The organism is Serratia sp. HNCC26DJ206, assembly GCF_057180605.1.
The window spans coordinates 57,299-114,969 of record NZ_JBXUGP010000001.1; the positions used below are offsets into that span (position 1 = coordinate 57,299).

Here is a 57,671-nt window from a genome sequence, read left to right on the forward strand (position 1 = left end):
TTCTGCGAGTTTCAGTACCTCGGGCTCACCAGGCTGGCTGATTTCGATAACTTTCATGATATTAGGGAGTTGTGCATTGGCTGACATACTGTTTTCCTTAGCGGGTAAATCGGGAACATGTCCGATTCAGTGAGACACCTGCGGTTCATCTTATAGAAATAACAGCGTTGTCATTAAGGAAATGGGGCGGTGTGGCAGAAAGAAGAACAGAGCCGCCGCAAGGGACGGCATGGCATTAATCGTTCGGCGGAATGCGAAAACCTTTCAATGAGACGATAAAGTGTTCTTTCCCTTTGGAGATTTTAGCGCCTTTATCACACCACAAGCTGGCGAGTTGGAAGAAATCGTCACTGTCGATGTCATAGGCCAGCTCGATTTTTTTTGCGGTTCCTGAACGGATCAGCGTTTCTGCTTCCTGATGATTTACAGCTTTAACCATGGTCATAAGCGAAATCCTTGGTATTAACCGAGAGCGGGTAATCGCTGATTATCTTATGGGGGTATTGTGACGTTTTTGTGATGAAAGAATGACAGAGAGCCAAACTGTAGACTGGCGCACGTTGGGGAAAGAACGTGCTTCATGCTATGGTGAGCGGCGCTACGCTAAAATTGAAGTGATTATGCAGTATGTCATTGAGCTCAATACCGATAACGCCAGCTAGATAATGCTGATAATTTCGTCTGAAAGTGTTGAATACTGTGCGTTTGATCTCGTTTCTGCCCTCCTTAGGCAAAAAGAGTTGCTATTCAACGCCGGGCATGAGTTAATGATTCCCGGCCTGTGGTACAGACCTATTTATGCACGACATTTTGAGTAAAGTAGTTCAAATTTAAAGCGTTATCCTTGATAGCTCTTCTCTGACGAATTTCCTTTCTAGTGCCTCCATAAGTAACTGATGACCGGCTATAACATGCCCATGGCGGCTTAAATTTAATATTGAAGGAATTAGACATGTCTAACATGATCAAAGGTCAAGTGAAGTGGTTCAACGAATCTAAAGGTTTTGGTTTCATTACTCCTGCAGACGGCAGCAAAGATGTATTCGTACACTTCTCTGCAATTCAGGATCAAGGTTTCAAGACCCTGGCTGAAGGCCAGAACGTACAGTTCTCTATCGAGAACGGTGCTAAAGGTCCGTCAGCGGCTAACGTTACCGCTATCTAATCGGCTCCTTGCTGATCAAAAACCCGCCTTGGCGGGTTTTTTTGTATCTGTAGTTTGGCCACAAGGCAAAAGCCCGTAGCACTGTGGAGCGAATAAAACCGCGTTGCCGTGCTCTGCTAAGCTTTAACGGTACTGAAAACACCGCCTGCACCTGCTGTAATCAGGGCGATGTAGCGCAGCGGTATGATTTGCAGCCATGATAGATGATGAGGTAAACCATGAAAGTTAACGATCTGGTGACGGTGAAAACCGACGGTGGTGCACGTCGTGAAGGGGTTGTTCTAACAGTAGAAGTGTTTAATGAAGGAACGATGTATCTGGTGGCATTGGAAGACTATCCTGCCGGTATATGGTTCTTCAATGAGATTGACAGCCGCGATGGCACTTTTGTTGAACTGCGTTCAGCAGAAAACGAGTAAACCTCACCTTGCTGTGTCTGGCTTTTTCTAGTGGCTAATATTGCTGCGTGATATCAGAGTTAATTATCAAACGAGAATACCCGTCGCGATAGAGCGTGCCAGTGCGAACAGGTATTTCAGTTTTGGTGGAGAAAGCCTCCAGTAGAGCGTCTACACGGCCTTACAGAGGTGTCCCTGATAAAGTCGTGGCTATTGCCTGTGTTAACGATTGTTAACGAATATGCCATTGGTCAATGTGTCGGTTAAACGAACAACATGATAAATAATCTGCTTGTTGTGCGTTTTGATCTTTCTCTTGATGTTTCCCTTATGAGAAGAGACCGTTTTCGCTTTGATCTGCATCTGATCGGAGATCTGAATGGTTCCCTGGCCGGACATCCACATGCGTAGCATATTGGATTCGGTTTGGCTGAGCGTCACCGGCGTCTGGTCAAGCGAGTTTTTTTCAGGGCGGCTGACTTTTTTCTCAAGATAGTGGTTGAGTAACCGGCTCATTGTTTCTGGTTTGATGGATTTTGACGAGATGATAACGTTTTTACGTACGTATAAATAATCGTCGAAATGTACGTTAGTGATTGCCATGAAAATAAAGAATAATGTGTCAGGGTGCTGAGAAATCACCTGTTTTATTCTTTCTGTCGCATCGGCTTCATGTATGAAGCAATCTTCGTTCAAAAAAACCAGGTTAGGCTTAATCCTGGTACATTTTTCGTCCAGGCAATCGATACCGGCAGCAGTGTTGATATGACGCTTTTTCACACCCTGTGAAGTCAGATAGTCAGTAAGTCCTAATCTGGTGTAACTGCATGAATCCATGATAATTGTTGGCATATAGCACCCCACTTAAACCCGTTTTACTGCGGTAGTAATAAGAAAAGCCTGTGTTTTAAGGCTAAAAAGGTACAAAAAAATTGCATTTTATGGACACAAAGTTCTATCAATAAAACAGACACTACTCAATGTCTTTTCGGACTAAATTTTTTAATCCCATTAATCCATCAGTTTAGCTTAAGTCGTCTTATTATAGCGAATGATTGAATATCTGCTCGCAATAGCCTTGAGTGTCACTCAGCGACAAGATTAACCTCATTGAATTTATTCAGTATCTCATGAGGGTTATTTCTACGTTAGTAAGATAATTATTAAAAAAATACACGTTTTAACTTTTGCTTAATTTTTGCTGTTTTTTTGCGCGTCAAAAGCGTCTCTTATCATCATAATTTTTGATTTAATGTTTTAATTCAATTCATTATACCAATGCGTTTGCTGAATTGGTAATGATAATTCTTTCTATTTGGCGTATTGAAGTTGTTTTTTAAGCGATGAAAAGAGAAAAAATCGCATCAAGTAGTGCGATTTTTGTGCTTTAACCGTGATTTAATTGTACAACATATTGAATTTTATAAACTATGGTGGCGGTTTTAAGATAAAAATATTTTGCTTATTGTTGTGGCTTAGGCAGGCGCTGGCAGCGTGATGTTGATAAAACGGGTGCTTTACGTCGAAAGATTAGGATCCCGTTGGCAACGTTGCAGCTTTGAGCAACACAGCGTTGCGGTAACACAACGCTGTCTTTTCTAATGATTAAGCGACTTCTGGCCGACAGGTTTGCATCGATTCCAGTGCCAGAGTGATATCCCGCTCCTCGGTCATCCAGTTCACCAGCGCAGCGCGAATGCCCGGCTGGCCGTTATAGTGGGTAGGGGTACAACGTACCACGCCGTGCTGGTCCAAACGTGCAAGAAAACGATCGCGCGCGACTTCTGCATCACCTTCAACTTCCGTTAAGGCAAAGCAGACGATGTTCAGGTTTACGGGGGCCAGCAGGCAGAAGCCTTCACTGGCCGCTAATCCATCCCCCAAGCGGCGTGCCAGCGTGATATTACGTTCAACGATCTCCTGCATGCCGCTGCGGCCATAGGCTTTCAATGCCATCCATAGCGGCAGGGCACGAAAACGCCGTGAGTTTTCGGGTGTCAGGTGCAGATAGTTATCCGGGCGCAACGTTGGGGCCTCGAGATAAGCCGAATGGTTATGGAAAACCTGCATTTGCAGCGCCAGATGGCGGGTAAACTGAATGGCGCTGTCATAGGGGACGTTCATCCATTTATGAGCGTCCACGGTGATCGAATCGGCCTGCTGCCAGCCTTGTAGCAGAGGCGCATAACGAGGGGAGCAGGCGGCTACGCCACCGAATGCGGCATCAACGTGCAGCCAGAATGGATAGCGTTCGCGTAGCGCCAGCAGGCTAGATAGAGCGTCAAAGGTGGCGGTATTCACCGTACCGGCGCTGGCCAATACGATGGTGGGTTTACCTGGCGTTGCGGCAAGGTGTTGCTCTAATACTGCGATGTCGATCGCTTCCGAGTCAGCCTGCCGGGCGATGCTTTTCAGCGCATCACGCCCGATACCCAGCATGCTGAGGGCTTTTACGCTGCTGGAATGGGCATTGGCTGAAAGCACCTGAATGGGGCCTAGGACTGCGAGCCCCTGCTGTGATACGTCAACCCCGTGCTGTTGCCCAAGCCATTGACGGCCGATGGCGATACCGACAAAGTTTGCCATGGTGGCACCGCTGACAAAACTGCCGCTGAAGTCAGCAGGCAGATGCAGCAGGGTTTTTAGCTGTTCAATCGTGGCTAATTCAATGGCTGCGGCAATGGTGTCATGGCTAAGTAGGCTATTTTGGTCGGTTGTGCTAACCAGCCAGTCGGCCGCTAAAGCTGCCGGAGTACCACCGCCGGTGACAAAACCAAAGTAGCGTGGACCGGCGCTACCGGAGAATCCAGCGGCATAGCGCTGCCAGAAATTATCCAGGGCCGCCATAGCGCCATGGCCTTCTTCCACCAGGATATTATCCTCGGTTCCAAGCTGCTGTTCAGCCAATGGTGGACATACAGAGCGCTGCTCCAGCCCGGCGAGAAATCTTTGTGCCAGTTGGCTGGCGTGGTCGAGTATACGGGGGAAATCGTTAAGATCTTGTTGTAAACGAGGGTGCATAGCTTGTCCTTGGTACACAGGTAATGTAGGGCTATACCATAGAGAGTTTGCATTGGTGCTGATATCGATGAAAAATAACCTTTTGTGATAGTAAGGCTAACCAATTATGAACGATCGTTTGCCGATTCATTTTTTACCGACCTTTATCATTGCCGCTCGGTTGGAAAATCTGCGCGCGGCTGCGCAACAGATACATCTGACCCATGGCGCTGTCAGCCAGCAAATTCAACAACTTGAACAGGCGATCGGCTGCCCATTGTTTGAACGCAGCGGACGCGGAGTGCGCCTGAATGCTGCCGGGCGCGAACTGTTGGCCGTTGCCGAACCGGCATTGTCAGCCTTGCAGCAAGGTGTCAATCGCGTCAGACGGATTGCGGCAAGCCAGACGCTGCGCATCAGCGTGCTACCCTCCTTTGCTCATTATTGGTTATTGCCCAGGCTGGCGGCTTTTCATCGCGTTTGCTCTGGGATCACACTGGATATTGATGCTTCACTGGCGGTACAGGATTTATCGCGCAAGGGTTTTGATGCTGCGATCCGCATGGGAGATGGTGTTTGGTCAGGCGTGCAGGCGCAGCGTATTGCTACAGGGGAAGTGGTGCCCGTTGCTACCCCAGAGCTGGCTTTACAATGGCAGGGCTCCTTTTCTCGCGTTGTTGGGGCACAGGTTCCATTACTTGAACATGATGCTATGCCCTGGCATGTCTGGTTTCATGCGCAGGGATACGCTGGCGGTGGCCAGCAAGTGGCACTGTTCAACGATGCCGGCCTGTTGATCCGCGCCGCCGAACAGGGATTTGGTATTGCCCTGGTGAAAACGGTGCTGGCGAGTGATTCGATTGCTGCGGGCCGTCTGGTGCCGTTGGCGGCGGCTCAGCACTTGGGAAATAACGATATTTATCTGGTGTGGCCGCATGCCACGGGCCTGACGCCTGCAGTTGAAGCCTTGTTGCATTGGTTACAGCAGCAACTGGGGTGAGGAGCATCATATATTGTATGTTGCCGACAATAGATATAATGAAATAAAGAGAATATTCAGTTTAATATTCGTTTAATAAACTATTCTTTACTTCATCACTTTACGTAACTATACTCCCTGCAAAATTTCAGTGGAGAAAATCAATTGGACAGTTGTAGTAGCAGCGAAATAATTAAGGCAAGCTGGCCGATCTCCTTCTGATTTGTTGCTTGCCGAACACGGCGGGCAGCACCCCTCTCAAGTTATTCCGAGTTGTGCCAACCCGAACATCACTGTTGTACCTGAAGCTAAATCGCTTCGGGAGATTTGATTCGGATATTATTATGGTATTGCATCGCCACAGCCTTTTCCCTCCAGGCACTAAAACGCTAATCCGCTGATTTATTTTCAGCGCAATTTCGCGTGTGCTTAAAAGCACATGATTCACCCTCCTGCTGTTTATTAAGGGGAAGATCATGGCTATGACTCCTTTTGTCTTGAATTTATTACTGGCGATGAGCCTGGGCGCAATTATTGGCGCCGAGCGGCAATGGCGCCAACGAATGGCTGGCTTGCGTACCAATGCATTGGTGGCGACCGGTGCTGCGGTCTTTATCTTGAGCTCGGTCACCACTGAGCCTTCCAGCGCCGGGCGTATTGCCGCGCAAATTGTCTCTGGGATCGGCTTTCTCGGTGCCGGTGTCATTATGCGTGAAGGCCTCAATATCCGTGGGTTGAATACGGCAGCCACCCTGTGGTGCTCTGCGGCGATCGGCGTGCTGTGTGGTTTGGGCCAACACTGGGAAGCCGTACTGGCAACGCTGGTTATCCTATGTGCCAATATTCTGCTACGGGAAGCGGCGCAGCGCATTAATCTGCAACCGCAGCAGCAGGCGGTCGATCTGGAATTGCGTTACCGCATTCTGGTAACCTGTGGCGAACAGGATGAAATCCTGGTGCGTACGTTAATTCTACAGGCGTTGAACGGTGTGGCATTACGATTACAATCGCTACGCAGTGCCGATATTGCCATTCCTGGTCAATTAGAGGTGTGTGCGGAAATTATCGCTAATCCGGTCGCACAGAAAGATATTGAAAGTATTGTCTGCCGCGTCAGTCTGGAAAGAAGCGTCAGTGCGGTGCATTGGCGTGTCGCTTCTGAATTGCCCGTTTAATTATTATCAACATTCACCTATAAGGTGATAAGGAGCCATTATGGACGATCACCCCGGAGCTTTTATTATTCTGCGTTGTTAACGCAATAATAATGACGTTAACAGCGCTAATTCAATAAATTCCACTCTGCGTATATTCACCTGTCAATACGGGCGAGGTCACCCTGTGCGCAGAGTAAAATAAGGGAATAGTGTTATGACCTATATTAAAGAAAAAACACGTCGCCGTGATAAAAGCCGCGAACCTTATGCCATCGCGCTTGAGGCAAAGAACAGCCTCGATCAGACGCTGGCAAATCTGAACTGTAGCCGCATTGGATTAACCCAGGAAGATGCACAAGAGCGTTTGCAACACTTTGGCACCAATCAGGTGGCCCATGAGAAAGCTCCCCATGTGTTGGTGCAATTAGTCAGCGCGTTTAATAACCCGTTTATTTTTGTCTTGATGGTGCTGGCGGCGATCAGTTTCTTTACCGACTATTGGCTACCGGCCCGGCACGGTGAAGAAACTGAGCTCACCGGTGTGATCATCATTCTGGTGATGGTGACGCTGAGCGGTTTGCTGCGTTTCTGGCAGGAATACCGTACCAACAAAGCTGCCGAATCGCTGAAGTCGATGGTGCGTACTACCGCCACGGTGTTACGCCGCAGCAGTTTCAGCGCTCAAGCCTTGGCGGTGGAAATCCCCATTCGTGAATTGGTACCGGGCGACATTATCCAACTTTCTGCTGGGGATATGGTGCCAGCGGATGTGCGTTTGCTCAGTTCCCGCGATCTGTTTATCAGCCAGGCCATCTTGACCGGGGAAGCGATCCCGATCGAGAAATATGACGCGTTGGGTAGCGTCAGCCAGAAATCGACTGAAATCGATGCTTCCAGCGAAATTGAGTTGCTTGAACTATCGAACATTTGCCTGATGGGCACCAACGTTGCCAGCGGTACCGCATCGGCAGTGGTGGTAGCGACCGGTGGCCGCACCTATTTCGGTTCTCTGGCGAAGTCGATCGTCGGTTCCCGCTCGCAAACCGCGTTTGATCGTGGGGTGAACAGCGTCAGTTGGCTGTTGATCCGCTTTATGCTGGTGATGGTGCCTATTGTCCTGCTGATCAACGGTTTCACTAAAGGGGACTGGTCGGAAGCTGCGCTGTTTGCACTGGCAGTGGCCGTTGGCCTGACGCCAGAAATGCTGCCGATGATTGTCAGTTCCAACCTGGCGAAAGGCGCTATTGCCATGGCGCGCCGCAAGGTGGTGGTCAAACGCCTGAATGCTATCCAAAACTTTGGCGCGATGGACGTACTCTGTACCGATAAAACCGGCACATTGACGCAGGATCGTATCATCCTTGAGCATCATCTGGATGTGAACGGCAACAAAGATCATCATGTGCTGCATCTGGCCTGGCTGAACAGTTTCCATCAAAGCGGTATGAAAAACCTGATGGATCAGGCGGTGATCCGCTTCGGGCGTGGTAAACCGGGTGTTGAAGCGCTTGGGCGCTACAGCAAAGTGGATGAACTGCCGTTTGATTTCGTGCGCCGCCGCCTATCCATTGTGGTACAGGATGAAGAACGGCGTCAGTTGCTGATCTGCAAGGGGGCGGTGGAGGAGATGCTGGAAATCGCCACCCATGTGCGCGAAGGGCAGCAGGTTCTGGAGATTGATGATGCGCGCCGCGCTGCTTTGCAGGCGCTGGCCTGCGAGTACAACGAAGATGGTTTCCGCGTGCTGGTGCTGGCCACGCGCGATCTGGGACATGAAGGTTGCACGCTGCCACTCAGTGTGGCGGACGAACGCGATCTGGTGATTGAAGGGCTGCTGACGTTCCTCGATCCGCCGAAAGAAAGTGCACAGGAAGCGATTGCGGCATTACAGGAAAATGGCGTAGCGGTGAAAGTGTTGACCGGCGACAACCCGGTGATCACCTGCAAGATTTGCCGTGATGTTGGGCTGGAGCCAGGGGAGCCGCTTTCGGGCTTGGAAATCGAACAGATGGATGATGTTCGGCTAGCGCGTGAAGTAGAACAGCGCACGGTATTTACCAAACTGACGCCGTTGCAGAAATCACGCGTGCTGAAGATGTTGCAAGCCAACGGCCATACCGTCGGTTTCCTGGGGGACGGCATCAACGATGCTCCAGCGTTGCGCGATGCTGACGTGGGGATTTCCGTTGATACCGGTACTGACATTGCTAAAGAGTCGGCCGACATCATCCTGCTTGAAAAGAACCTGATGGTACTGGAAGAAGGGGTGATCAAAGGGCGTGAAACCTTCGGTAATATCATCAAATACCTGAACATGACCGCCAGTTCCAACTTCGGCAACGTGTTCTCGGTCTTGGTAGCCAGTGCATTTATTCCTTTCCTGCCGATGCTGGCGATCCACCTGCTGTTGCAGAACCTGATGTATGACATTTCCCAATTGTCGCTGCCGTGGGACAAGATGGACAAAGAGTTCCTGCGTAAGCCCCGTAAGTGGGATGCCAAGAACATTGGTCGTTTCATGCTGTGGATCGGGCCAACATCGTCTATTTTCGATATCAGTACCTATGCCCTGATGTGGTTTGTGTTTGCCGCCAATAGCATAGAGCATCAGGCGCTGTTCCAGTCTGGCTGGTTTATTGAAGGGCTGTTATCACAAACGCTGGTGGTACATATGTTACGTACCCAGAAGATCCCGTTCATCCAGAGCACGGCAGCGTTGCCCGTGTTGCTGACCACCGGGCTGATTATGGCGCTCGGTATCTATATCCCGTTCTCACCGCTCGGGGCCTGGGTTGGGCTGCAACCGTTGCCTTGGGAGTACTTCCCTTGGTTGGCGGCAACGCTGGTTAGCTACTGTGTGGTAGCACAGCTGATGAAACGTTTCTACATCCGCCGTTTCGGGGAGTGGCTATAACAGTTTCTTCACCAGCAGACCTAACATAATGGTCAGCGTAAAAGAAAACAGCGTACCGAGTAGTACATACTCGGTACGCATTTTATCCCCTGTTTGCCGCAGATCGCCAAAGCGAAAAATAGACTTTGCTGCCAGCAGAAAACCGATGGCCGGTATCTGGCCAATCAGCACAAACGTCAGAATCAACGTCCTTTCCAGATAACCAATTTGTTTACCGGCGCGTAGCAGCGAATCATTATCGGCTTTGGCACTGAGCGGCATTTGCGGTGCCCAGTGCGCCAGTAGCTGCCCAATCAGAATACCCATTGGGGTATAAATCAGTAGATAGGCCAATAGCATCAGGCTAAGTTGCCAACCAGAAATCTGCTGCCATGCGGTATACAGCAATATGCCTGCATTGGGGCTGAGATACAGCCACAGACACAGGATAACGGCCAGATGCAAACTCTGATCGAGTAAAAGACTGCCTACCGGGCTCATACGGGTGAGCCAAGTGACTTTCATCAAGTCGATCAGGTAATGGCTGATACTGATTATCAGGAGAGTACTCAACACGTCTAGCGATGATAACCTGCCGTGCAGCAATCCAAATACAGAGATGACAAAGGCTGCTAGCGCACCATGTAGCAGGGCATGCAACAATAGGAAACGTGAACGGCTGCGATTTTGGGCTTTATCCTTGACCCAACTGAGTGGCTGTAAGGGAAAGTCGGCAACCAGATGCACGACCAGCAGCCAGATCAACAGTGGGGCGTAGGTTAAATCCATCATTAGGTTATCCTGTTTATCGCCGTGATAAATCGCATGATCTCTTCGAAGGCCGCTCGTTTTAAGGTGGCAGATATCGTTGAGGTGGCTTTCTGTAAAGCTGTCGCTACGCCCTTGTTGGTGTCGGTAAACATTCGGGTCTGGACAATTTTAGCTTCGGTCTGTGACAAGCGGCCAATGACATGATCTAACATCGGCAGTAGATCGCTGACAATAACGTTGATTTTTTCATTGTCGGTTTTCAGAGCCAGATAGCAATTTTTTGCCATGTTATCCAGAGAGTTGCCAGAGTTGAGGAATGCGCTGCCATAACCGGCGTTTTTCGTCTGCCGGGTTCCCAGGCCTATCGCTAGCCGAGCATCCCAATGAACGGCATCTACCGCCCGCAGTGCTATGCGGATATACACTGCCAGAAATAATCCCTGGTTTGGCTTCGAAACTAGCTGGAAACTGTCACCGCGAAAGATGTCGTATTGCTGCAGGTACTTGGCCTGTTGCAGTTCTGAGAGCAAACCATCGAGATGGGCGATGTAACTCGCTGTATCAACCTGCTGCGAATTCACCAAATCGCCGGTGATTACGCTGATTTGTGCTTTCATTTGTTGGCCAGCAAGAGAGGAAATCGTCACAGTAAGTTCGCATCCAGAGACGAATTTGTCAACTATTCGTATCTAAAGGCGAATTTGATAATAATTCGTCTCTGGATGCGAATTTCTCCCGGTGATCGCCATAGGCTGTGATAGCTTTTTATTGGCTCTTAATGTGGATTTAACTTAACAGGGCTATATTAGGCGTAGATTGAATATTGAGACGAGAGGGGGGAGCATGAAACGTAAGTTTGCACCGAGTCAGATCTTTTTCCACTGGGCGATTTTTATTCTGGTGGCACTCACCTATGCCGTGATGGAGCTAAAAGGGATTGCCCCTAAGGGCAGCAATATGAGGGAGTGGATGAAAACGCTGCATTATACCTTTGGGATTACGGTACTGATCCTGATGTTAATGCGTGTTGCCCTCAAGTTTGCCTATAAAGACCCGGAGATCATACCACCGCCTCCACGCTGGCAGATTCGCCTGGCCAAAGCGACTCATGGCATTCTCTACCTGATGTTTATCTGCCTACCGCTGCTGGGGGGGTTGTCGCTATATTATGGCAACGTGGAATGGTCATTTCTCTCATATCCGATGCCGGTTGCGGGCCTGCCGAATACCGACATGCAGCATAATCTGAAGGAAATCCATGAGCTGGTTGCGGATGTTGGATACTTTATTGTCGGTATTCATGCGGTCGGGGCGCTGTTTCATCACTACATTATGCTGGATAACACCTTGATCAGAATGATGCCGGGTAAAAAGTAAAGGATCCAATGCGTTTAGCTCGCAAGGATAAACCGGCATGTGATCTGCAAGGCATCTTTGGTTGATTGTTACGTGTGTGTTACAAAAATGGACTATTGTTTTCTCTCGTTTTGCTAACCAGCAGCGCGTTTCCACACTGCGGAGCGCAGGGAGAGAACAGATGAATCAGCGGGAATTAGAAGGCACCATTGTCACCGATTTTTCCAAGCGCATGAGCTATGGCGATTATCTGTGCCTGGATCAGTTACTGGTCTGCCAACAACCTCTTTCCAACCCTCAGCATCATGACGAGATGCTGTTTATCGTGCAGCATCAAACGTCTGAATTATGGATGAAATTAATGCTGCACGAACTACAGGCCGCACGGCTGTTGGTTCAGCAGGATAAGCTCAGTCATTGTTTTAAAATCCTGGCCAGGGTGAAGCAAATCCAGCGGCTGCTGTTTGAGCAGTGGGCGGTATTGGAAACCTTGACGCCATCGGAATATGTCGAGTTCCGTGGGGTACTTGGTAACTCCTCGGGTTTTCAGTCCCACCAGTATCGTTCAATTGAGTTTTTGCTCGGTAATAAGAATGCGGCGATGCTGGCGGTATTCAGCGCTGATGCAGAAAAACATGCTGCGTTAAAAACGCTGCTGGAAGCGCCCAGCTTGTACGATGAATACCTGCTTTACCTCTCCCGCCAGGGTTTACCCATTCCGCAGGCGTGCATTGAACGCGACTGGACGCAACCTTATCAGCGTAATCCCGACTTGTTACCCGTGTTCAAACAGATCTACGATCATCCACAAACTCACTGGGAAGCCTATGAAATGGCGGAAAAGCTGGTGGATATAGAAGAGAGTTTCCATCTGTGGCGTTTTCGCCATATGAAAACGGTGGAACGAATCATCGGGTTTAAATCAGGCACCGGGGGTTCCAGCGGCGTCAGTTTTCTGAAAAAAGCCTTGGAGCTGACCTTTTTCCCGGAACTATTGGATGTGCGTACCGAAATTGGTTCCTGACCACTAATGACAAAAGGAAAGGGTGATGGCCATAAGAATTGAACAGAAGGCAGCAGAAAAGGTGGTGGGGTTACGGGTTATCGGGCCTTATGCGCAATCCATTCCACCAGGATGCCAGCGCCTGATGGCATGGCAAAAACAGCATGGGATCCCTACGGGGAAATGGTTGGTGCTGTACTGGGACGATCCCGCTGAAGTCGCCCCAGAAAGGCAGCGTGCCGATGTGGTATTGACCGTCGCAGAAGATTTTACGTTACCGGTGGGCAGTGAAGCGCTGTCTATACAAACTTTACCGGCCGGGGAGTATGCGATCTACCACGTGCGGATCACTGACGGCGATTTTGAGGCGGCATGGGGCAATTTTTATCAGAAGGAATTGCCTGCAAGCGGCTATCAACCGATAGACGGCGTTTGCTACGAACACTATCTCAACGACAACGAAGCCGATGGATATTTTGACCTTGATATTTATCAGACGGTGAAGAAAGCCTGACGAACGGTAATATCCGATGGATTGTCTCAGGGCGCAAGAGCGCCCTGATCATGCCGTTACTCTTCACCCACGCGGATCACCAGCTTGCCGAAGTTTTTCCCCTGTAGCAGGCCAAAGAAGGCTTGAGGGGCGTTCTCTAATCCTTCTACCACATCTTCACGGAATTTGATTTTACCCTGGCTGACCCACTCTTCCATTTGCTGTAAAAACTCACCAAAACGTGGGGCGTAGTCATCGAAGATAATAAAGCCCTGCATTTTGATACGTTTGCGCAGAATCAGGCTTTGCAGCAGTGGTAACCGATCTGGGCCATCGGGTAACCCGGTGGCATTGTACTGGGCGATTACGCCACAGACCGGGATGCGCGCTTTAGTGTTAAGTAAGGGGATAACCGCATCGAATACCGCACCGCCGACGTTTTCATAGTAAACGTCGATACCTTGTGGGCAAGCGGTGGCCAGTTGCTCTGCAAAATGGGGGGAGCGATGATCGAGACAGGCGTCAAAACCCAGTTCATCGACAACATAGCGGCATTTCTCTTCACCACCGGCAACGCCGACCACGCGGCAGCCTTTCAATTTGGCAATCTGGCCCACCACTGAACCTACGGCACCGCTGGCAGCGGCAACCACCACGGTTTCCCCTGCCTGTGGCTGGCCGATGTCCAACAGCCCCATGTAAGCAGTGAACCCCGGCATACCCAACACACCAAGCAGGCGGGAAGGGTGATCGAGCTTGGCCCCCAAGTTACGCAGCCCTTGTCCTTCTGACAACGCATAGTCTTGCCAGCCGTCGTAACCTAATACCCAATCTCCGGTTTTGAAATCAGGGTGCTGTGATGAGACGACGCGGGATACCGTGCCACCGACCATCACCTGCCCGATTTGCACCGGCGGCGCGTAAGAGGGAGCATCACTCATACGGCCACGCATATAAGGATCGAGCGAAAGGTAGACGGTGCGCAGCAACAATTGTCCTGCTGCGGGCTGTGGTATTTCGGTAGTTTCCAGACGGAAATTTTCTGCGTGTGGCTCGCCGTGCGGACGAGAAGCTAAAACGAAGCGGCGATTCTGGTGCTGTTGCTGAGACATCGGGTGCTCCTTGGCGACAGAGTAGGATTATCAGTCTAACCAATATGCAGCAATGGGGAATTACGATATGTGCGCATAGGCTTATTGCCAGCAGGGCGCTTTCATTCTAAAGAGAAATAATTTATCACTTCACGAGCTTACCTTATCGCCATTTACTGTCGTGAGTTAGTATTGCACCATAAAAGAATTGATGCCTTTTGCGTGATAATTGCTGTTGGCGATTATCAATGAGGAGGCTGGAAAATGATACTGCGATTGCCAATCCGTTACAGTGGAATGATCAACACATCAATGCTGCTGGTATTAATAAAGCGCGCGGCAGAACAGGTGACTTTGTTCAGCATACTGTCGCTGTGGTTACCACAAATGACCAGGTCAAAAGGTTGCCGCTGGTTGGCATAAGTCAGGCAGTCACCCAGTTCGCCGTGGATAATCCGGGTATTGTGGATGGGGTAATCGGTACGCAGCCGTAGCTCCTCCATAAACAGCAGCGTCTCTTCCTCCATCAACGCACGCAGGTCGCCAAGCATCGGGCCCGCGAAGTTGTTATAGATCTCGGGATTGGCGATCATGCTCACCAGCGTGATTTGCCCATTATAAGGGCGCACGATAGAAACAGCCTTCTCTACCAGCCGGTGACTGTCTGCAGCCACTGCTACCGCTACCAACACGTTCTGGTATCCCATGTTCGACTCCTATAGCTCGATTACGTGCTAAAAGGGTAGAGCTTTGGCAGTCCAATAAATGTGTTTCGTATCACGCGCGACAGCAAATCTTGAGCCAGGCAAGAAAATCCGCCATAAAAGACAAAAAAGAAGCGCGCGTAATAGCGGGAAATTAAAGAACCTGTGCCCACAGTGATTTCGGTACTTTTCCTAAGTCGAACAGCTTACCTGAGACCAATTCTGCGCGGCGATGATCGGCTGCGCGATACATGCTACTCATTTCACTATCATTGGTTATGGAGTAATTTAGCTTGTCATAGACTTTTTCTAGGCTGTCTAAACTGGAACATTTACGAAATGTCATCAGATAATCGATGGTATGAGTCATGGTTGAAATATAGCCTGTAAATTGTTTTAAGCCGGTAAAGAAAAACATCACCTGCTTACGGGATAACCGTGAGCAGAGATGCGCCGCCAGACACAAACAAAGAAAAATGAACAAACGGATCGCGCTGCAACGAAATATCCCTCATGGCGTTGTTAGCGCACAGAGAATGATAATATGTGATGGTCATGTCGGCAATATTCCTGAGTGCATAAAACATTAATTAGGGATTATCTTAAAAACAGTCCAGAGGTTTTTTTCGGTCATTTTGCATCTGGTCTGCGTCTAGGCGAGGATTCTGCCTTTAAACATCATTGAGGCCAGCTTATAAGCTAAACGACACGGAGCACCGCTCTGCTGCGATCTTGTTTAAACTGCCAGTGCAGTGACATTTATCACGACGGGTTTCTGGCCTGATAACCACCCCCAACAAGATTTGTTAGGCTAGCGTGTCATTTTCCCTTTTGGATAATGGCTCCAGAAGAGAAATACTACCATTGGAATGACGGTGTCAGATACAGATAACGATAAGTCAGCTTATTGCGGAGTGGAAATGATTCGTATTATATAATTTACCGAACAGATTATTCAAATTATTTGATGCATGCCAGTGAAAACACATGAAGAGAGCCTATTAGTTAATTAGGAAAGTAGTGAAATAAAATTAAATCTGCACTGTTTTTTTATTAAGAGAAGTGAGATGTTATGACTTTTACCTGAAAGTAGAATTAATATGAAAATAATAAAAATAAGATAAAATTTCACATTGCTTTCATGACAATCTTCTGGGGCTTTTCGCCTAAAACTGTTCTTGCATGGTAGTGGTACTTTTCCTTTAATTGAAACATTTAGTTACCTTTGTTTTCTTGTTAAAAGGTAAAAATTTCACATCTTATAAATGATAATCCTCTGAAAAATGGAAGCCGTGCGGGTTTTCTCCATGTTGAGTGAAGACAGGCGGACGATAAATCCTACAGTTTTCAAGCGGTAGCCTCTCTCTATAATTTCATTAAAACACATTAACTTTTTGTTTTAAAAGTACTTATTCTTTATTTTTGGATTTTTGCTCTGTCATTTGACTTTGGTAAAGCTTTTGTTCGATTTAATCTAGAAAAGAGTGTTTTTTAGCGAATAAAGGTTGTTTTTAAGATTATTTTCTATCTATGGTTACTTTTTGAGCTAAAATAGTTCAAAAAACATCCTGCCTGTTGATGCCAGGTTAAAATATTTTTTATTTTTGTGATATGTATTGCATTTTTTTTAAAATGGCAGGTAACCCAAGTTGTGTATGCTCAAGGTTCAGAGGTAAAGTGATATTTCAGCTGGGAATAATCTTATCAATTTGTAAAATAGTTTCATGATGGAAACACTATGAAACCCAGTGGTTGTCTATCTGGACATTCTGATTTAGATACATATCGAATACTGAGTAAAGCCCTAATGGAGTAGGTTTCAGCACTGCCATGGCTGGCATGGAGAGATCTGTTTGCCAACTTAGGGATAAACCAAGTCACGGGCGATAAATTTATCACCCAGCGTATGTTTTTAAACATAGTCTGTCGGGATGAAAAATATGGGCACGTCGGAACTACTTAAACATATTTATGATATCAACTTATCCTATTTACTTTTAGCGCAACGGCTAATAAATGATGAGAAGGCGTCTGCAATGTTCCGCCTGGGGATCGATGAAACCATGGCCGATGCATTGTCGCAACTCACGTTGCCACAAATGGTCAAATTGGCAGAAACCAATCAATTGGTCTGCCATTTCCGTTTCAACGATCACAATACTATTGAACGCCTGACCAAAGAGTCCCGAGTGGACGACCTGCAACAAATCCACACGGGTATTTTGCTATCAAGCCATCTACTGCAAGGGTTATCGGCTAAAAGCGGTAGCTCGACGAAGAAAAGAGCCTGATTATGAGCGATAAAAGTATTGTTCAAGAAGCTAAAGACATTCAACTCGCCATGGAGTTAATCACTTTGGGCGCGCGGTTGCAGATGCTGGAAAGCGAAACGCAACTCAGCCGCGGGCGGTTGATAAAACTTTATAAGGAGTTACGTGGCAGCCCGCCACCTAAAGGCATGCTGCCGTTTTCAACCGACTGGTTTATGATCTGGGAACAAAACATTCATTCATCAATGTTTTACAACGCTTATCGATTCCTGCTGAAAAGTGGGCAATGTCGGGGTGTGGACGCGGTTATCAAAGCCTACCGCCTGTATCTGGAGCAGTGCCCGCAGCAACCGGGTGAAGCGCCACTGCTGGCTTTGACCCGCGCCTGGACGCTGGTGCGCTTTGTCGACAGCGGCATGTTACAACTCTCCGCCTGTAATTGCTGTAGCGGCACCTTCATCACCCATGCCTACCAACCACTTAACAGCTTTGTCTGCAGTTTATGCCAACCTCCTTCCCGCGCAGTAAAAAGACGTAAACTTTCTCCGCAACTGGCCGATATTACTCCTCAACTGCTGGGCGAGCAGGTTAAACGCGCGGTCTGATGCAGACTTGCTGAAACCAAAAAACAGCAGTGAAACGCAGGAGCCCGGCACACCGGGGCCATGGAATGGCCCGTGCTGCGACTGTGTCATTCCTCCATGCTGACCTCAGCTTCCATTCTGTGAATTTAAGGAATATGTGTGTTAGTGATCTTGGGTTATCTCGTGGTGCTGGCGGCGGTATTTGGCGGCTATATGATTGTCGGCGGCCATCTTGGCGCGCTCTATCAACCGGCAGAGTTCCTGATTATCGGTGGGGCAGGCCTGGGTGCGTTTATCGTCGGCAACAACGGTAAAGCGATTAAATCCACGCTGCGTGCCATTCCCACACTGATGCGCCGCTCAAAATACAGCAAAGATCTGTATATGGATCTGATGGCATTGCTGTATCGCTTACTGGCCAAATCCCGCCAACAGGGCATGTTATCCCTCGAGTTCGATATCGATAATCCGCAGGAAAGTGAAATCTTCTCTAATTATCCACGCATCCTTGCCGATAACCATTTGGTGGAATTTATTACCGACTATTTACGGCTGATGGTGAGTGGCAACATGAACGCATTTGAAATAGAAGCGTTGATGGATGAAGAGATCGAAACCTTTGAGCAGGAAAGCGAAGTGCCTGCGGGCAGCCTGGCGATGGTCGGCGACTCGTTACCGGCCTTCGGCATTGTTGCCGCTGTGATGGGGGTGGTTCATGCGCTGGCCTCGGCCGATCGCCCGGCCGCCGAGTTGGGTGCCTTGATCGCCAACGCCATGGTAGGGACGTTCCTCGGCATTCTGCTGGCCTATGGGTTTGTCTCTCCGTTGGCTTCACTACTGCGCCAGAAAAGCGCAGAAACCACCAAAATGATGCAGTGCATCAAAGTGACGTTGTTGTCGAGCCTGAACGGTTATGCCCCGCAGATCGCGGTCGAATTTGGTCGTAAAACGCTGTACACCAGCGAGCGTCCTTCCTTCGTAGAACTGGAAGAGCATGTGCGCCGGGTGAAAGCGCCAGCGCCGCAAGAGACGGAAGAGCAGGACGCATGAAGCAAAATCACCCGGTTGTTCTGGTCAGAAAGCGTAAAACCCAGCATGCCGCCCATCATGGTGGTTCCTGGAAAATTGCCTACGCCGATTTTATGACGGCGATGATGGCGTTTTTCCTGGTGATGTGGCTGTTGGCGATTGCCAGCCCGCAAGAGTTGACGCAGATCGCCGAATATTTCCGCACGCCACTGAAAGTGGCCTTGAGCGGTGGCAACAAAAGCAGCGCCGAGAGCAGCCCGATCCCCGGAGGGGGCGACGATCCTACCCAGCAGCAAGGGTTGGTGAAAAAGCAGGTGGATTCACCTGAAATACAGGCAGAGAAACTGCGGTTAAACAAGCTGCGCGAAAAACTGAACGAACTGATTGAGTCCGATCCACGCCTGAAAACGCTGCGCCCGCATTTGCTGATCAACATGATGAACGAAGGGTTGCGCATTCAGATTATCGACAGCCAGAACCGACCAATGTTCAAGACCGGCAGCGCCCAGGTTGAAAGCTATATGCGCGATATCCTGCGCGCCATTGCCCCGATGCTGAACGATTTGCCGAACAGCATCAGCCTGGCGGGCCATACCGACGATCTGCCCTATGCCACCGGTGAGCGCTATTACAGCAACTGGGAGCTTTCAGCCGATCGCGCCAATGCCTCACGGCGTGAGTTGATTGGCGGTGGTCTGGCCGAAGGAAAAGTACTGCGCGTGATTGGCATGGCATCGACCATGAGCCTGAAAGCGCACGGTGCTGATGATGCTATCAACCGGCGTATCACGATCCTGGTGCTGAACAAAGAGAGTCAGCAGAACATAGAGCAGGAAAATGCGGAGAGCAACGCGACGGAAATCAGTCAGCCCGAAGGCGTACAGTCACTGCTGCCAGAGGATGTCGTGACAACGCCCGAACCTGCGGCTCCCGTTGCCAGCGCTGCTGGGCCGACAACGGCGATCCCGGCCGCACCTGCCGCCACTTTACCGACTAACCGTGACTTACCGCCGAGGTGACCCCGTGAGCATGGACATTAGCGCTTTTTATCAGACCTTTTTCGATGAAGCAGACGAACTGTTGGCCGATATGGAACAGCACCTGCTGGAGTTGGATCCATCGGCCCCGGATATTGAGCCGCTGAATGCGATCTTTCGCGCCGCGCACTCGATTAAAGGCGGTGCAGCCACGTTCGGTTTCTCCATCCTGCAGGAAACCACCCACCTGCTGGAGAATTTGCTGGACGGTGCCCGGCGTCAGGAAATGCGTTTGAGCACCGAGATTATCAACCTGTTTCTGGAAACCAAAGACATTATGCAGGAACAACTGGATGCCTATAAAACCTCGCAACAGCCTGATAGCAAAAGTTTTGAAACTATCTGTCAGGCACTGCGGCAACTGGCTTTGGAAGCACAACAGCAGGGCGCGCCCGCAGCGGAACTGGCCGTAGAAACCGCAACCTTCGTGCCCGCGGCGATCGAAGAGGGTGTGCGTATCTGCTTGAGCAGTCTGAAGCCGAACGAAATTCCGTTGATGCTGGAAGAGCTGGGCAATCTGGGGGAAGTGCAGAACCCGCAGCAGAGCGAAAATAGTTTGGAAGTGACGCTGCTGACCTCAGCCAGCGAAGAGGCGATCAGCGCGGTGCTGTGTTTTGTGCTGGAGCCGGAACAGATCGCGTTCACCAAGCCAGCGCTGCCGATCACAACCGCCAGCGAGCCAGAGCCGCAAGAGCTATCTGCCGCAGTGGCTCAACTTTCCTCGGTGGCAGAAACGCCGAAAGCGCGCGCCAAAGCCAGTGAATCCAGCAGCATCCGCGTGGCGGTAGAAAAGGTTGATCAACTGATCAATCTGGTGGGTGAATTGGTGATCACCCAGTCAATGCTGGCGCAGCGCTCTGGCTCGCTGGATCCGGTTAACCATGGTGACCTGCTCAACAGCATGAGCCAGTTGGAGCGTAATGCCCGTGATTTGCAGGAGTCGGTGATGTCGATCCGCATGATGCCGATGGAATACGTGTTCAGCCGATTCCCGCGTCTGGTGCGCGATCTGGCCAGCAAGTTGGATAAACAGGTGGATCTGACGCTGCGGGGTAGTTCCACCGAACTGGATAAGAGCCTGATCGAACGCATTATCGACCCTTTAACGCACCTGGTGCGCAACAGTCTGGATCACGGCATTGAAGAACCGGCGGCACGCGTGGCGGCAGGCAAACCCGCAGTGGGTAACCTGATCCTGTCGGCTGAACATCAAGGGGGCAATATCTGCATTGAGGTTACCGACGATGGTGCAGGTCTGAATCGTCAGAAAATCCTGGCGAAAGCCGCTGCGCAAGGCCTGCCGGTGAGCGACAGCATGACGGATGACGAGGTGGGCATGCTGATCTTCGCCCCAGGCTTCTCCACCGCCGAGTTGGTGACCGATGTTTCTGGCCGCGGTGTCGGCATGGACGTGGTGAAAAGAAACATTCAGGAAATGGGCGGCCACGTTGAGATTCATTCGCAGGCGGGCAAGGGCACGGCAATCCGTATCCTGCTGCCGTTGACGCTGGCGATCCTCGACGGCATGTCGGTCAAGGTGAATGAAGAGGTCTTTATTCTGCCGCTGAATGCGGTGATGGAATCGCTCCAGCCGCAGGCAGAGGATTTACATCCGCTGGCCGGAGGGGAACGCGTGCTACAGGTGCGCGGTGAATATCTGCCGCTGGTGGAGCTGTACCGAATATTTGACGTGGACGGAGCAAAAAGCGAGGCCACGCAGGGGATTGTGGTGATCCTGCAAAGCGCCGGTCGCCGCTATGCGCTGCTGGTGGATCAGTTGATCGGCCAACATCAGGTGGTGGTGAAAAACCTGGAAAGCAATTACCGCAAAATCCCTGGGATCTCCGCCGCAACTATCTTGGGGGACGGTAGCGTCGCGTTGATTGTGGATGTCTCGGCGTTACAAACGTTGAACCGTGAACAGCGTCTGACGGACGTGGCCGCATAACGATTAACTGAGCTTATTAAGGGGATCCAGATGGCAGGATTGGCAGTGGTCAGCAAACTGGCGGGCGAAACGGTAGGTCAGGAGTTCCTGATTTTTACCTTGGGTAATGAAGAGTACGGCATTGATATCCTCAAGGTGCAGGAGATCCGCGGTTACGATCAGGTCACCCGCATCGCCAATACCCCGGCGTTTATCAAAGGCGTCACCAATTTGCGCGGCGTGATCGTGCCGATTATCGATCTGCGCGTCAAGTTCGCCCAGCAAGGGGTGTCTTATGATGAAAACACCGTGGTGATCGTGCTGAATTTTGGCCAGCGCGTGGTGGGGATCGTGGTTGATGGCGTTTCCGACGTGCTGTCGCTGACCACCGAGCAGATCCGCCCGGCCCCGGAGTTTGCGGTGACGCTGGCCACCGAATACCTCACCGGTTTGGGCTCATTGGGCGAGCGTATGCTGATTCTGGTGGATATCGAAAAGCTGTTGAGCAGCGAAGAAATGTCACTGATGGATAGCGTGGCGAAAAGCGCCTAAATGCCATTGAGGTATGAAGGGTATATCCGCATAAACCGCATGAATTCCCCAGGTGATAGGGTATGAAAAATACAGTTTCAGTGCCAAACCGGGAACCCACCTCGATACTGGCGCAGATGGTACAACGGCTGCCGCTGTCGGACGTGCATTTCCGGCGCATCAGCCAGTTGATCTACCAGCGCGCGGGCATCGTGCTGGCGGAGCACAAACGCGAGATGGTTTACAACCGCCTGGTTCGCCGTCTGCGGATGCTCGATCTGCAAGGCTTTGGCGATTACCTGGCGTTGCTGGAAAGCGATCTCAACAGCGCCGAATGGCAGGCTTTTATCAATGCCCTGACCACCAACCTGACGGCCTTTTTCCGCGAGGCGCACCATTTCCCGATCTTGGCAGAACATGCGCGTTCACGGCCAAACGGTTACAGCGTGTGGAGTACCGCCGCCTCGACCGGAGAAGAACCTTATTCGATCGCCATGACCTTAAATGAAGTGCTGGGGCGACGTACCACCGGCACGCTGGTGTGGGCCAGCGATATTGATACTCATGTGTTGGAAAAGGCTGAAGCCGGGGTTTACCGCCAGGAAGATCTGCGCACCCTGACGCCGGAACAGCGGCAGCGCTATTTCCTGCGCGGCACCGGGCCGCATCATGGGCTGGTGCGAGCGCGGCCAGAACTGGTGGCGCAGGTGCATTTCCAGCCGCTCAACCTGCTGGCCGTAGAATGGGAACTACCGGGGCCGTTCGACGCCATTTTTTGCCGCAACGTTATGATCTATTTCGATAAAGCCACACAGGAGCGCATTCTGCGCCGCTTTGTGCCGCTGCTGAAACCGGGAGGGCTGCTGTTTGCCGGGCATTCCGAGAACTTCAGCCAGCTTAGCCGGGATTTCTACCTGCGCGGGCAGACCGTGTATGGCCTGACCAAGGAGAGGTAATGAATAAAATCAGCGTATTAAGCGTAGACGACTCGGCCTTGATGCGGCAGCTCATGACCGAAATTGTCAACAGCCATACCGATATGGAGATGGTGGCGACCGCACCGGATCCGCTGGTGGCGCGCGATCTGATCAAAAAATTCAACCCGCAGGTGCTGACGCTGGACGTCGAAATGCCGCGTATGGACGGGTTGGAGTTTCTCGAAAAACTGATGCGTTTGCGCCCGATGCCGGTGGTGATGGTGTCATCGCTGACCGGTAAAGGCTCGGAGATTACTCTGCGCGCGCTAGAACTGGGGGCGATTGATTTTGTCACCAAACCCCAGTTGGGGATCCGCGAAGGCATGCTGGCTTACAGTGAATTGATTGCCGAGAAGATCCGTACGGCGGCCAAGGCCCGCTTGCCGCTGCGTTCCAACGCTCCGGTACCGGAGATCCTCAGCCATACCCCCTTGCTGAGCAGTGAAAAACTGATGGCGATTGGTGCCTCAACCGGCGGCACCGAAGCCATTCGCCAGGTGTTGCAGCCGTTACCGGCCAACAGCCCGGCATTGCTGATCACCCAACATATGCCGCCGGGCTTTACCCGCTCGTTTGCCGAGCGGCTCAACAAGCTGTGCCAGATTACGGTGAAAGAGGCCGAAAACGGTGAACGGGTGTTGCCGGGCCATGCCTATATCGCACCGGGCGATCGCCATCTGGAGTTGGCGCGTAGCGGGGCCAACTATCAGATCAAATTGCACGATGGCCCGCCGGTCAACCGTCATCGTCCTTCGGTGGATGTGCTGTTCCACTCGGTGGCGCAGTTTGCCGGGCGTAATGCGCTGGGGGTGATCCTCACCGGCATGGGTCATGATGGCGCGGCAGGGATGCTGGCAATGCATCGCGCCGGGGCTTATACCCTGGCGCAAAACGAAGCCAGCTGCGTGGTGTTTGGTATGCCGCGTGAGGCGATCGCCAGCGGGGGCGTCAGCGAGGTGGTGGAACTGGATCGCATCAGCCAACGCATGCTGGCGCAGATCGCCGGTGGCCAGGCGCTGCGCATCTGATGCGGCTAAGCAATCAATGATAAGGAGTGAGCATGGCAGACAAAAATCTCAGATTTCTGGTGGTGGACGATTTTTCCACGATGCGTCGCATTGTCAGAAATCTGCTGAAAGAGCTGGGTTTTAACAATGTGGAAGAAGCGGAAGACGGGGCCGATGCGTTGAATAAACTCCGTGCTGGCGGTTTCGACTTCGTGGTCTCGGACTGGAACATGCCGAACATGGACGGCCTGGAACTGCTGCAAACCATTCGCGCCGACGGCGTATTGGCGTCGATGCCGGTACTGATGGTGACGGCAGAAGCCAAGAAAGAGAACATTATTGCTGCGGCTCAGGCAGGTGCCAGTGGTTATGTGGTGAAACCCTTTACGGCGGCGACGCTGGAAGAAAAGCTCAACAAGATTTTCGAAAAACTGGGTATGTAAAAGGAGAGGGCGATGAGAGACATTCCAATGTCTACCAGCGATGCAGCAACAGCGGGTGAGATCATCTTTCGTATCGCCCAACTGACCCGCATGTTGCGTGACAGCATGCGTGAACTGGGGCTCGATCAGGCGATCGCCCAAGCGGCGGAAGCGATCCCGGATGCCCGTGACCGTCTTGACTACGTTGTCACCATGACGGCGCAGGCGGCGGAACGCGCGCTCAACTGCGTAGAAGCGGCCCAACCGCGTCAGGCAGCGCTGGAATCAGAAGCCAAAGTGCTGAAAGGACGCTGGGATGCGTGGTTTGCCGATCCGCTTGAACTGGCAGATGCCCGTTCACTGGTTACCGACACGCGCCAGTATCTGGAGCGGGTACCGGAGCATACTGCCTTCACTAACGCCCAATTGCTGGAAATCATGATGGCGCAGGATTTTCAGGATCTGACCGGCCAAGTGATCAAACGCATGATGGACGTGGTGCAAGAGATCGAAAAACAGCTATTGATGGTGCTGATGGAAAATATCCCCGAGCAGCCAGCCAAAGAGAGAAAGCCGAATAGCAACCTGCTGAATGGCCCGCAGCTCGATCGGCAGGGAGTTGGGGTGATCGCCAATCAGGCGCAGGTGGACGACCTGCTCGACAGCCTCGGGTTCTGATGCCATAACCTTGGCTGAAGGGCGCAGTTATTGTGCCCTTACGGCTGGCCAGTTAAGCGAAAACCTGGGCACGCCGCGTTAGTGGTGCGTTCACCTATTCGAACACCCAACTTTACTCTGGTGTGATATACACACTGCCTTTATCATCACGTTTCAATAATGACCAGCAGGCGCGGTGCTTTTTACCGTAGATATCCTCAAACTCAGGCATTTTTTGCCCTGCGCGAGTCTGAATATACTGGGTGGTACCATTAATAATCGCCGCCCATTGACCTGCATGAGGGGCGGTTTCATCTGTCCAGCATTTGATGCGTACTGGTTCGTATGATTTACCTATTTCCTTTTTATTCAGCAGGTCACTGGCTTCATCAAAACGCCGATACCATTTCATGGTTGACTCTTTATCAAACTGCAAATTCTCGTATTCAGAATAGAAATGCAGAGAACGTGAGCCATTGAAGCGTACAGGTTTAATAATTTGATTAACCTTAACCAACAAGGGCGGTAAGCCTTCTGTTTTCATTTCACCCAGTGAAGGCGGCAGTTCTCCGGCTTTAAGGATCACACCGTTGTTATAGGACAACAAACTGATTTCAGGGGTACTTGCTAAACGATTTTTTACTTTCTCTGCACCACCCAATTTTTCTAGCCACGGCGTACCTAGAATGGTGTACCAGCAGGCTCCTTTTAACCCTATAACAGCACCGCTGCCTTCAAGTGTTCCAATGGAATCCACCATGACACCAGAAAAGCGTTGTGCCAACGAATACTCATGAGGAAACATTCGTTGAAATTCCCTCGGAAGAATAAAGGATAAACCAGCATACCCACATCCCACAGCAAATGTGTTACACAACCACAGTAGCCAATTTTGATAGCGTTCTTTACCCTCAGCCTCTTTTAGCAATGAAAAGGGGAAAATAAGTTTGATAACAGAACGATCTGTCTCATTATGAAAGATGCGTGTATTCATCACTAGAATGCTGTAATCAGCAGCAGTATAGTCTTCCTGTGCACTGGTTAAGTACCAGGAAAAGGTTTCTTCCTCAGATAAATCGAGTATCTCTTGTTTCTTCTTCTGATAATTTTTGTCTGTGATGCCAACCCATTGTTTTGCTATTGTTTTTTTTAAATGAGGCTTAAATTCAGCATAAAAGCGATCCACGCATTCCACCATTTTTTGACGGACTTCTTGTGTATGACCATCTTTGAAAAATACGGTGATAATCAGCCCGAGATTGACTGCGGGTTGGCCGTCTTTATACTTTAGCGAGGCTTCAGGTAACCATTTCTCAATGTAGCTCAACTCAAAATCCTGCAATTCCATACCTGCTCCTGTTTAATGGGTTGCCAGTGCCGCCGTAGCGGTTCCTGCACCGAGAATAGCCGCAAGCATTTCCCATGCACTGATCGCTAGGCGCACAATCAATAAAAACGCGCCGATAATCGCCTCCGGGATACCCAACGTCACCACCAGAGCACCAATGCCTACTGCTACCAGAATGACGCCTACCGTTTTCGCCACATTGGTCAATACTTGAACCCAGTCTACTTGTTTCAGCATCTCCAACGTCATATCGGTGGCGTGTTGTATCTCCAGCCAAGCTGCCCGGATTTGTGCATTGCTCCAAGATTGAATGTGTTTGCCAGTTCTGCTGGCCCATACCCACGTCTGGCTACCCTGCCGGTAAACCCATTCCCCGCTGTCGTTCAGCCAGCCCGCCACGGAACGAAGCGTCTGCTGCATCTCTGCCGATAACGCATCCCAGCCTTCAGCAACACCCTGTATCACACCTTCGCTGAGATCGGCGACCGCTTTTCTGGCGTAAGTCCAAGGTTCAATCTTCGGTGCAACCGGAATGGTCGGGGGGCGGGGCATAAAAACCGGTGGGTAGAGGAACAATGGCCAGTACTTCGCATCACTGGTTTTCCAGGCTTTCATTGTGACACTCACCACCTGATCGACCCATTGCTGTTCTTCCGGGCGGCAATCGTGAACTTCAAGGATCGTCATACGATCTTCGTGTCCTAAACCTCCAACAATCAACATATAGTCTCTATATTGTTCATCATGGAAACCATCTCCCGGAAACTTCACTTCCACCAGACGGGCCAGATTATCGCTGTGCATATGGCCCTCGTTGTCCGGCCCTGCCAGACCCGGCCAGCGATCCTGCTTGTCTTTCGCAATAATCACATCCGGGCGGCGGTAGATCCCTTTACCGGTTTCTGGAAAAGGATTGAGCGTATGCCGTCTGTCTGCCCCTTTTTCCGTGCTGCTCAGAAACGGGCGTGGTGGTGTGGTGCGCATATCGAACGGCACCTCAGCCTTGTAATACCAACGGTAACTGTGCGCTATTTCATCGACACGGATCAGACCACTCATCATCAGTTGTTTCAGGCTCATTTGATACGAACGGCCTTTCCGGCGGATCTCTGCCGACAAGCGTGGAAAGCGCATGGCATATTCCACTTTGATATGCAGATACTGGCGATTTTCAGTGGTCGGCAGGCGTGACTGCTTTTCCACCATTTCAACGCCGGTCGTTGTGCAGTCCCACGCCTGGCCGTTTTTACCGGCACTATCAGCAGGTAAGTCCAGCCCTGCGGGGGTATCGGGCAATTCCATTATGAGGCAGTCTCCCTGAGTTCGGTAGCCAATAGTTGAGTGTCAGTTTCACCCGCAAACCACAGCGTTTCTTCTGGTTGAGGTGTCCGAGGCAGAATATGCAGTTCTACCTCTTCCTGTTGGCGGGTATAGACTGGGACCGAGCGACCTTCACTATCGCTATAACCGGTTATGGTTTGCCCAGAGGAAGTGATAAGGCGGTAAGGGGTATTAACCAGAATGTTACCCTGTTCATCCTGCAACTGGTAAATCGCGGAATACATAGACACAGTGCCCATACGCGGCATTTGCAGTGGCAAACTCGCCGCGCCTGCCTTCGCCGTGCGTTTCACTTTGCGCACATACTGAGCGGTAGTGCCGTATTCAATTTTCCCCATCTCGATTTTCACATAGCTACCGCCGCCAATCAGCGTGATGCGCTTCTTCCCAGCAAACGAGATATCATCGGCGGAACTCAGGGTGAGCTTTTTCTCCGCGAACAACCGTAGATTACCGTTCTGCGCCTGCATCTCTATCGGCCCTTCGCCGGATTTCAGGCTCAGTTGCCCACTTCGGGCAAACAGCCCCAGTTTGTCACCGGCAAGGGCGGTCATATTGCCCATTACGCCAACGCTGATATTTCCCCCGGCGTTGATGGCAACGTTTTTACTGGCGGCAAACTGAATATGTTCACCGCTGGCCATAGCGATTCCTTGCGGGGCTGAGAAATGCAGGGTGTTATTCAGCGGTTTCAGACGCTGCTCAAACATTGCTATCTGGCTGTCGATATCGGCTTTTAGCGCTTCGGCCTGTTCGGCGGCGGCGTTGAGTTGCTGTATCTGGCGTAAGCAGATGTCGATTTCCTTCAGCGCGGTCGCCATATCCAGCACGTCCCCCTGCGCCTTGGCTTGCCCGTCGGCACTGATAAACATCCCTTCCGCGACACGGATCACGCCGTATTCATCAGTACGTAGCTCAAAGCCTTTCCCACGCGGTTTATCCTGTGCATCCACCAGATGGCCGGAGTTTAACTGGCTCTTGCCAAATTCCGTGGCGAGTTTGATATGCTCCTCATTGCGTTTATCCTCCATCCGCAGTTTGCCGTTGGCAGGAGTACGCAGCACATTGCGGGTGTGGTTGTCGCGGGTGACGTGGTCGGGGTGCTCAGAATCGTGCAACGCATGGGCGATGTAGGGCAAATCGATATTGCCGTTATGATAGGCGATGGCCACTTCCACGCCATCAATCAATGGGGTGTGCCAGCCGTAAACCTCGCCAGCATAGGGTTTTGCCTGCCGTAACCACAGGTAGGCATAACCCTGTTCGCGGTCATCACGGTCAAAATCCAGTTTTACCCGATAGCGGCCCTGCTCATCCAGCCAGGCGTAGGTATCGCGTTTCTCGCGGCTTTCGATGCGGGCTGGCAAGGTGCCGTGAATTTGTGGGCGCGGGCATTCAGGGGGACGGTATCCGAAACGTTCGGTATAGGGCATACCCCACAGCGACATATGCAGCCGGGAATCACGCGAAGCGCGGAAGGTGGCGAGGGTGATAACCATCCCCTCTTGCAATGCGCGGATCAGCTCCCCTTGCGGCTCCAGCACTTGCCCTGGCGTGAGGTGTGAGGCATTGCTGAACAGATGAAGACGTGTTGATTTATTCAGTTCACGCTCATGGTGAATACGCGCATAAAACGCTCCACTCTCGGTTTCCGGCTCCGGGGCGCTATCATCGCCTACTTCCCTATGTGGGGGGGCATAACGATAGTGTTCGCCGGTAGTCACCGCTTCACTGCGCACGTTGACACTGGCATCCAGCGGGGTACTGGCGGTGCGGTAGTTGTAATCTCGTGTTCTGACCCTGCCCGTGACCACGCTGTGCCAAGTGCGCACACCCCACACCGACTCCTCCGCACCATCGTACAAACCCGCCGGTTCACGGTAGGGCAGTTGCACATCAAACTGATAATGGAGCGGGCTGTCGGCAAACAGCAGTTTTTCCTGCTCAGTCGCTGCCAGCATCTCAGAGCGGAACCAGATACCGACTTCTGCAAGAATGCGTTGGATAAACTGCAAATCCGTTTCACGCCATTGGGTAATGAGTTCACGCGATGGATAGGCACATGCCAGCCGAAACTCAAAGTCTGGGCCTTCAAGGCCATGCGCACGTAATACCTGCTCTACCACTTCCGGCACTGACTTGTTCTGGTAAATGGCACAACGGCGGGTGCGGGATTGCAAGGCAAGGCGGGATTCAAGTACAACCAGGTAGTGTGACTGGTCGGCAGAAGTTGAAAGCCACTCAAACCCGGTGATAATGCCGTGCACTACCTTGCCGCTGCGCATTACCAAGCTGGCATACTTCATCAACACCTGCTCAGGGGAGAGATTTGCCTGTGGGGTGGTGAATTCAATATTCCAGCTAAAGGGTGCGCTTAGGGCTTCACGCCCGCGAAAACGCAGGATATCCGGTTTGACCGGGCTGTCGTTGATATTTAGGGTATAGCGGGAGAGAGAAGAACCGAACATTGCTGCAGTGCTGTCCATAGACCTGCCACCTGTTATTTCATCATGCGCCAGAGTATAGCCTTATATTCCAGGCGTTTGATTGTAGGGTGCCGATTTTATAAACACAATAAATTCGGGCGAAACGAAATCAAAGGTCAATGTGTTATAGACGTTCATCAATGAGCTAATAAGTTTTTACGATTTCAATCACTTCTCCAGCAATTTTCGCATAAGAAACAAATCCATCGTGCTCTAAGTTGTATTACCCAACAACCGAGTTTCGCTCACCATTCTGCAAATAACCCGCCTTTTCCCCCGTTATTCCCGCAATGAAACCCGCATTTTTTTGCCATGCTGATGGCAATTCTATTCTTTCCGCTCAACAGGAACCGCTTCCTTGGCTGAAGACAGCGATGTGGAAAAAAGCGAGGCGCCCACGCCTCACCGCTTGGAGAAAGCCCGTGAGGAGGGCCAGATTGCGCGTTCGCGCGAACTGACCTCAATACTGATGCTGATCGCCGGGCTGTCCATTTTATGGGTTGCAGGCAGCCATATTGCCCAACAACTGGCAGGTATGCTGAGCGAAGGGCTGCATTTTGACCATAACATGGTCAGCAACGATCAACAGATGTTGCACCAGTTTGCCATGTTGCTGCGCCAGGCGCTGTGGGCACTGCTGCCGATCCTGGCCGGGCTGGTACTGGTGGCACTGGCCGCGCCGATGTTATTGGGCGGGGTAGCCTTCAGCGTCAAGTTTGATATGAAACGTATGAACCCGCTGGCCGGGTTTAAGCGCCTGTTTTCTACCCAGATGTTGGCGGAATTGCTGAAAGCGATCCTGAAGGCCGTGCTGGTCGGCTGGGTAGCCGGTCTTTATCTGTGGCACAACTGGGCGGCGATGCTGCATCTGGTAACACAACCGCCGCTGGAGGCGCTGGGCAATACGCTGCGGATGGTGATCATGTGCGGCATGCTGATCGTGCTCGGGCTGGTGCCGATGGTGGCGTTCGATGTGTTTTATCAGATCTGGAGTCATTTTAAGAAATTGAAGATGAGCAAACAGGAGATCCGCGACGAGCACAAACAGCAGGAGGGCGATCCGCAGGTGAAAGGGCGCATCCGTCAGCAACAGCGGGCGATGGCGCGCCGCCGCATGATGGCCGATGTGCCGCAGGCCGATGTGATCGTCACCAATCCCACTCATTACGCGGTGGCGTTGCAGTACAACGATAAAAAAATGAGTGCCCCAAAAGTATTGGCGAAAGGCGCGGGGGACATTGCCCTGCGTATCCGCGAACTGGGCAATCAACACCGTATTCCGCTGCTGGAAGCACCGCCATTGGCCCGTGCGCTATTTCGCCACAGCGAGATTGGGCAACAGATCCCCGCCACCCTGTACGCCGCCGTGGCCGAGGTGCTGGCCTGGGTTTACCAGCTGCGCCGCTGGCAGCGTGAGGGTGGGCTGATCCCGAAAAAACCTGAACGCTTACCGGTGCCAGAAGCACTGGATTTTGGCCTGAGAGAGTCACCATGATGGCGAATTTAGCCTCCCTGCTTCGTTTACCGGCTAATGTTAAAGATACACAGTGGCAGGTGCTGGCGGGCCCGATACTGATCCTGATGATTTTGTCGATGATGGTGCTGCCATTACCGGCGTTTGTCCTCGACCTGCTGTTTACCTTCAATATTGCCCTGTCGATCATGGTGTTGCTGGTAGCGATGTTCACCCAGCGCACGCTGGAGTTCGCGGCTTTCCCGACCATTCTGCTGTTTTCCACCCTATTGCGCCTGTCGCTGAACGTGGCATCGACGCGCATTATTCTGCTGGAAGGGCATACCGGCTCGGCGGCGGCGGGGCGCGTGATTGAAGCGTTCGGCCACTTTCTGGTCGGGGGTAACTTTGCCATCGGCATCGTGGTGTTTATTATTCTGGTGCTGATTAACTTTATGGTGATCACCAAAGGCGCCGGGCGCATTGCCGAAGTGGGCGCGCGCTTTGTGCTCGACGGGATGCCTGGCAAACAGATGGCGATCGACGCCGATCTCAACGCGGGGTTGATTGGCGAAGACGAAGCCAAAAAGCGCCGTACCGAAGTGACGCAAGAAGCAGATTTCTACGGTTCGATGGACGGTGCCAGCAAGTTTGTGCGCGGTGACGCGGTCGCAGGGCTGATGATCATGGTGCTGAACGTGGTCGGTGGGTTGCTGGTTGGCGTGATCCAGCACGGCATGCCCTTGGGCGCGGCGGCAGAAAGCTATACCTTGCTGACCATTGGCGACGGTCTGGTGGCGCAGATCCCGGCGCTGGTGATTTCTACCGCAGCGGGCGTGATCGTCACCCGTGTTGCCACCGATCAGGATGTTGGCGAGCAGATGGTGGGCCAACTGTTCAATAATCCGCGCGTGATGTTGCTGAGCGCCGGGGTGCTAGGGCTGCTGGGGCTGGTGCCCGGCATGCCAAACCTGGTATTTCTGCTGTTTACCGCTGGCTTGCTGGCGCTGGCCTGGTGGCTCCGCGGGCGCGAACAGCAAGCGCCGTCAATCAACGTTCCAGTAATAGCACCAGAGAGCCCGCAGGCGGTGGAAGCCAGTTGGTCCGACGTGCAGTTAGAAGATCCGTTGGGTATGGAAGTGGGTTATCGCCTGATCCCAATGGTGGATTTTCAGCAAAACGGTGAACTGTTGGGGCGTATCCGTGGGATCCGCAAGAAATTTGCTCAGGATATGGGTTATTTACCGCCGGTAGTACATATCCGTGACAACCTCGAACTGCCCCCAGCCAGCTACCGTATTCTGATGAAAGGGGTAGAAATCGGCAGCGGAGAAGCACATCCAGGCCGTTGGCTGGCGATCAATCCGGGTAATGCGCTGGGGGAACTGGCAGGGGAGAGCACTGTCGATCCGGCATTCGGTCTGGCAGCAGTGTGGATCGACAGCGCGTTACGAGAGCAGGCACAAATCCAGGGTTTTACCGTGGTTGAAGCCAGCACTGTGGTGGCGACTCATCTCAATCATCTGCTTGGCCAGTTCGCCAGCGAGCTGTTTGGCCGCCAGGAAACCCAACAGTTATTGGATCGCGTTACGCAGGAAATGCCGAAACTGACCGAAGATTTCATACCGGGCGTGGTCTCGCTGACCATTTTGCATAAAGTATTGCAGAACCTGCTGGCCGAACGGGTTTCTATCCGCGATATGCGCACCATTATCGAAACGCTGGCGGAGCATGCGCCGATTCAGAGCGATCCTTACGAATTGACCAGCGTGGTGCGTGTGGCACTGGGGCGCGCCATCACCCAGCAATGGTTTCCTGGCAACGGTGAAATTCAGGTTATCGGCCTGGATACGCCGCTTGAGCGCTTATTGTTGCAAGCGTTGCAAGGGGGCGGTGGCCTTGAGCCGGGGCTGGCGGATCGGCTGCTCGATCAGGCCCGGCAGGCCCTACAGCGGCAGGAAATGCTCAGCGCACCGCCGGTGTTGTTAGTGAACCATGCGTTGCGTGCGCTGTTGGCGCGATTCCTGCTTCGCACCTTGCCACAGTTGGTGGTGTTGTCGAACCTGGAAATCAATGACGATCGCCAAATCCGCATGACCTCTACGATTGGAGCTACCGGATGAAAACCTGCTTAGCCACCTTTTTATTGTTGCTGCCTTTAGCCGCACAGGCAGTATCCGGTTCCTGGGCGGCGAGTAATGATGGCGTAACGTTGGAGCGCGGCCAAGTGCGTGCCGAGTCGCAGCCGCTACGCCCGTTAAACGCCTTGCCGGGTGACTCTGCCCGGATCACCAGCGTCAGTTGGCGCTATCAACTATTATCCGCTGAACCGGCCGGATTACAGGTGCAGCTATGCACTGCTGCCCGCTGTATCGCTCTCGATACAGGCAATGGGCGCAGTGAGGCGCTGAACGGCGATCCGGCTGACAGTGAGTTTCGTTTTGTCTATTACGTGCAGGCGCGTGGGGCACTAAATCCATCGCTGCGGGTGATGGGCAATCAGATCATTGTAAATTATGAGTGATAGCTTGTGGGTTATTCTGTAACCTACGCCTCCCCTAAAGGGCTTTATCAGGCCGACGGTACGCGATTTATCTGAAAGGTTCATAAAATAATAAAAATATAAGATAGCGTTATTTTGCCGTAGATTCTTTATGCTCTGTGTTTGTTGTACTCATGTTCCCGTCTTTTCTCGTCTAGAGACACGCCGAACGGTGCCGTTTACGCCGTTTATTCGCACTTCATTTGCTGATTAATCCAGACGTTGGCTTAATTATTAACCGATGATGAGTCCACGTGATCAAAACACCACGTGCCATCGTCAGGATAACTTGATGTTAATTTCTTCCTCTGCCCGAATCGCCAACAGTAGCGTGATTGAACCGGGTGTGATTATCGGTGCGCATGTAGATATCGGCCCATTCTGTGTGATTGCTGCCGGTGTTGAGATTGGTGAGGGGACGGTGGTTGCCTCGCATGTGGTGATTAATGGCCTGACCCGCATCGGGCGCGATAATCGCATCGGGCGCTATTCGTCGATCGGCGAAGTGAACCAGGATTTGAAATATGCGGGTGAAGCTACCGAGGTGGTGATCGGTGACAGGAATCAGATCGGGGATAAAGTCACCATCCACCGTGGCACCTTGCAAGGCCGGGGGCGTACTGCGATCGGCAATGATAATCATATTTCAGACAGCGTACATATTGGTCACGACTGCGTGGTTGGCAATGGCACATTCATGGGCAGCAACAGCGGCCTGGCTGGGCATGTTGAACTCGATGATGCAGTACACATCGGTGCCATGTGTGCTATCCACCAGTTCTGCATTCTGGGGGCGTATGCACGGGTTGCCGATCGGTCCGGTGTAGTGCAGGATGTGCCGCCGTTTGTCTGTGCCAGCGGGAACCATGCTTTACCCACCGGATTTAATCAATTAGCAGAGGCTTTTCTTGCGGCGGATATTCACCAGCAACAACTGATCCGTACTCTGTATGACAGGATTTATCATCTGGCAATACCGATTGATGAGGCAAAAAAAGAGGCCGAGCGCTTAGCCACTCAATATCCGTTAGTCACTTTCTTTAACCACTTCTTCTCACGCTCAACGCGCGGCATTATTCGCTGAAGAACCCTGTGTTGGTGACCATACCCATCAATTTGATGACAGTTCATACTTCTTTATTTTGCGATACAAGGTCGCGATGCCGATACCTAATTTTTCTGCTACCAACTTCTTGTTGGTGTGATGGCTGAGCGCTTCCTCAATCATCATTTTTTCCATATTCTCCAACCCCAGCGTATCCTGGCTGGTGCAGATCTCTGTGGCCTTGCTGACCGCAGCGGCTGGTGGCTGATGCAGGTACTGGCCACGGGTTAAATTGGGTGGCAGCAGATAGGTATCAATAATTTCACCGCTGGGTACCACGTTAACCAGATACTCGATTAAATTACTCAGTTCACGCACGTTGCCCGGCCAGCGGTACTGGCGCAATATTTTAAGCACTTCCGCTGAAATCCCAGGGTAAATAATGCCGATTCTTTTGGTATGCAAACTGAGGAAATAGTGGACCAACAGTTCAATATCTCCCTCGCGTTCACGCAGCGGTGGTAACGAAAGGGGGATCACGTTCAGGCGATAATAGAGATCCTCACGGAACTTCCCTTCGGTGATATATTGCTCCAGGTTTTGGTTAGTGGCGGAGATAATGCGTATATCTACCGGGATCGGCTTGCTGGAGCCAATCGGCAGCACCTCGCGTGACTCCACCGTGCGCAGTAACTTTGCCTGCAACATTAAGGGCATATCGCCAATTTCATCCAAGAATAACGTGCCTTGATTGGCGGCCTGAATAAGCCCCACCTTGCCATTGGCCGAAGCCCCGGTAAATGCGCCTTTCAGGTAGCCAAAGAGTTCACTTTCCAGCAGTTGATCCGGGATCGCCGCGCAGTTAATGGCGATAAAAGGCTTATCGCTGCGGTTGCTTAGCCGATGTATGGCACGTGCCACCACCTCTTTGCCGGTGCCGCTTTCCCCCACCACTAATACGCTGGAAGGGCTGGGTGCGATGCGGGTAATCAGCTTCTTTAGCAGGCGCATGGGTTTGCTTTCCCCAGCGAGATGCTCAATACGCGGATCTTCATGGCTCACAGGGGTGTTAAATGATGAGTGTGACTGGTGAAAAGCCATTAAAAACAGCTGATGATCTTGAATCTGATGCAACTGGCCAATCATGATCTCCTGGCGGTCATCGAAGGAGATAATATGCTGTAAATGCCCGCTGGTATAATTTTGGTGGAAGGTCAGCGCGTGAATAGTAAAGGTTTTTCCAATAATCTCTTCTTGCGGTAAATTAAATTCTTTCAAGGCCATGGCGTTGGCGAATTTAACCTGATTTCTTTCGTTGAGAATTAATACGCCCTGATCCATATTTTCAATCAGGCTGAACAGCACTTTATTTAGCCCACCGCTGTTGCTCTGCGTCTCTAATAAATTGGAGACGAAAACGTTGGATATATTCCGCACGTAATCGGAGAACTCTTGCAGATTATCGCGTAATCTCTGCTGCTGCTCCAAATTGAAGGCCACTAGGCTGATCACGCCGATGCAGGTCTGCTGGAACAGGATCGGGATCCCGAGAAACGCCTTCTCCTGGCACTCTTCTTTGCTGCTGCACCCGTCACAGACCGGATCGAAACGCGAGTGGGTGACTATTTTTTCTTTTTGTGTGTCAATAACATGCTTCAGCAGCCCGGAGTTGCTGCCGAGCTTTCTGCCAAAGTTTTTGCCATAGGGGCCGGTTCCCGCCACTCGCACCAGATTGGCGTCGACAATCTCTACCTCTAACAGCAACACGCTGGAGAGCATTTTGGTAAAGCGCAAAATTGTCGGCTGGATCTGCATCAGTGCAGACTGGGTATTTGCCGGTGCTATCATGACGAGTCTCTCTTTTTTCATCATCGAAAAAAGAAACGATAATACATTAATACCTACGGTAATTTGATTATCATCAAGCTAAGCCTTTAGAAATAGATTGTACCGTTAGCGTCACATTTTATTATCAAAATGATACTCTGCGGTAATTGCTATCATTTTGGGTTGCAATAACGTCTGATAATTATAAATAGCCTGCTATAGAGTACTGACGTTATGGTTTTAGATGAGAGGGTTTTCTGAATCCCCCCAATTAACCTCGCTGAAAACCGAGAATTATGTGATCGGCATCATGTTGTCTAGGTGTTTTGTGCCCCGCCCCCAAGGTTTTTTGCCTCTTGGCATGCTTATTGATTGCCTGATAACAGGCGCTGAAAATGCGTGTTGTTCATTCTGAGGTTAAACGTCGGTTATTTAGGGGCAAAGATGAGAACAGTTAATCAGTTAATTAAGGACATAAAAGCGTTAAAGTCCAATTTACATCAGAAGGACTTTTTACTGACTTGGGAACAGAGCCGCGAAGAGCTGGAACTGGTGCTTAAATTGGCTGAAGCGCTGAAAACCATGCGTTCAGAAAATATCGCAACCAAGGTTTTCAACAGTGGCTTAGGGATCTCTATTTTCCGCGATAATTCCACGCGCACCCGTTTTTCTTACGCATCGGCGTTGAACCTGCTGGGTTTGGCGCAGCAGGATCTGGACGAAGGCAAATCGCAGATCGCCCATGGGGAAACGGTGCGTGAAACGGCGAACATGATTTCATTCTGCGCCGATGCTATCGGCATTCGTGACGACATGTTCCTGGGGGCAGGTAATGCCTACATGCGCGAAGTCGGCGCGGCGCTGGATGAAGGCTTCCAGAAAGGGGTGCTGCCGCAGCGGCCAGCGCTGGTTAACCTGCAATGCGATATCGATCACCCAACGCAGGCGATGGCCGATCTGGCCTGGTTGCAGGAGCACTTTGGTAGCCTGGACAAGCTGAAGGGCAAAAAAATCGCCATGACCTGGGCCTATTCCCCGAGCTACGGCAAACCGCTGTCGGTGCCGCAGGGCATTATCGGCCTGATGACGCGTTTTGGCATGAAAGTCACTTTGGCACACCCGGAAGGTTACGACCTGATCCCGGATGTGATTGACGTAGCGAAAAACAACGCGGCGGCCTCCGGCGGCAGTTTCCAGCAGGTGACCTCCATGGCCGAGGCTTTCCAGGGCGCGGACATCGTTTATCCGAAGTCCTGGGCACCTTACAAAGTGATGGAGCAACGCACCGATCTGCTGCGTGCCAATGATCACGCCGGTCTTAAAGCCTTGGAGCAGCAGTGCCTGGCGCAGAACGCCCATTACAAGAATTGGCACTGCACCGAAGAGATGATGAAGCTGACCAAGGGTGGCGAAGCGCTGTATATGCACTGCCTGCCAGCGGATATCACCGACGTGTCGTGTAGCGAGGGCGAAGTCAGCGCCAGCGTGTTCGAGAAATACCGTATTGCCACCTATAAGGAAGCCAGTTGGAAGCCTTATATCATCGCCGCCATGATTATGGCGCGCAAATTCTCCAACCCAGGTCTGACGTTGGAGCAATTACTGCAAGAAGCAGAAAGACGCATTAAATAAACCCTCTCTGGCCGGGAATACCTTTTGGTGTTCCCGCGCAGTGAAAGGTGAATGCGACCCTAGGAGGTAACAGCAATGTCGGTTTTTTCATTGAAAGTGGATATTGAGGATAACCGTTATTTTAACGGCGAAACCTCGCCGCTATTCTCTCAGGCAGAAGCGCGCAAAGCACGGGCGTTTCATCAAAAAATTACGGGCTATCAGCCAACGCCATTATGTGCGCTGGACGATCTCGCGCACCTGTTTGGCGTAAAGAAAATCCTGGTTAAAGACGAGTCCAAACGCTTTGGCTTAAATGCTTTCAAAATGCTTGGCGGCGCTTATGCCATCGCCCGGTTACTGTGCGAAAAATATCAGATCGATATTAATGCGTTTTCCTTCGAAAAATTTAAATCCACGCTGAGCGAGAAAATGACTTTCGCCACCACCACCGACGGCAACCATGGCCGGGGTGTTGCCTGGGCGGCGCAGCAGTTGGGGCAGCATGCGGTGGTCTATATGCCCAAAGGCTCGGCGCAGGAGCGGGTGGACCACATCCTCAATCTGGGTGCCGAGTGCATCGTCACCGACATGAACTACGACGATACCGTGCGTCTGACCATGAAAACGGCGCAGGAACGCGGCTGGGAAGTCGTGCAGGACACCGCCTGGGAAGGCTACACCAAGATCCCAACCTGGATTATGCAAGGCTACGCCACGCTGGCGGATGAAGCGGTGGAACAGATGCAGCAGATGCAAATTACACGCCCAACCCATGTGCTGTTGCAGGCGGGCGTGGGGGCGATGGCGGGCGGAGTGCTCGGCTACTTGGCCGAGGTGTTTGGTGCCAGCCAACTGCATTCGGCGATCGTGGAACCCGAACTGGCGGACTGCGTTTATCGCTCCGGCAAGAAAGGCGAAATCGTCAACGTGGGCGGCGATATGGCAACCATCATGGCGGGCCTGGCCTGCGGCGAACCAAACCCGCTGGGTTGGCCGTTGTTGCGCAATTGCGCCACACAGTTTATTTCCTGTCAGGACAGCGTAGCGGCTTTGGGCATGCGGGTGCTCGGTAATCCGCTGGGTAACGATCCGCGCATTATCTCCGGTGAGTCCGGCGCGGTCGGCCTTGGCGTGCTGGCTGCGGTGCATTACCACCCGCAACGGGCACAACTGATGGAAAAACTTGGCTTGGATAGCCAGTCGGTGGTGCTGCTGATCAGTTCGGAAGGCGATACCGACGTTAAGCATTATCGCGAAGTAGTGTGGGAAGGGAAATATTCGGTCTGAAATACCCGTCGTCTTTCACGCTGCGGCGTTGTTACCTGCACTCGCTCACCCCAGTCACTTACTTGAGTAGGCTCCTGGGGCTGAGCGAGTTGGGTGCCTAGCCGCAACGCGAAATCCATAGGGTATTAAGCGGAGTCCTCAGATTACCCGGTCTCTCGTGCAGGTGAGAAGTAATACAAGTGTGGAGAACAGAACACAATGGCAAAGCAAATTCCTTTTGAACTGGTGTTAGAGAAAGCCTACCAATACAAAGATGAAATGACGCGCTTCCTGCGGGACATGATTGCGATCCCGAGCGAAAGTTGTGACGAAAAATTGGTAGTGCTGTGTATTAAGCAAGAGATGGAGAAGGTGGGGTTCGACAGGGTGGAAATTGACCCGATGGGCAACATCCTCGGCTATATCGGCCATGGCCCACACCTGATTGCCATGGACGCGCATATTGATACCGTCGGCATTGGCAATATCAAAAACTGGAACTTTGACCCTTATCAGGGCATGGAAAACGACGAGATTATCGGCGGCCGGGGTGCCTCGGATCAGGAAGGCGGCATGGCCTCGATGGTTTATGCGGGCAAGATCATCAAGGATCTGGGGCTGGAGGATCAATATACGTTGCTGGTGACCGGCACCGTGCAGGAAGAAGACTGCGACGGCCTGTGCTGGCAGTACATTATCGAACAGTCGAAGATTCGCCCGGAGTTTGTCATCAGTACCGAACCCACCGACTGCCAGATCTATCGTGGTCAGCGGGGGCGCATGGAGATCCGCATCGACGTGCAAGGCATCAGTTGCCACGGTTCGGCACCAGAGCGCGGTGATAACGCCATCTTCAAAATGGGGCCGATCCTCAACGAATTGCAGCAACTGTCCGGTAAGTTGGGCAACGACGATTTCCTCGGTAAAGGCACGCTCACCGTATCCGAGATTTTCTTCACCTCACCGAGCCGCTGCGCGGTGGCTGATAGCTGTGCGGTATCGATCGACCGCCGTCTGACCTGGGGCGAAACCTGGGAAGGGGCGCTGGACGAAATCCGCGCCCTACCAGCGGTGCAGGCCGCTAAAGCGGTGGTGTCAATGTACGACTACGAACGCCCGTCTTACACCGGCCTGGTTTACCCGACCGAATGCTATTTCCCGACCTGGAAAGTGGAAGAGGATCACATCACGGTGAAAACTCTGAGCAAAGCCTATCAAGGGTTGTTCAAAAAAAAACCGGTGGTGGACAAGTGGACGTTCTCTACCAACGGCGTGTCGATTATGGGCCGTCATGGTATTCCGGTGGTCGGTTTTGGCCCCGGCAAAGAGCCGGAAGCCCATGCGCCGAATGAGAAAACCTGGAAAGATCATCTGGTGACCTGTGCCGCTATGTACGCCGCCGTGCCGTTGGCTTACTTGGAAGAGTTGGAAAAGTAAGAAGTTAGCCTAACCCTAGGGGGAGGGGGGAACTCAGAGCACCGAGCTAAAGCCCCTCACCCCGGCCCTCTCCCACAGGGAGAGGGGGCGCACGGTTTAGGATTATGGGGAGGGTGATGCCCAGCTAACCCGTGCGGCGAACCAGTCCCCTCTCCCTCGGGGAGAGGGTTAGGGTGAGGGGGACCCCAGAACACCGAACTAAAGCCTCTCCTGGTTTTTTCCTATTAGGAGAGGGTGATATTTTCTCACCTATTGTTGTGATTTTTTCAAGGGTGCCAACATGAAGCGGCTGATTAAAAACGGCATTCTGGTAGATAGCGACGGGCAGTACGCTCAGGATCTGCTGATCGAGAATGGGATCATTTGCCAGCGCGCAGCCAACATTGAGCCAGGGAGCGACTGCGAGATTATTGATGCGACCGGCTGCTACGTAATGCCCGGCGGCATCGATGTGCATACCCATTTTAATATCGATGTCGGCATCGCCCGCAGCTGTGACGACTTTTTCACCGGCACCCGCGCCGCCGCTTGCGGTGGCACCACCACCATTATCGACCATATGGGGTTCGGCCCGGCGGGCTGCAATCTTCACCATCAGCTTCATCTTTATCATCAATACGCGGCCGGTAATGCGGTGATTGATTACGGCTTTCATGGCGTGATCCAGCACATTAATGACGACATTCTCGAAGAAATGGCGGGTATGGTGCATGACGAAGGGATCAGTAGTTTCAAGCTCTACCTGACCTATCACTACAAAGTGAATGACGCTGAGGTGCTGCGCGCTTTATGGCAGTTGCGGCGGGTGGGGGCGCTGACCACGGTGCATCCAGAGAACGATGCGGCTATTGCCTTTCGCCGTGCTGCGCTGGTGGCCGCTGGGAAAACGGCCCCGATTCACCATGCGTTAAGCCGACCGCTGGAATGTGAAGCTGAAGCGATTGGCCGGATGATCAATCTGGCCCGCCTGGCCGACAACGCACCGCTGTATATTGTCCATTTATCCAATGGCTTGGGGCTGGACTATTTACGCCTAGCACGCAAACAGCAGCAACCGGTGTGGGTGGAAACCTGTCCACAGTATCTGTTGCTCAATGAGCAGTGTTATTTACGTGAGGATGGCGCGAAATACATTCTCAGCCCGCCGCTGCGCAATCAGCAGGAGTTGGATCGCCTGTGGCTAGGGATCGTCGACGGCTCGATTGATACGGTGGCCACCGATCACTGTAGCTTCCCTTATCACCAGCGCCAGGCGATGGCGGCGGGGGACTTTACCCGCTGCCCGAACGGCCTGCCGGGGGTAGAAAACCGCATGCTGCTGCTGTTTTCTCATGGCGTGATGAGCGGTCGGATCTCACCTTCACGCTTTGTAGCGCTCACCAGCGGCAATCCGGCTCGGCTGTTTGGCCTGTGGCCGCGCAAGGGCAATCTCAATCTTGGCGCAGATGCTGACGTGGTGATTATCGATCCGCGCCAATCCACGGTGATTAGCCATAACCGACTGCATGACAATGCCGATTATTCCCCTTACGAAGGTTTTCACTGCCAGGGCGCGCTGGTGCTGACGCTGTGCCGGGGTGAGATCGTGGCCCGCAACGGCGAATTTACCGGGCAACAGGGCTATGGGCAGTTCTTACGCCGCCGGCCTTTTGATGTAGTAACTGTAACTGACGTAATCCACTGACCGATTCACTCTCCCTTGGGGAGAGGGGGGAATCAAACATCGTGGTAAAAATGAGGCTCAGCATGAAAAAGAAAATAGTACTGGCATTGGGAGGTAACGCTTTGGGTGAAGGCCTGGCGGAACAGATGCAGGCGGTAAAAACCACCGCGCGAGCGATCGTCGATTTAATTGAACACGGTCATCAGGTGGTGGTCACGCACGGCAATGGCCCGCAGGTGGGCATGATCAACCTGGCGTTTGAAGCGGCGGCAAAAACTGAAGCCCATACCCCGATGCTGCCGATGTCGGTGTGTGTCGCGCTGAGCCAAGGCTATATCGGTTACGATCTGCAAAACGCCCTGCGTGAAGAACTGCTCGATCGCCATATTGATAAGCCGGTAGCCACGCTGATTACCCAGGTGATCGTCGACGGTAACGATCCGGCGTTCAAGAATCCGACCAAACCGATAGGCTCCTTCTTCAGCGCGGCCGAAGCTCGCCTGCTGAGGCAAAATGGCTACGACATGAAAGAAGATGCCGGGCGTGGCTATCGCCGCGTAGTGGCATCGCCCCAGCCGGTAGATATCGTTGAGAAAGAGACGGTGCGCGCCATGATGGCCGCCGGGCAGGTGGTGATCACCGTTGGCGGCGGTGGCATCCCGGTGATACGTGAAGGCAACCATTTGAAAGGGGCCAGTGCGGTGATCGATAAAGACTGGGCCAGCGCCAAACTGGCTGAGATGATTGATGCCGATATGCTGATCATTCTCACCGCCGTGGAAAAGGTGGCGATTAATTTTGGCAAGCCGGAGCAGCAGTGGCTGGAGCAGTTGAGTGTGGCTGATGCTCAGCGCTTTATCGAGCAAGGGCACTTCGCCAAAGGCTCGATGCTGCCGAAGGTGGAGGCGGCGGTGGCGTTTGCCGAGTCTAAACCGGGGCGTGAGGCGTTAATTACGGTGTTGAGCAAGGCGCAACTGGGTATTGAAGGGAAGACGGGGACGGTGATTAGCTTGTAGTGGCTATATTGTTCATATCTTAAGACGGGGGCGCGAGTATCTATTTTCGGTCGCTAAACATGTTGTGTTCACTTGGCAACGTGGTGAGCGCGCCCGAGCAGGGGGCTCAAGAGCCAGCCCCCTGCACCCCGGCCCTTGCCATATCAGGCGGCCGCTGCGCGGCTAGTACTCGGCCCATCCCTGGGCCTCGCCCCTTCGGGGCCGCTGCAAGCAGCGTTCAAATCTGCTCCCGGCAGATTTGTCTCACTCCGCCACAGCGCATGACGGCCTATGCGCCGTGTCTCCGTTCGGCGCCTTCAATGGCGTCAACACCGGTGCTCACCTCACCAAAAAGAGGGTTTGAGATGTTGCTATCAATATCATTGTAAAGGTTGCCCGGTGATCACAAATTCGGGGGTTGACGTTGAGCGCATCATGGCCTGCTGAGCAAGACACCGTTGCCAGGGGCAACCGGCCATGGAGGGCCGGTTGAGGCGATATGAACAGGGACGTGAATTGAGCCGACCCGTCCGGCAACGGGGGCGTAGCGAAGGTACCCGCGCAGCGGGCAGGCCATGTTAAGCGTTGGCGCGGGTGCAGGGCCCCGCCTTGGGCCCTGCAATTGCCGTCCATTGTTATTTCATAGAATTACGCTCTATTTACGGCAATTCCCATTACACCGACCTTACATAGACAAACACTGATGTGGCCTAATGAATTACCCCCGCCCCAATTTCATGACCGCTTCCAGCACCGCACCACCAATCGCCCGCGCTTTATCCGACACCGTCGTGTAATCCGCTTGTGCACCGCGCGGATCGATATCGCCGATCTTACAGCCGGTTTTCACCTCCAGCCCAGCCTGCAACAGCCCGCGCACCATGCCGGAAAGCGGTGCGATCACCGGTGTTTCACCGCAGTGGGCGATAATATCCCCTTCCTGCACCAAATCCCCCAGCGCCACGCAGCAGTGCATCACGCCGTCCGCAGGTGCGCGGATCACCCGGCGGGCGGTATGGCCGCCGATATTGCCGGGGATGCCGGTATTCGGGTGGGTATAGCCCTGGTAAATCACCCGCCCCAGTTCATGACCGCGATGGGTTTCAATCACCGCGTCGCAATCCTGCCCGGCATTGAAACCGGGGCCGAGAGCGACGGTAATCGGCGCCATATTGCGATGAGTACCGAGGTTTTGCTTGGCCAGAATTGCATCTACCAGAAAGCGCGGTTTGAGCTGCTCCAGGCACTGTGCATTGCCGTCGATCAGCAGTGGAATTTCGCCACGGTTGATCATCTCGAAAGCCTCATCGACGTCTTTTGCCAGGCGGCCGGTTACCCCTTCAACGCAGGCTTGGCCGTCAAACATTGCTTGAGCAAAGGCCACCGTGCGGCGGATGGCGGTGGGCTGGGCAATATCCAGCATGATCACCTGAAAACCGGCATGATAAAGCCGCAGCGCCACGCCGGTGGCGATATCACCCGCCCCACGGATCACCACCAGCTTGTCGCGTGTCAGCCGGATATCCTCTTTCATCAACCCGCCTGCCGACTGGTTTTTAATCTGTAACAGCTCCGCCAACACGCTGATGGCGATCTCTTCCGGCGTTTCTGCGCCGATGTTGTAGCCGATCGGGGCATGTAATCTGGCAAGATCGGCCTCGCTGATGCCGCGTTGCCGGAGCAAATGGGTAAAGGTCTGCACTTTGCGGCGGCTGGCGAGCAGCCCCAGATAGCGCAGCGGTTGGCCGATCAACGCGTTTAATGCTTCGCAATCCTGATTGTTGGTGGCGACGATCACGAAGTTACCGGGTTCGATATTCATCTTGCTGATGGCGGCAGGGAAGCTCTCGCCATGTACCAAGGTAGTGCCCGGCGGAAACAGGGCGGCATCAAGGCTGGCGGGATAGATATCGGTAACGTGAATATCGAACCCCAAAGGCTTGGCGGCGCTGGCGATGGCGCGGTTGACGTGCCCAGCGCCGATCAACACCAGGCGCGGGCGCAGGCCGTGAACGTCAATATAAACCGACATCGCACCGCCACAGTCGGAACCCACCGCGTCCTGGCCGTTGCGCGCCATCCGGCCATGAAACACCCTAGCTTTGCGTTCACTAATGGCAGAAATAGCCTGCTCAATCACCAGCCGTTCAATCATGCCGCCACCGATGGTGCCAATACAGCTGCCATCGGCCATCACCAACATTTGCCCGGAATGGCGCGGCGTAGAACCACGGCTTTCAATAATCTGGGCGAGTGCAAAGGGCCGGTTTTCTTCTTCTAGTCGTGCAGCTTCGGCGAAGATATTCATGCTGACCTCATCAGTAACTTCAAAAATATTAGAGTGTTAGGCGTCGCAAGCAGTGATGGATTGGCGGGTTCTGCTGCACGGCGCCAAACCAGATGGCACTGAGCACCGCATCTTGCCGCAACAGCGCAAGCCAAGCGGGATCGGGTTGATTATCAGAATGAGAACACTGATTGATCAGCCAAATCCGGCGCGTATCGGCTGGCGTACCTTTGAACATCCCTTGCGGGTGGGCGATCAAGGTACGGAACGCCCGGCAGTCGAGCGGTTCACCGGCAGCGATCCCGGTCAGCGCCGAGAATATCTCCCAGCGGTGAATCTGCTGCGGATCGGCAGGGCGATTAATCACCTGACCGCCGGTTAACGCGATAACACAATCACTGCTGGAGGGAATGCAAGGTTCATGCCTTGCCGGGGCTTTTAGCGGCAAACCGTGCGAGCCGTCGGCCTCTGCCAAGATCACATCGAATTCCCCTTGCCGCTTAATCTCGTCGATCTGCTCGGCGCTAAAGCCGACGACCTTGTTATTTTGCGGCTGGTAATGGCTAAAACTGGCGATAATCACCGGTTTAGCGCTGGAGATAGGTTGCTTACCGATAAACAGCTGATGATAAGTAGCGGGGTCCGGGCGATACATCCTGGTGGTGGTGGTAAACAACACCCGTTTACCCTGTTGATAGAACGCCTGCGCCAGCCACAGCAGAGTGCTGGTTTTGCCACCGGCACCAATCAGGCTAATCAACAGTGGTTTGCCATTATCCAAGCGTTGATATTCTTCACTGAATAACTCCCTGAAGGTTGGGTTCATAAATATCTCGAGTTAAAAAGAATGCTAACCAGCAATATGCCAAACGGCCCTTACCCTAACCCTAACCCTAACCCTAACCCTAACCCTCTCCCACGGGGCGAGGGAGCCGTCTGGGCTTATATCCATAAGCTGTATTAATTCCCTATCCCTTGGGGTGAAGGGATGCAGGCTAATCTTAAATATCACCATTAATTAATATGCCGTTTTTTATTTCTGATTGACGGTTTAATCGCGCGAATTGTTTGATGTAATCGAGGTTTATTGATCATTCATACTTTATCGATTGCGCTCACGATTTTATCCGATAGTGCATTTCAGCGTATCAAAGTGATATTGAGAGGTTCTTTTTTGATAATTCACCCTATAGGGTGAATCGCTGCCATTGAGCATCAGTAGGCACTGATTTTTATTCTCACTTGCACCTGTGAGCTTCTTCACAAATAAAAATAACAATTAGAACTGCCTCACGAATTTTATCAGTACGCAGCGGCGCGGTGAGATTTGGCCTGATTGTTGCTGCGTTATGCCTAACCGAGGTGGAAAACCGCGAGCCGGTTTTTGCCTAATCACCATTCAGGCATTTCGTCGCAAGGAGATAAGCTATGGGAGATATCATGCGTCCGGTTCCGTTCAAGGCGCTGCTAACCCGGATTTTCGAGGAATATCATGAGAATCGCTCCATCTTTGGTATTCCGGAACAGCAGTTTTATCGCAAACGTGACGATCGGCAGATTAACGTTTTCAATGAAAGCTGCGAAACTCCGCTCGGCCCGGCGGCTGGCCCGCATACGCAATTGGCGCAGAATATTATCGTCTCCTGGCTGACCGGCGGGCGGTTTATTGAATTAAAAACCGTACAAATTCTTGACCGCTTGGAGATTGAAAAACCCTGTATCGATGCGGAAGATGAATGCTTTAACACCGAATGGTCGACAGAATTTACTCTGCTAAAGGCCTATGACGAATATTTAAAAGCCTGGTTTGCCTTACATCTGCTGGAAGCGATGTTTGATCCCCGCGAGAAAGGGGAAAGTAAATCCTTTATTTTTAATATGAGCGTGGGCTATAACCTCGACGGGATCAAACAACCGCCGATGCAGGCGTTTATCCATAATATGATCAATTCCGCGCAGCAGCCGAAATACGCCGAATATGCCAAAACCCTCAGGGAATGGGTGAGCAATGATGATTTTATTACCCAGTTCGATTTATCTGCCCAGCGCAGCGCATTAAGTCAATTACCGGGCGCAATTCCTGTGCAATTAGTCAGCGGAATTACCCTTTCCACCATGCACGGTTGCCCGCCAAATGAAATCGAAGCTATCTGCCGTTATATGCTGGAAGAGAAACATCTGAATACCTTTGTGAAATTAAACCCGACGCTGCTGGGTTATCAGCGCGTGCGGGCGATTCTGGATACCTGCGGTTTTGACTATGTTGGCCTGAAAGAGGAATCCTTCGAGCACGATCTCAAGCTGGATCAAGCGGTAGCCATGCTGCGCCGCCTGGTGGCGCTGGGTAAACAGCACAAGCTGGGCTTTGGGGTGAAATTGACCAACACCCTGGGAACCATCAACCATAAAGGTGCGCTGCCCGGCGAAGAGATGTACATGTCTGGCCGCGCGCTATTCCCGCTGTCTATCAACGTGGCGGCGGTACTGTCGCGCGAGTTTAACGGCGAACTGCCGATCTCCTATTCCGGCGGGGCCAGCAAATTTAATATCCGCGATATTTTTGAAACCGGCATCCGGCCGATCACCATGGCTACCGATCTGCTGAAGCCCGGCGGCTATTTACGCCAGACCGAATGCCTGCGTGAACTGGAGCAGTCAGAATGCTGGCAGATGACGCGCATTGATGTCGCCAAGTTGGAAGCGCTGGCGGAAAAAGCCGTCAGCATGGAATACACCCAGAAACATTGGAAAGCGCAGGACAGCATCGACGCCGGTGGCCTGCTGCCGATGATCGACTGTTACGTGGCACCCTGTGTTAGCGCCTGCGCCATCAAACAGGATATCCCGGAATATATCCGCCTGCTGGGTGAGCAGCGCTATGCTGACGCGCTGGAACTGATTTATCAGCGCAACGCTTTGCCTGCCATCACTGGCCATATTTGCGATCACCAATGTCAGTACAACTGTACGCGCATCGATTACGACAGCGCACTGAACATTCGTGAGCTGAAAAAGGTAGCGTTAGAGAAGGGTTGGGACGAATACCAGCGCCGTTGGCACAAGCCTGCGGGCTCCGGCAGCAAGCACCCGGTGGCGATTTTGGGCGCAGGCCCGGCGGGGCTGTCCGCCGGTTACTTTCTGGCGCGCGCGGGTTATCAGGTCACGCTGTTTGAGCGTGAGCCTAATGCTGGCGGCGTGGTGAAAAATATCATTCCGCAATTCCGCATTCCGGCTGAGGTGATTCAGCATGATATCGATTTTGTTGCCGCGCACGGCGTGAAGTTTGTCTATGGTTGCGATCCCGATCTGACGGTGGATAAGCTGCAACAGCGGGGCTTCGACTACGTATTTATCGGCATCGGCACCGACAAAAACAGCGGCGTGAAGCTGGCAGGCAATAACCGCAACGTCTACAAATCCTTGCCGTTTCTGCGCGATTTCAATCAAGGCAAACCGCTGAACCTGGGTAAACACGTGGCGGTGGTCGGTGCGGGTAATACGGCGATGGACTGCGCCCGCGCCGCGCTGAAAGTGCCGGGCGTGCAGGATGTCACGGTGCTCTATCGCCGCACGCTGAACGAAATGCCGGCCTACCGCGAAGAGTATCTGGAGGCGGTGGAAGATCGGGTGCAGTTTATGTTTCTCACCAACCCGGAACATTTCGATGCCAACGGCACCTTAACTGCCAGAGTGATGGAACTGGGTGAGCCGGACGAACGGGGCCGCCGTCGCCCGGTGGCTACCGAACAAACCCTTACCTTGCAGATTGACGCGCTGATCACCGCGATTGGTGAACAGGCGGATGAAGAAGTGCTGCGCAAGCTGGGGGTTCCGCTGGATGAGGCCGGTTACCCGCAGGTGAATATCACGACCGGCGAAACCACGCGGGCGAATGTGTTCCTGATCGGCGATGTGCAGCGTGGCCCGTCATCGATCGTCGCTGCCATCGGCAGCGCCCGCAGCGCGGCAGAAACGGTGCTGGCGCGGGAGAGTGTCAACACCCATCACCAAGACAAATATTGGTCGAATGTGGATCCGGCGGAAATCTATCGCCGCAAAGGGGCGATTGCGGTGGCGGTGGTGGACAAGGCGGAGCGCGAAGCCTTTGTGGCACAGGAAGCGCAGCGCTGCCTGGAATGCAACTACGTGTGCAGCAAGTGTGTTGATGTTTGCCCGAACCGCGCCAACGTGTCGATCGCGATTCCGGGCTTCCGCGATCGTTTCCAAACCCTGCATCTGGATGCCTACTGCAACGAATGTGGCAACTGCGCCCAGTTCTGCCCATGGCAGGGCAAGCCTTATAAAGACAAGGTCACCATCTTTAACCTGCCGCAGGACTTTGCCAACAGCACCAACGCCGGTTTTCTGGTGAACGGTCAGCAGGTCAGCGTGCGCCTGGGGGACAATATATATCAACTGCAGTTGGGGGATAACGGTCAGCTTCAGCAGGTGCCGCCGGAGCTGGAAGAGATGGGCCACATCATCAACCAGGTATATGCCCATCATCATTATCTGCTGGGTCAGGTGGAGGTGTAATTATGCTGATCTTAACTAATGCTACCGCCGTGCAGCTTGAGCCCGCCAGCGTTCAGCAGGGGATCGACATCGCCATTGAAGGGGCGTTGATCAAAGAGGTGGGTCATGGGCTGGCGGCAAAATATCCGCAGGCGGAAACCCGCAATATGCATGGCAAGCTGGTGATGCCGGGCATTGTTTGCGCCCATAACCATTTCTACTCCGGTCTGTCGCGCGGCATTATGGCTAACATCGCGCCGTGCCCGGATTTTATCTCTACGTTGAAAAACCTGTGGTGGCGGCTGGATCGCGCGCTGGATGAAGAATCGCTGTATTACAGCGGCCTGATCTGCTCGCTGGAAGCGATCAAGAGCGGCTGTACCGCAGTGATCGACCACCACGCCTCACCGAACTTTATCGCCGGATCGCTGAAAACCCTGCGCGCGGGCTTTATCAAGGCCGGGCTGCGCGGCATGACCTGTTTTGAAACTACCGATCGCAACGGCGGCAATCGTGAGTTGCAGGCCGGAGTTGAGGAGAATATCGCCTTTGCAAACCTGATCGACACCGCCAAAGCCGCCGGTAAGGAACCCTATCTGGTGGAGGCGCATATCGGTGCCCACGCGCCGTTTACCGTGGCCGATGCCGGGTTGGCGATGCTACGCGAAGCGGTGCAAAGCACCGGGCGCGGGCTGCATATTCACGCTGCCGAAGACCGCTATGATGTGTCACACAGTCACGACAAGTACGGCCAAGATCTGATGGCGCGGCTGGCGCAGTACGATCTGCTCGGCGCTAAAACGCTGGTGGCTCACGGCCTGTATCTTTCTGCCGCCGATATCGAGCTGATCAACCAGCATGATGCCTTCTTGGTGCACAACGCGCGTTCCAATATGAATAACCATGTCGGTTACAACCATCAACTGCCACAGTACCGCAACCTGGCGCTCGGCACTGACGGCATTGGTTCCGACATGTTCGAAGAGCTGAAGTTTGCCTACTTCAAACACCGCGATGCCGGTGGAACGCTGTGGCCAGACAGCTTTGCCCGCTTTCTGGCGAACGGCAACCAACTGCTGGCACGTAACTTTGGTGCCCGGTTCGGCTGCCTGGCGGCAGGTTACAAAGCGGATCTCACCATCTGTGATTACCCGTCACCCACGCCGCTGGCGGCGCAGAATATCGGTGGTCACCTGGCTTTCGGTATGGGAGCCAGCAGCGTGAACAGCGTGATGGTGGAAGGCAATATGGTCTACCAGGACGGCAAATTCCCATTCGATGTTGAACCGCTTTACGCCGAGGCGCGCAAGGTTGCGGCCCAGCTATGGCAGCGTATGGATGCCTTGAACTAAGCAGGTTGCCGCCCGCGACGTTCGGGGCGGTTGACCTTGATGAGGGTGAAAAATGATTGAGCAATTTTATCGACCGGAATCGGTGCAGCAGGCGCTGGAACTGAAACGCCAGTTTCTTGATGAGGCGGTGTACTTCGGCGGCGGCAGCAAGTTAAACGCCACGCCGACCAAGACCCATAGAAAGATCGCCATTGCGCTATCGCAACTGGGGCTGGATCAGGTCAGTTGGCAACAGGGTGAACTGCATATCGGGGCCACCATCAGCTTACAGAAGTTAATCGATTCGGCGTTGATCCCGCAGGCGCTGCGTGAGGCGCTGGGTTTTGTCTATTCGCGCCATATTCGTAATCAGGCTACGTTAGGCGGTGAAATCGCCGCCGCACCTAAAGATTCGGTGCTGTTGCCGGTGCTGCTGGCGCTGAGCGCCAAAGTGGTGATTGGCTGCGGGAATACCCTCGCGCTGGAAGATTATCTGGCGGGTTACCACCAGGAGTTATTGCTGAAGCTGGTGCTGCCGGATCCTTACCGCTGCTGCGCCACGCGCAAGGTTGCGCGTTCGGCGGCCGGGCTGACGGTGCTGACCGCCGCCGTTTCCTGCGATGCACAATCAAAGGTGCGCATCGCCCTGAGCGGTGTGGTGGTGCGGCCAAGCCGCCTGCGCGATGCCGAGCAAATCGGCCTGAGCGGCCCGGCGCTGGAGAAGGTGGTGGCCGAGGCGGTGGCTCCGAAAGACGATCTCTGCGGCAGCGTGGCCTATAAACGCTATATCAGCGGGGTGGTAGTGGCCGATCTGCTCGCCAGTTGCCAGGCGTCAGGAGGGGAACAATGATGAATATTCGCTTTACGCTCAATGACAGCGCGCAAGAGATACAGTGCCAACCCGGCGAAAACGTGCAGCAACTGCTGTTTAAGCTGGGGATGCATTCGGTCCGCGATAGCGATGACGGATTCGGCTTTAGCGGTTCGGATGCGATTCTGTTTAACGGCGTGGTGGTTAACGCCTCGTTGCTGATTGCCGCCCAACTTGACGGCGCGGTGGTCACCACCGCAGAAGCGCTTGGCAGCTGGAACCAGCTTAGCCTGCTGCAACAGGCGATGGTGGACGTGGGGATTGTTCAGTCCGGCTATAACGATCCGGCGGCGGCGCTGATCCTGACGGATTTGTTAGAGCGCATCGCAGCGCCAACGCGAGCGCAGATCGACGATGCGCTATCGGGGCTGTTCAGCCGCGATGCCGGTTATCAGCAATTTTATCAGGTGGTGGCATTGGCGGTAGCGCGTCGCAGCGACCCTGAGTTCCAGGCTCCGGCGGCCCCCGAGTTTCGTAGCGATCTCAACGTGGTTGGCAAACTGTGCCCGAAAGTGGACGCGGCGAAAATGGTGCAGGCCAAGCCTTGCTATGTTGAAGATCGCGTGGCGCGTAATGCTTGCATCATCAAGATGCTGCGCAGCCCGCACCCCCATGCGTTGATTACCCGCCTGGACGTCAGCCAAGCCGAAGCGCTGCCGGGGGTGGTGCATGTGATCACCTATCTCAATTGCCCAGATATTTACTACACCCCCGGCGGGCAGAGCGCGCCGGAGCCTTCGCCGCTGGATCGCCGGATGTTTGGCCAGAAACTGCGCCATGTGGGCGACCGGGTAGCGGCGGTGGTAGCCGAAAGCGAAGCGATCGCGCTGGCCGCGCTGGCGTTGATTGAGGTCGAATACCAGGTGTTGCAGCCGGTGATGTCGATTGATGAGGCGATGGCGGAAGGCGCACCGCTGGTGCACGATGAACCGATTGTTTACGTCAACGGCGCACCCGCCGATTTGGCCGAGCAGAATCGGAGTTCTGCGCAGCGCGCCGGTGAACATCTGACGATCAACTTCCCGATTGGCGCTAAACCGCATAGCAATATTGCTGCCGCAGTCCATGGGCACATCGGTAATGTGGATCAGGGTTTTGCCGAGGCGGATGTGGTGCTGGAACGCACTTATGAATCCAAACAGGTGCAGCAGTGCCCGGCAGAAAAACACGTTTGCTACACCTATATGGATGGCGATCGGCTGGTGATCCACGCCTCAACCCAGGTGCCCTGGCACCTGCGCCGCCAGGTAGCGCGCATTGTCGGGCTGAAGCAGCACAAAGTGCATGTGATCAAAGAGCGCGTGGGCGGCGGTTTTGGCTCCAAGCAGGACATCCTGCTGGAAGAGGTCTGTGCCTGGGCCACCTGCGTCACCGGCCGCGCGGTCTATTTCCATTACACCCGAGAAGAGGAGTTTATCAGCAATACCTCGCGCCACGTGGCCAAAGTGAAGGTGAAGATCGGTGCGAAAAAAGATGGCCGCCTGACGGCGATCGACATGAATTTCCTCGCCAATACCGGCCCTTACGGCAACCACGCGCTGACGGTGCCCAGCAACGGCCCGGCGCTGTCGCTGCCGCTCTATCCGTGCGAAAACGTCAATTTCCAGGTGACCACCTATTACAGCAACATCTGCCCGAACGGTGCTTATCAGGGCTACGGCGCGCCGAAGGGCAACTTTGCCCTGACCATGATTTTGGCCGAGTTGGCCGAAAAACTGGGGCGCGATCCGCTGGAGATTATTGAGCTTAACCGGGTGGTAGAAGGGCAGGAACTGAAGATCCTTGGGGCGATCGGCGAAGGCAAAATGCCGACCTCGGTGCCCAGCGCCGCCAGCTGCGCGCTGGAGCCGATCTTGCGCAAAGGGCGCGAACTGATCCGCTGGAACTCGCCGAAGGCGAAAACCGGCGACTGGCAGGTTGGCCGTGGCGTCGCGATTATCATGCAGAAATCCGGTATCCCAGATATCGATCAGGCTAACTGCATGATTAAGCTCGAATCGGACGGCACCTTTATCGTCCACTCCGGTGGCGCGGATATCGGCACTGGGCTGGATACGGTGGTCGGTAAGCTGGCGGCCGAAGTGCTGTGTTGCCCGTTTGCCGATGTGCACGTGATCTCGGGCGATACCGATCACGCCCTGTTTGATAAAGGGGCTTATGCTTCGTCCGGTACTTGCTTCTCTGGCAACGCGGCGAAAAACGCGGCGGAGAATCTTCGGGCAAAAATCCTGTTCCACGGCGCGCAGATGTTGGGTGAGCCGGAAGCCGATGTGGCACTGGCGGCACCCGGCGTGGTGCGGGGCAAACAGGGTGAAGTGTCATTCGCGCAAATCGCCCATAAAGCAGAGACCGGCACCGGTTTTGGCACCCTGGTGGCCACCGCAAGCTACATTTCCTCTGATTTTGCCTTCCCGTTCGGGGCCAACTTCGCCGAAGTGGCAGTCAATACGCGCACCGGCGAGATCCGGCTGGATAAGTTCTACGCCTTGCTGGACTGCGGCACGCCGGTGAACCCGGAACTGGCGCTGGGGCAGATTTATGGCGCATCAATGCGCGCCATCGGCCACAGCATGTCGGAAGAGATTATCTACGATCGCCAAGGGGTGCCGATCACCCGTGACCTGCAAAGCTACGGCGCGCCGAAGATTGGCGATATCCCGCTCGACTTCCAGGCCTTCCTGGTGCCGAGCGACGATCAGGTGGGGCCATACGGCGCTAAATCGATCTCTGAAATCGGCGTTAACGGCGCGGCTCCGGCCATCGCCATGGCGATTCATGATGCCTGCGGCGTTTGGCTGCGTGAATGGCATTTCACACCGGAGAAAGTTCTGAGGGGGTTAAATAAAGTGTCAGCGTGAGCCTAGATGCCCGTCGTGTAATTAACAATGCGACGGGCAAAGCGATTCAATACTGTTATTGCCGCCATAAAGACAATGAGCGAAGTAAAAATGCTCAGGCGGGCCCAATGCCGGTCACTTAAGTAGAAAAGTGCATACTCATTTCGCACAATGCTGACAGTGGCGCCCCCTCTCGCTGTGGGAGAGGACCGGGGTGAGGGGCTTGTCGTGCGGAGATCTTCCCCTCTCCCCAAGGAGAGGGAGTTGGTTGGTCTTAACTGACCGGTATTACTCAGGTTAGCCGGCGGATTTAACATGGCGAAAGTGCAGGGCGTGGAGCAGTTAACGCGTGTTTATTGAATCAGATGATCAAATTTACTGGAAGGGAGTAAAGAGATGTCTGATATACCTACCGCAAGCAGCGATCTTATTTATCACGTCGATGATAAGCCGCCGTTTAACCAAAGTGTTATTAGTGCGATTACCCATTTGCTGGCCATTTTTGTGCCGATGGTGGCTCCGGCATTAATTGTTGGTACCGCGCTGGCATTGCCGCCAGACGTCACTGCCTATCTGGTTTCAATGGCGATGATTGCTTCGGGTATTGGTACCTGGTTACAGGTGAACCGCTATGGCCGCATTGGCTCCGGTTTATTGTCGATCCAATCGGTTAACTTCTCTTTTGTCACGGTGATGATCGCCTTAGGCAGCACCATGAAAGCCGACGGCCTGCATGTGGAAGCAATGCTTTCCACCTTGCTCGGTGTCTCTTTTGTCGGGGCTTTTCTGGTCGTGGGCTCCTCGTTTATTTTGCCTTATCTGAAGCGGGTGATTACGCCAACGGTCAGCGGCATTGTGGTGCTGATGATTGGCCTGAGCCTGATCAAGGTCGGGATTATCGACTTCGGCGGCGGTTTTTCCGCCAAAAGCAGCGGTACCTTTGGCAATTATGAAAGCATCGGCGTTGGCCTACTGGTGCTGCTGGTGGTGATCGCCTTTAACTGCTGCCAAAACGCACTGCTGCGCATGGGCGGTATCGCCATCGGGATTATCGTCGGCTATGTGGTGGCGCTGTGTTTGGGCATGGTCGATTTTACCGTGATGCAGAACCTGCCGCTGATCACCGTTCCGGTGCCGTTTAAATATGGCTTCTCGTTTGATCTGCACGCCTTTTTGGTGGCAGGCACCATCTATTTGCTGAGCGTGTTGGAAGCTGTGGGGGATATTACCGCCACGGCAATGGTGTCCAACCGGCCCATTAAAGGGGAAGAATATACCTCGCGCCTGAGCGGTGGTGTGCTGGCCGACGGTTTGGTATCGGTGATTGCCACCATGCTCGGGTCATTACCGCTGACTACCTTT

Annotated in this window: 48 protein-coding genes (2 of these 48 running past the window's edge); 33 read left to right on the forward strand and 15 right to left on the reverse strand. The window is 53.0% G+C overall.

Annotated elements, in window-relative coordinates:
- Positions 1-87, reverse strand: the beginning of a protein-coding gene (locus tag AC2A1E_RS00275; RefSeq protein WP_484382045.1) for an NAD(P)H-quinone oxidoreductase. 921 nt of this gene lie to the left of the window's left edge; 87 of the gene's 1,008 nt are visible here — the first part of the coding sequence; it begins with the start codon at positions 85-87; its stop codon lies beyond the left edge, outside the window.
- 148 nt (positions 88-235) lie between these two features.
- Positions 236-445 (reverse strand): hypothetical protein, encoded by a 210-nt coding sequence (locus AC2A1E_RS00280; protein WP_459399014.1) that lies wholly within the window; start codon positions 443-445, stop codon positions 236-238.
- An 82-nt stretch (positions 446-527) separates the two neighbouring features.
- On the opposite strand from AC2A1E_RS00280, the gene AC2A1E_RS00285 reads away from it, so the two are divergent.
- The 3 genes from AC2A1E_RS00285 to dsrB all read left to right on the forward strand — a co-directional run bounded on the left by AC2A1E_RS00285 (position 528) and on the right by dsrB (position 1,584).
- Positions 528-662, forward strand: a complete 135-nt coding sequence (locus AC2A1E_RS00285) for a hypothetical protein (RefSeq protein ID WP_484382046.1) — start codon at positions 528-530, stop codon at positions 660-662.
- 290 nt (positions 663-952) lie between these two features.
- Positions 953-1,165 carry a transcription antiterminator/RNA stability regulator CspE gene (gene cspE / locus AC2A1E_RS00290; protein ID WP_004946278.1) on the forward strand — a complete coding sequence of 71 codons (213 nt, stop codon included), beginning with the start codon at positions 953-955 and terminating at the stop codon, positions 1,163-1,165.
- 218 nt (positions 1,166-1,383) lie between these two features.
- The gene (dsrB, locus tag AC2A1E_RS00295) at positions 1,384-1,584 is read left to right on the forward strand and encodes a protein DsrB (RefSeq protein ID WP_459399013.1); all 201 of its coding nucleotides are present in this window, start codon (positions 1,384-1,386) and stop codon (positions 1,582-1,584) included.
- 201 nt (positions 1,585-1,785) lie between these two features.
- On the opposite strand, the gene rcsA is transcribed toward dsrB, so the two are convergent.
- Both rcsA and AC2A1E_RS00305 read right to left on the reverse strand, forming a co-directional pair.
- Positions 1,786-2,415, reverse strand: coding sequence for a transcriptional regulator RcsA (rcsA, locus tag AC2A1E_RS00300; RefSeq protein WP_484382047.1), 630 nt, complete (start codon positions 2,413-2,415; stop codon positions 1,786-1,788).
- A 753-nt stretch (positions 2,416-3,168) separates the two neighbouring features.
- Positions 3,169-4,584: a pyridoxal phosphate-dependent decarboxylase family protein gene (locus AC2A1E_RS00305; RefSeq protein ID WP_484382048.1), complete on the reverse strand. Its 1,416-nt coding sequence runs from the start codon at positions 4,582-4,584 to the stop codon at positions 3,169-3,171.
- Positions 4,585-4,687: 103 nt separating this feature from the next.
- Here AC2A1E_RS00305 and AC2A1E_RS00310 point away from each other — a divergent pair, with 103 nt between their 5' ends.
- The 3 genes from AC2A1E_RS00310 (at position 4,688) to mgtA (ending at position 9,613) form a co-directional block, all read left to right on the forward strand.
- Positions 4,688-5,563: a LysR substrate-binding domain-containing protein gene (locus AC2A1E_RS00310; RefSeq protein ID WP_484382229.1), complete on the forward strand. Its 876-nt coding sequence runs from the start codon at positions 4,688-4,690 to the stop codon at positions 5,561-5,563.
- Positions 5,564-6,018: 455 nt separating this feature from the next.
- Positions 6,019-6,717 carry an MgtC family protein gene (locus tag AC2A1E_RS00315; protein WP_459399010.1) on the forward strand — a complete coding sequence of 233 codons (699 nt, stop codon included), beginning with the start codon at positions 6,019-6,021 and terminating at the stop codon, positions 6,715-6,717.
- 196 nt (positions 6,718-6,913) lie between these two features.
- Complete coding sequence (gene mgtA / locus AC2A1E_RS00320; protein ID WP_484382049.1) at positions 6,914-9,613, forward strand: magnesium-translocating P-type ATPase; 2,700 nt, start codon at positions 6,914-6,916, stop codon at positions 9,611-9,613.
- On the opposite strand, the gene AC2A1E_RS00325 is transcribed toward mgtA, so the two are convergent.
- Both AC2A1E_RS00325 and AC2A1E_RS00330 read right to left on the reverse strand, forming a co-directional pair.
- Positions 9,608-10,381 (reverse strand): DUF3307 domain-containing protein, encoded by a 774-nt coding sequence (locus AC2A1E_RS00325; RefSeq protein WP_484382230.1) that lies wholly within the window; start codon positions 10,379-10,381, stop codon positions 9,608-9,610. The genes mgtA and AC2A1E_RS00325 overlap by 6 nt on opposite strands.
- A gap of 2 nt (positions 10,382-10,383) precedes the next feature.
- Positions 10,384-10,980, reverse strand: a complete 597-nt coding sequence (locus tag AC2A1E_RS00330) for a hypothetical protein (protein WP_484382050.1) — start codon at positions 10,978-10,980, stop codon at positions 10,384-10,386.
- A gap of 226 nt (positions 10,981-11,206) precedes the next feature.
- Here AC2A1E_RS00330 and AC2A1E_RS00335 point away from each other — a divergent pair, with 226 nt between their 5' ends.
- The 3 genes from AC2A1E_RS00335 to sbmC all read left to right on the forward strand — a co-directional run bounded on the left by AC2A1E_RS00335 (position 11,207) and on the right by sbmC (position 13,236).
- Positions 11,207-11,740, forward strand: a complete 534-nt coding sequence (locus tag AC2A1E_RS00335) for a cytochrome b (protein ID WP_484382051.1) — start codon at positions 11,207-11,209, stop codon at positions 11,738-11,740.
- Between the two features lie 160 nt (positions 11,741-11,900).
- On the forward strand, positions 11,901-12,743 hold the full coding sequence (gene kynA / locus AC2A1E_RS00340) for a tryptophan 2,3-dioxygenase (protein WP_484382052.1): 843 nt from the start codon (positions 11,901-11,903) through the stop codon (positions 12,741-12,743).
- Between the two features lie 25 nt (positions 12,744-12,768).
- Complete coding sequence (gene sbmC / locus AC2A1E_RS00345) at positions 12,769-13,236, forward strand: DNA gyrase inhibitor SbmC (RefSeq protein ID WP_484382053.1); 468 nt, start codon at positions 12,769-12,771, stop codon at positions 13,234-13,236.
- A 56-nt stretch (positions 13,237-13,292) separates the two neighbouring features.
- On the opposite strand, the gene AC2A1E_RS00350 is transcribed toward sbmC, so the two are convergent.
- The 3 genes from AC2A1E_RS00350 to ydgT form a co-directional block, all read right to left on the reverse strand.
- Complete coding sequence (locus tag AC2A1E_RS00350) at positions 13,293-14,327, reverse strand: NADP-dependent oxidoreductase (protein ID WP_484382054.1); 1,035 nt, start codon at positions 14,325-14,327, stop codon at positions 13,293-13,295.
- A gap of 266 nt (positions 14,328-14,593) precedes the next feature.
- On the reverse strand, positions 14,594-15,013 hold the full coding sequence (gene uspC / locus AC2A1E_RS00355) for a universal stress protein UspC (protein ID WP_473190884.1): 420 nt from the start codon (positions 15,011-15,013) through the stop codon (positions 14,594-14,596).
- A 151-nt stretch (positions 15,014-15,164) separates the two neighbouring features.
- Positions 15,165-15,380 carry a transcription modulator YdgT gene (ydgT, locus tag AC2A1E_RS00360; RefSeq protein ID WP_473191550.1) on the reverse strand — a complete coding sequence of 72 codons (216 nt, stop codon included), beginning with the start codon at positions 15,378-15,380 and terminating at the stop codon, positions 15,165-15,167.
- A 1,570-nt stretch (positions 15,381-16,950) separates the two neighbouring features.
- On the opposite strand from ydgT, the gene flhD reads away from it, so the two are divergent.
- The 10 genes from flhD (at position 16,951) to cheZ (ending at position 25,472) form a co-directional block, all read left to right on the forward strand.
- Positions 16,951-17,301: a flagellar transcriptional regulator FlhD gene (flhD, locus tag AC2A1E_RS00365; RefSeq protein ID WP_473190885.1), complete on the forward strand. Its 351-nt coding sequence runs from the start codon at positions 16,951-16,953 to the stop codon at positions 17,299-17,301.
- 2 nt (positions 17,302-17,303) lie between these two features.
- The gene (gene flhC / locus AC2A1E_RS00370) at positions 17,304-17,885 is read left to right on the forward strand and encodes a flagellar transcriptional regulator FlhC (protein WP_473190886.1); all 582 of its coding nucleotides are present in this window, start codon (positions 17,304-17,306) and stop codon (positions 17,883-17,885) included.
- A gap of 138 nt (positions 17,886-18,023) precedes the next feature.
- Positions 18,024-18,914: a flagellar motor stator protein MotA gene (gene motA, locus AC2A1E_RS00375; RefSeq protein ID WP_473190887.1), complete on the forward strand. Its 891-nt coding sequence runs from the start codon at positions 18,024-18,026 to the stop codon at positions 18,912-18,914.
- The gene (gene motB, locus AC2A1E_RS00380; RefSeq protein ID WP_484382055.1) at positions 18,911-19,912 is read left to right on the forward strand and encodes a flagellar motor protein MotB; all 1,002 of its coding nucleotides are present in this window, start codon (positions 18,911-18,913) and stop codon (positions 19,910-19,912) included. Before motA ends, motB begins: the two co-directional genes overlap by 4 nt.
- Positions 19,913-19,916: 4 nt before the next feature.
- A complete protein-coding gene (gene cheA / locus AC2A1E_RS00385; protein WP_484382056.1) occupies positions 19,917-21,878 on the forward strand; it encodes a chemotaxis protein CheA in 1,962 nt (653 codons plus the stop codon).
- A 30-nt stretch (positions 21,879-21,908) separates the two neighbouring features.
- Complete coding sequence (cheW, locus tag AC2A1E_RS00390) at positions 21,909-22,409, forward strand: chemotaxis protein CheW (RefSeq protein ID WP_473190890.1); 501 nt, start codon at positions 21,909-21,911, stop codon at positions 22,407-22,409.
- A 62-nt stretch (positions 22,410-22,471) separates the two neighbouring features.
- A complete protein-coding gene (gene cheR, locus AC2A1E_RS00395; RefSeq protein WP_484382057.1) occupies positions 22,472-23,344 on the forward strand; it encodes a protein-glutamate O-methyltransferase CheR in 873 nt (290 codons plus the stop codon).
- Positions 23,344-24,393 (forward strand): protein-glutamate methylesterase/protein-glutamine glutaminase, encoded by a 1,050-nt coding sequence (locus tag AC2A1E_RS00400; RefSeq protein ID WP_484382058.1) that lies wholly within the window; start codon positions 23,344-23,346, stop codon positions 24,391-24,393. The genes cheR and AC2A1E_RS00400 overlap by 1 nt, the downstream gene beginning before the upstream one ends.
- A gap of 32 nt (positions 24,394-24,425) precedes the next feature.
- Positions 24,426-24,815, forward strand: coding sequence for a chemotaxis response regulator CheY (gene cheY / locus AC2A1E_RS00405; protein ID WP_459398994.1), 390 nt, complete (start codon positions 24,426-24,428; stop codon positions 24,813-24,815).
- A gap of 12 nt (positions 24,816-24,827) precedes the next feature.
- On the forward strand, positions 24,828-25,472 hold the full coding sequence (gene cheZ / locus AC2A1E_RS00410) for a protein phosphatase CheZ (protein WP_484382059.1): 645 nt from the start codon (positions 24,828-24,830) through the stop codon (positions 25,470-25,472).
- A gap of 112 nt (positions 25,473-25,584) precedes the next feature.
- Here cheZ and AC2A1E_RS00415 read toward each other — a convergent pair whose 3' ends face one another.
- The 3 genes from AC2A1E_RS00415 to AC2A1E_RS00425 are packed head-to-tail and all read right to left on the reverse strand — an operon-like array spanning position 25,585 to position 30,626.
- On the reverse strand, positions 25,585-26,799 hold the full coding sequence (locus AC2A1E_RS00415; protein ID WP_484382060.1) for a DUF3396 domain-containing protein: 1,215 nt from the start codon (positions 26,797-26,799) through the stop codon (positions 25,585-25,587).
- Between the two features lie 12 nt (positions 26,800-26,811).
- Entirely contained in the window at positions 26,812-28,101 is a 1,290-nt protein-coding gene (locus tag AC2A1E_RS00420) for a VRR-NUC domain-containing protein (protein WP_484382061.1), read from the reverse strand.
- A complete protein-coding gene (locus tag AC2A1E_RS00425; protein ID WP_484382062.1) occupies positions 28,101-30,626 on the reverse strand; it encodes a type VI secretion system Vgr family protein in 2,526 nt (841 codons plus the stop codon). Before AC2A1E_RS00425 ends, AC2A1E_RS00420 begins: the two co-directional genes overlap by 1 nt.
- Before the next feature lie 358 nt (positions 30,627-30,984).
- On the opposite strand from AC2A1E_RS00425, the gene flhB reads away from it, so the two are divergent.
- From flhB to lpxA, 4 genes are all read left to right on the forward strand, one after another.
- On the forward strand, positions 30,985-32,121 hold the full coding sequence (gene flhB / locus AC2A1E_RS00430; RefSeq protein WP_484382063.1) for a flagellar biosynthesis protein FlhB: 1,137 nt from the start codon (positions 30,985-30,987) through the stop codon (positions 32,119-32,121).
- Positions 32,121-34,202, forward strand: coding sequence for a flagellar biosynthesis protein FlhA (gene flhA / locus AC2A1E_RS00435; RefSeq protein ID WP_484382231.1), 2,082 nt, complete (start codon positions 32,121-32,123; stop codon positions 34,200-34,202). Before flhB ends, flhA begins: the two co-directional genes overlap by 1 nt.
- Positions 34,199-34,603, forward strand: a complete 405-nt coding sequence (locus AC2A1E_RS00440) for a flagellar protein FlhE (RefSeq protein ID WP_484382064.1) — start codon at positions 34,199-34,201, stop codon at positions 34,601-34,603. The genes flhA and AC2A1E_RS00440 overlap by 4 nt, the downstream gene beginning before the upstream one ends.
- 310 nt (positions 34,604-34,913) lie before the next feature.
- Complete coding sequence (lpxA, locus tag AC2A1E_RS00445; protein WP_484382065.1) at positions 34,914-35,705, forward strand: acyl-ACP--UDP-N-acetylglucosamine O-acyltransferase; 792 nt, start codon at positions 34,914-34,916, stop codon at positions 35,703-35,705.
- Between the two features lie 27 nt (positions 35,706-35,732).
- Here lpxA and AC2A1E_RS00450 read toward each other — a convergent pair whose 3' ends face one another.
- The gene (locus AC2A1E_RS00450; RefSeq protein WP_484382232.1) at positions 35,733-37,511 is read right to left on the reverse strand and encodes a sigma 54-interacting transcriptional regulator; all 1,779 of its coding nucleotides are present in this window, start codon (positions 37,509-37,511) and stop codon (positions 35,733-35,735) included.
- 426 nt (positions 37,512-37,937) lie between these two features.
- On the opposite strand from AC2A1E_RS00450, the gene ygeW reads away from it, so the two are divergent.
- The 5 genes from ygeW to arcC all read left to right on the forward strand — a co-directional run bounded on the left by ygeW (position 37,938) and on the right by arcC (position 44,489).
- Entirely contained in the window at positions 37,938-39,125 is a 1,188-nt protein-coding gene (ygeW, locus tag AC2A1E_RS00455) for a knotted carbamoyltransferase YgeW (protein WP_484382066.1), read from the forward strand.
- 75 nt (positions 39,126-39,200) lie between these two features.
- Positions 39,201-40,394, forward strand: coding sequence for a diaminopropionate ammonia-lyase (dpaL, locus tag AC2A1E_RS00460; protein WP_484382067.1), 1,194 nt, complete (start codon positions 39,201-39,203; stop codon positions 40,392-40,394).
- A gap of 198 nt (positions 40,395-40,592) precedes the next feature.
- Positions 40,593-41,810 carry a YgeY family selenium metabolism-linked hydrolase gene (locus tag AC2A1E_RS00465; RefSeq protein WP_459398974.1) on the forward strand — a complete coding sequence of 406 codons (1,218 nt, stop codon included), beginning with the start codon at positions 40,593-40,595 and terminating at the stop codon, positions 41,808-41,810.
- A 280-nt stretch (positions 41,811-42,090) separates the two neighbouring features.
- On the forward strand, positions 42,091-43,494 hold the full coding sequence (gene hydA, locus AC2A1E_RS00470) for a dihydropyrimidinase (protein WP_484382068.1): 1,404 nt from the start codon (positions 42,091-42,093) through the stop codon (positions 43,492-43,494).
- Between the two features lie 62 nt (positions 43,495-43,556).
- Entirely contained in the window at positions 43,557-44,489 is a 933-nt protein-coding gene (gene arcC, locus AC2A1E_RS00475; protein WP_484382069.1) for a carbamate kinase, read from the forward strand.
- A gap of 697 nt (positions 44,490-45,186) precedes the next feature.
- Here the strand turns inward: arcC and yqeB are convergent.
- On the reverse strand, positions 45,187-46,776 hold the full coding sequence (yqeB, locus tag AC2A1E_RS00480) for a selenium-dependent molybdenum cofactor biosynthesis protein YqeB (protein WP_484382070.1): 1,590 nt from the start codon (positions 46,774-46,776) through the stop codon (positions 45,187-45,189).
- Between the two features lie 28 nt (positions 46,777-46,804).
- The gene (yqeC, locus tag AC2A1E_RS00485) at positions 46,805-47,581 is read right to left on the reverse strand and encodes a selenium cofactor biosynthesis protein YqeC (protein WP_484382071.1); all 777 of its coding nucleotides are present in this window, start codon (positions 47,579-47,581) and stop codon (positions 46,805-46,807) included.
- Positions 47,582-48,183: 602 nt separating this feature from the next.
- On the opposite strand from yqeC, the gene ygfK reads away from it, so the two are divergent.
- The 5 genes from ygfK to AC2A1E_RS00510 all read left to right on the forward strand — a co-directional run.
- The gene (gene ygfK / locus AC2A1E_RS00490) at positions 48,184-51,291 is read left to right on the forward strand and encodes a putative selenate reductase subunit YgfK (protein WP_484382072.1); all 3,108 of its coding nucleotides are present in this window, start codon (positions 48,184-48,186) and stop codon (positions 51,289-51,291) included.
- A 2-nt stretch (positions 51,292-51,293) separates the two neighbouring features.
- The gene (gene ssnA, locus AC2A1E_RS00495) at positions 51,294-52,622 is read left to right on the forward strand and encodes a putative aminohydrolase SsnA (RefSeq protein ID WP_484382073.1); all 1,329 of its coding nucleotides are present in this window, start codon (positions 51,294-51,296) and stop codon (positions 52,620-52,622) included.
- A gap of 52 nt (positions 52,623-52,674) precedes the next feature.
- Positions 52,675-53,451, forward strand: a complete 777-nt coding sequence (gene ygfM / locus AC2A1E_RS00500) for a molybdopterin-dependent oxidoreductase FAD-binding subunit (protein ID WP_484382074.1) — start codon at positions 52,675-52,677, stop codon at positions 53,449-53,451.
- Positions 53,451-56,330, forward strand: coding sequence for a molybdopterin-dependent oxidoreductase Mo/Fe-S-binding subunit (locus AC2A1E_RS00505; RefSeq protein ID WP_484382233.1), 2,880 nt, complete (start codon positions 53,451-53,453; stop codon positions 56,328-56,330). The genes ygfM and AC2A1E_RS00505 overlap by 1 nt, the downstream gene beginning before the upstream one ends.
- A gap of 375 nt (positions 56,331-56,705) precedes the next feature.
- On the forward strand, positions 56,706-57,671 hold the 5' portion of the coding sequence (locus tag AC2A1E_RS00510; RefSeq protein ID WP_484382075.1) for a nucleobase:cation symporter-2 family protein. 450 nt of this gene lie beyond the right edge of the window; 966 of the gene's 1,416 nt are visible here — the first part of the coding sequence; it begins with the start codon at positions 56,706-56,708; the stop codon falls past the right edge of the window.

Coding starts and splice junctions, on each gene's coding strand:
- uspC (WP_473190884.1), bottom strand. CDS start 15,013: ATGGGATACCAGAACGTGTTGGTAGCGGTAGCAGTGGCTGCAGACAGT.
- AC2A1E_RS00335 (WP_484382051.1), top strand. CDS start 11,207: ATGAAACGTAAGTTTGCACCGAGTCAGATCTTTTTCCACTGGGCGATT.
- AC2A1E_RS00465 (WP_459398974.1), top strand. CDS start 40,593: ATGGCAAAGCAAATTCCTTTTGAACTGGTGTTAGAGAAAGCCTACCAA.
- cheY (WP_459398994.1), top strand. CDS start 24,426: ATGGCAGACAAAAATCTCAGATTTCTGGTGGTGGACGATTTTTCCACG.
- ygfM (WP_484382074.1), top strand. CDS start 52,675: ATGATTGAGCAATTTTATCGACCGGAATCGGTGCAGCAGGCGCTGGAA.
- AC2A1E_RS00400 (WP_484382058.1), top strand. CDS start 23,344: ATGAATAAAATCAGCGTATTAAGCGTAGACGACTCGGCCTTGATGCGG.
- AC2A1E_RS00350 (WP_484382054.1), bottom strand. CDS start 14,327: ATGTCTCAGCAACAGCACCAGAATCGCCGCTTCGTTTTAGCTTCTCGT.
- cheZ (WP_484382059.1), top strand. CDS start 24,828: ATGAGAGACATTCCAATGTCTACCAGCGATGCAGCAACAGCGGGTGAG.
- AC2A1E_RS00305 (WP_484382048.1), bottom strand. CDS start 4,584: ATGCACCCTCGTTTACAACAAGATCTTAACGATTTCCCCCGTATACTC.
- AC2A1E_RS00330 (WP_484382050.1), bottom strand. CDS start 10,980: ATGAAAGCACAAATCAGCGTAATCACCGGCGATTTGGTGAATTCGCAG.
- arcC (WP_484382069.1), top strand. CDS start 43,557: ATGAAAAAGAAAATAGTACTGGCATTGGGAGGTAACGCTTTGGGTGAA.
- AC2A1E_RS00420 (WP_484382061.1), bottom strand. CDS start 28,101: ATGGAATTGCCCGATACCCCCGCAGGGCTGGACTTACCTGCTGATAGT.
- kynA (WP_484382052.1), top strand. CDS start 11,901: ATGAATCAGCGGGAATTAGAAGGCACCATTGTCACCGATTTTTCCAAG.
- dsrB (WP_459399013.1), top strand. CDS start 1,384: ATGAAAGTTAACGATCTGGTGACGGTGAAAACCGACGGTGGTGCACGT.
- AC2A1E_RS00315 (WP_459399010.1), top strand. CDS start 6,019: ATGGCTATGACTCCTTTTGTCTTGAATTTATTACTGGCGATGAGCCTG.
- ygeW (WP_484382066.1), top strand. CDS start 37,938: ATGAGAACAGTTAATCAGTTAATTAAGGACATAAAAGCGTTAAAGTCC.
- AC2A1E_RS00280 (WP_459399014.1), bottom strand. CDS start 445: ATGACCATGGTTAAAGCTGTAAATCATCAGGAAGCAGAAACGCTGATC.
- AC2A1E_RS00415 (WP_484382060.1), bottom strand. CDS start 26,799: ATGGAATTGCAGGATTTTGAGTTGAGCTACATTGAGAAATGGTTACCT.
- sbmC (WP_484382053.1), top strand. CDS start 12,769: ATGGCCATAAGAATTGAACAGAAGGCAGCAGAAAAGGTGGTGGGGTTA.
- AC2A1E_RS00505 (WP_484382233.1), top strand. CDS start 53,451: ATGAATATTCGCTTTACGCTCAATGACAGCGCGCAAGAGATACAGTGC.
- AC2A1E_RS00425 (WP_484382062.1), bottom strand. CDS start 30,626: ATGGACAGCACTGCAGCAATGTTCGGTTCTTCTCTCTCCCGCTATACC.
- AC2A1E_RS00325 (WP_484382230.1), bottom strand. CDS start 10,381: ATGGATTTAACCTACGCCCCACTGTTGATCTGGCTGCTGGTCGTGCAT.
- mgtA (WP_484382049.1), top strand. CDS start 6,914: ATGACCTATATTAAAGAAAAAACACGTCGCCGTGATAAAAGCCGCGAA.
- dpaL (WP_484382067.1), top strand. CDS start 39,201: ATGTCGGTTTTTTCATTGAAAGTGGATATTGAGGATAACCGTTATTTT.
- yqeC (WP_484382071.1), bottom strand. CDS start 47,581: ATGAACCCAACCTTCAGGGAGTTATTCAGTGAAGAATATCAACGCTTG.
- rcsA (WP_484382047.1), bottom strand. CDS start 2,415: ATGCCAACAATTATCATGGATTCATGCAGTTACACCAGATTAGGACTT.
- flhD (WP_473190885.1), top strand. CDS start 16,951: ATGGGCACGTCGGAACTACTTAAACATATTTATGATATCAACTTATCC.
- cspE (WP_004946278.1), top strand. CDS start 953: ATGTCTAACATGATCAAAGGTCAAGTGAAGTGGTTCAACGAATCTAAA.
- motB (WP_484382055.1), top strand. CDS start 18,911: ATGAAGCAAAATCACCCGGTTGTTCTGGTCAGAAAGCGTAAAACCCAG.
- flhA (WP_484382231.1), top strand. CDS start 32,121: ATGGCGAATTTAGCCTCCCTGCTTCGTTTACCGGCTAATGTTAAAGAT.
- flhC (WP_473190886.1), top strand. CDS start 17,304: ATGAGCGATAAAAGTATTGTTCAAGAAGCTAAAGACATTCAACTCGCC.
- lpxA (WP_484382065.1), top strand. CDS start 34,914: ATGTTAATTTCTTCCTCTGCCCGAATCGCCAACAGTAGCGTGATTGAA.
- cheR (WP_484382057.1), top strand. CDS start 22,472: ATGAAAAATACAGTTTCAGTGCCAAACCGGGAACCCACCTCGATACTG.
- hydA (WP_484382068.1), top strand. CDS start 42,091: ATGAAGCGGCTGATTAAAAACGGCATTCTGGTAGATAGCGACGGGCAG.
- AC2A1E_RS00285 (WP_484382046.1), top strand. CDS start 528: ATGACAGAGAGCCAAACTGTAGACTGGCGCACGTTGGGGAAAGAACGT.
- ygfK (WP_484382072.1), top strand. CDS start 48,184: ATGGGAGATATCATGCGTCCGGTTCCGTTCAAGGCGCTGCTAACCCGG.
- AC2A1E_RS00440 (WP_484382064.1), top strand. CDS start 34,199: ATGAAAACCTGCTTAGCCACCTTTTTATTGTTGCTGCCTTTAGCCGCA.
- cheW (WP_473190890.1), top strand. CDS start 21,909: ATGGCAGGATTGGCAGTGGTCAGCAAACTGGCGGGCGAAACGGTAGGT.
- ssnA (WP_484382073.1), top strand. CDS start 51,294: ATGCTGATCTTAACTAATGCTACCGCCGTGCAGCTTGAGCCCGCCAGC.
- ydgT (WP_473191550.1), bottom strand. CDS start 15,380: ATGACTCATACCATCGATTATCTGATGACATTTCGTAAATGTTCCAGT.
- yqeB (WP_484382070.1), bottom strand. CDS start 46,776: ATGAATATCTTCGCCGAAGCTGCACGACTAGAAGAAGAAAACCGGCCC.